Below are 53,681 nucleotides of genomic sequence, written 5' to 3'. Positions count from 1 at the left end.
CGGGGACAGGGCGCTCATCGATTTTCTCGGCTTTTCGCCGGACGGACAGCATTTTGCCTTCGAGCAATTCGGCATCCAGGACGGCTCCGGCTTTCCGTATTCAGACGTCTACGTCCTTGACCTCGTCGCCGACAAATGGGTGCCGGGCACGCCGGTTTCGGTGCGCATCGACAGCGAAGACGCGACATTGGCCGATGTCCGCGCCCAAAGCGCCGACCGGGCGCAGGCGGTGTTGAACCGTTTTTCCATCACCGAGCCGGTCGAATATCTCGCGCTCAATGGCGATGGCACGGCGGAGCCCGATTTCACGCGCCTGCGGTTTGGGGTCCCCGGATATGGTCAGGGCGAGCCGAATTCCGACCAGACGCTGCGGCTCGACAGCTATGAGACCACCTCGCCGCTGCCCTGTGCGGACTGGTTTTCCGCCGAGCCGCTGGGCATGTCCCTGACCATGGAGGAGGATGACGGCGAGCGCCTGATCCATCGCGACAAGCGCCTGCCCGAATCGCGGGGCTGCGCCGTCGAATATCGGCTGTTCGGCGTGGTCCAGCCCGGTTGGGCGCAGGATATTTCCGCCGCAGTCGCCATTATCTCGGTTTATTCCGGCGGCTTCGAAGGGCCGGACCGACGGTTCATTGCGGTGCCCATTGGCGAACGATAGGCCCAGTTTTACCCCCGACGAGACGAAACGCTACGCGCGTCAACTCGTGCTCAAGGGTTTTGGTGGGGCGGCCCAGCAGAAGCTGAAGGCGGCAAAGGTGCTCATCGTCGGGGCAGGAGGGCTCGGAAGCCCAGCGCTGGCCTATCTGGCCGGTGCCGGCATCGGCCGCATCGCTATCCTCGACAACGACATCGTGAGTGTTTCGAACCTGCACCGGCAGATCGTGCACACCGGCGCGGGGATCGGCCTCAGCAAGGTCGAGAGCGCCGCGATTTTTGCCCGCGGGCTCAATCCCGAGATCGAAATCGTCCCGCTGCAGATGCGGCTCGACGCAGAAAATTTCGGACCCGTACTGGCCTCCTATGATCTGGTTCTCGACGGGACGGACAATCTGATAACCCGCCGGCTGGTCGCGGCAGGGGCCCAGACCCTGCAAAAACCGCTTATCTCTGGCGCGGTCTCGATGTTTTCAGGTCAGGTCACTGTCTTTGCACCCCATCTTGGCGGGCCAGGGCATGAAGCGCTCTTTGCCGACGCGGCCAATGACGACGACCTGCCCTCCTGTGAGGCCAATGGCATTATCGGGCCCGTCACCGGGGTGATCGGCACGCTGATGGCCATGGAGGCGATCAAGCTCGTGACCGGCATCGGTACGCCACTGATCGGCAAGGTGTTGATCTATGACAGCCGCGAGGCCCGGTTCACGGAACTGGCCTATTAAGGGGCTCGTTCAATCCTTCGCATCAATCCGTTCCGCACCCGGCAACTTGTGAGCGGGCAGGAAGAGGCTTAGCTCTGCTGGCAAACGCAAGCGCACGACAGACGGGATCCTGAAACATGAAGAAGATCGGCTTTCTCTCCTTTGGCCACTGGAACCCGTCGCCGCAATCGGGGACGCGTTCGGCCGGCGATACGCTGCTGCAATCGATCGATCTGGCGGTGGCCGCCGAGGAGCTTGGCGCCGACGGCGCTTATTTCCGCGTGCACCATTTTGCGCGCCAGCTCGCCTCGCCCTTCCCGCTTTTGGCGGCCGTGGGCGCCAGGACCAAGAAAATCGAGATCGGCACGGCCGTGATCGATATGCGCTATGAAAACCCCCTCTATATGGCCGAAGTCGCCGGGGCCGCCGATCTGATCTCGGGTGGCCGGCTGCAATTGGGCATATCGCGCGGCTCGCCCGAGCAGGTGATCGATGGCTACCGCTATTTCGGCTTCGCCCCCGAAGAGGGCAAGACCGATGCCGACATGGCGCGCCAGCACGCCGAAGTGTTCCTCGAGGTGTTGAAGGGCAAGGGCTTTGCCCAGCCCAATCCGCGCCCGATGTTTCCCAATCCGCCGGGGCTGCTGCGCCTCGAGCCGCATTCCGAAGGCCTGCGCGAACGCATCTGGTGGGGTTCTGCCACCAATGACACAGCGATCTGGGCGGCCAAAATGGGCATGCATCTGCAGAGCTCAACGCTCAAATTCGACGAGACCGGCAAGCCCTTTCATATCCAGCAGGCCGAGCAGATCCGCGCCTATCGTGCGGCCTGGAAAGACGCCGGCCACGCCTATGAACCACGCGTCTCGGTGAGCCGATCTATTTTCGCGCTCGTCAATGACATGGACCGGATGTATTTCGGTGCCGGTCGTCCCGAACAGGACCAGTTCGGCTATATCGAGGAAAATGTGCGGGCCGTTTTTGGGCGGGGCTATACCGCAGAGCCGGACAAGCTCATCGAGGATCTGCGCAAGGACGAAGCCATAGCCGAAGCCGATACGCTGCTGCTGACCGTGCCCAACCAGCTTGGCGTCGACTACAACGCCCATGTCATCGAGAGCATTCTCACCCATGTCGCGCCCGCCTTGGGCTGGCGGTAATTCCTCCGTTTAAGAGGCAGCACTACTTGTCCTCCCCGGTGTCATCCCCGTGAAAGCGGGAATGACCGGTGTGCGTGTTGTTGGCCATTTGGTTGGGCGCGAACTACCCCCGCGGCAGTGAAAACTCCGAACCCGCGCAGTTGTTCGCCTGCCAATAGGCGTCCACCGGGGTAAAGCGGCCGGTGGCCAAAGACTGGATCCGCGCGGCATAGGCCATCGCGCGGCACTCATCGGTATCGGTCACGGCATGGACCAGCTCGTGCAGCACTGTCAGGGCCCGCAGATCGTCGGCACGTGGACTGAAAAAGCGCGGACAGACGACGAGACGAACGATGCCGTCGCGGGCCGGGAGCATTGTATAGGCAGCAAAACGGCCGCAATGGCCGGCCGGGTCGGCCTTTTCCTCATAGTAAAGGGAAATGGTTTTTCCCCCGCGCTGGAATTTGCCCGTGACCAGGGCATCGCGAAATTGGTCGCGATCGACACCGAAGGCCTGGCCGATTTCGGGCGCTGCGGCATCGAACAGCCCAATGGCCCGGTTGAGGGCCTTTGTCAGTTCGTCGGCAAATGCGGGAGAGGCCGAAAGGGCCAGGGCGGCGAGGAGGGCAAAAACAAAGCGCATACGCCTTCATGCCTCGACCGATGTGTTTTCCGCAAGGCGCGCGTGTTGCGGCGGCGTCACACTGCTGAAAATGCACGAAAACTCACATAAACCGGCCACATTTTTCCCGGACAAGCATTCAATAGCGCCGCGAAGAGGCGGTGAGCGCGTCAGATGCCCAGCATGTGATCGCAGCCTCCTTAACCTCTGGCTTACCTTTTCTTTCCCTCGTGCGGCGAAAAGAGTAGAAGCGGCTCAGGACCTTCAAGGACAGATTGCTCGATGGACTTCCGCATTTCGGCCGATGATCGCGTTGGTGGCCCCCAGAAGAGGACCAGCAAGCCGCAGCCACGTGCAGCCAAGGGCCAGCGGGTCGAGCCGTCCCTCGGCCAGTCAGTTGGCGTATTCGTCGACGACGAACGCTCCGGCGGGCCCATTGGTGGAGGCGGTGGCGGCAAGCCGCCAAAGCCGCCCCGCAAGGAAAAGAAAGAGCCGCGTCGCGGCAAGGCCGAGGCCGCGCGTCCCAAGAAGCGCCGCTCGCGGTCCGGCGGTTTTCTCATGGGCCTCTTGTGGTGGGGCTTTGTCGCCTGCCTCTGGGGCGGTCTCGCCGTCATCGGCATCATCGTCTATTACGGCGCCCAGCTGCCTTCGTCGAACACTTGGGCCATCCCCGAGCGTCCGCCCAATATCCGCATCCTGGCAGCCGACGGCAGTCTTATTTCGAATCGTGGCCAGACCGGTGGCGAGGCCGTCACTTTCCGCGAACTTCCCCATTTCGTCCCCGCGGCCTTCATCGCCTCGGAAGACCGACGCTTCATGAGCCATTTCGGCGTCGACCCCATCGGCCTGATGGCGGTTGCCATCGAATCGGTGCAGGCGCGCGGCGTGACCCGCGGTGCCTCGACCCTCACCCAGCAGGTCGCCAAGAACCTCTTCCTCACCCCGGACCAGACCCTGGGCCGCAAGGTGCAGGAGGCGATCCTGGCCATCTGGCTCGAGCAGAATTTCACCAAGGAAGAAATTCTCGAGCTCTATATGAACCGCGTCTATTTCGGCGCCGGTGCGACCGGCATCGAGGCGGCGGCGCAGACCTATTTCGGCGTCTCGGCGCGCAATTTGTCGCTCGGCCAGGCGGCCATGCTGGTCGGTATCCTCCCCGCCCCGTCCGCCTATAATCCCAAGGCCAATCCGCAGCGCGCCATCGAGCGCCAGCGCCTCGTGCTCAACCTCATGGCCCAGGAAGGCTACATTACCCGCGAGGAAGCCGACGCGGCGCAGATCAGCTCGGATCAGTCGAGCGTGCGGACAGTGGTGGCGGGCTCGGAATCCTATGTTGCCGACTGGGTCGAAAGCCTGATGACCGCCTATATCGGCGAGATTTCGGACGACGTCGTGGTGCAGACCACTATCGACTGGAAAATGCAGAAGGACGCCGAATTCGCCGTGCGCGAGGCGGTGGCCAATGAAGGCCCCAAGCGCGGCTTCACCCAGGGTGCGCTCGTCGCCATGGATGTCGACGGCACGATCCGCGCCATGGTTGGCGGTGTCGACTACCAGGCCAGCCAATATAACCGCGCAGTAACGGCCAAGCGCCAGCCTGGCTCGACCTTCAAGCCCTTCGTCTATATGGCGGCCATGGAAAAGGGCTATACCCCCGACACGCTCGCCGAGGACGCCCAGTTCGAATATAACGGCTGGAGCCCGCGCAATGCCTCGGGCAAATATGCCGGCACGGTGACGCTTCGGCAGGGCCTCGCCTATTCGCTCAACACCATTGCCGGGCGCCTCGCTATCGACGTAACCCCGGCAGCCGTGATCGATGTGGCGACCCGCATGGGCATTTCGACGCCGATGACGCCAGTGCCCTCGATCGGCCTCGGCACCCAGGAAGTGAACCTGCTGGAGCTGACCAGCGCCTATGCCCCGTTCGCCAATGGCGGCAATGGCGTCATCCCCAATGTGATCACCAAGATCACCTCCAAGGATGACGAGACGCTTTATGAGGCCTCCAATGCGGGCCCCGGCCGGGTAATCGACCCCCATGTGCTGGCGCAGATGAACGACATGCTCGAGACCGCCGTTGAGGTGGGCACGGGCCGTGGCGCCAATCTGGGCGGATGGCAGTTCGGCGGCAAGACCGGCACCAGCCAGGAATCGCGCGACGCGCTGTTCGTCGGCTACACCGCGGCCATGGTCACCGGCGTCTGGCTTGGCAATGACGACAATAAGGGCACCAAGCTCTCGGGCGGCAACGTCCCGGTCGCGATCTGGTCGGAGTTCATGACCAAGGCGCATGCCGGTAAATCGCCCGTCCAGATCCCGGGCGGCTCCTATGCCGGCCAGGTCATCCCCCAGCAGCTGATCGATCCCAATACCGGCCAGCCTATCATCGACCCGGCCACCGGCCAACCGCAGGTGCAATATGTGGACGGCGGCACGGGCCAGCCCGTGCAGACCATGGTCGATCCGGCGACCGGACAGATCGTCGCCATCGACCCGGCGACGGGGCAGCCGATGCAGGGCATTGCCCCGATCCAGTCTGGCAACCCATCGATGCAGACGGGCCAGATGCTCGATCCGGCCACCGGCCTGCCGGTCGAGCAGTTCGTTGACGGCAATCAGTTCAATGGCGCAGGCCAGGCGATCGATCCCGTCACAGGCTTCCCGCTGCAGGACCCCAATGCCGGCTTCGGCCAAGCGCCGATCGATCCGGAGACGGGCATGCCCATGACGCTGGTGATCGATCCTGCCACGGGCCAGCAGGTCTGGGTGCCCAGTGCCCCGACCAGCAATAATGGCGGGCAGTTCGCTGCTCCCGTCGAGCAGTTTGCGCCGCCTGCACCCGTGCAGCAGCCCGAGCCGGTCTATGAAAACCAGCGGTCGCAGCGCACGCTGATGGATCTGATCTTCGGCGGCTAGAGCCAGTCGAGGACACAAAAAAAAGGCCCCGATGAAACCATCGGGGCCTTTTTTATGCCTTGGGCTTTGCAGCCGGTCAGACGATGACCTCTGGCGCCTGGCTCTGGAGCACGACGATGGGAGAGCCATTGGGGACGCGTTCATAAAGATCCATGACGTCCTGGAAGATGAGGCGCACGCAGCCCGATGAAACCGCCTTGCCGATGGTGGCGACATCCATGGTGCCATGGACGCGGTAGATGGTGTCGCGATTGCCCTGGTGGATGTAGAGGGCGCGGGCGCCCAGGGCATTGAGCAGGCCAGGGGGCTGGCCATGACGATACATTTCGAGCTCGGGCTGGCGATCGACCATTTCGGACGGTGGGGTCCAGATCGGCCATTTGCGCTTGTAGGCGATGTGGGCGCGACCGCCCCACTCGAAGCCGGCGCGGCCGATGCCGACGCCATAGCGCATGGCCCGCCCATTGGGCATGGTCCAGTAGAGGAAGCGGTTGGCCGTGTCGACGACGACGGAGCCAGCAGGCTCGCCCGTGGGATTGTCGACCTCCTGACGCCAGTAGATCGGATCGAGATTGGACACGTCGGCGGCCGGGACCGGATATTCCTCTTCCGGGCGAGCCGAATACATGGCCAAGACGTCAGGGGGCACGGTGCGGCGCAGGGGTTCAGTGGGCGCCGCGGCGCTGCGAACACTGCCCGTGGTGGAGCAGCCGGCAAGGGTCAGCGCACCCAGGCTGGCAAGGCCAGCCAGCAGGGCGCGGCGCGACAGCGTCGCGTCGGTGAGAGAATGCATAATATATCCTTGGCCCGCAGAGGGCCTGGTGTTCTGGGAAGACTAAAAACTGTGACGAGTGGCGCTGTCAGGCCGCCCGGGGTGGGCGCAGCAGTCGCTCGGCCATGCCGAAAGGCAGATGTGACCGGACATTGGGTGTCGGAGCGTCTCGTTCCGCAGGGGGTAGCGCGACCTGTCCGTCGACGGTGATGGCGTAAAGAGAACCGAATGGCATGATAATGCCAGAGCCGAGGTCAATCTCGCCCCGCTGCACCGATACGGTGACGGGGATCGAGACGTTCTCGGCGTCCACCATGTTCAGGACCACGATCGGGGTGCTGATGTAGCGGTGGGCATAAGCCGTCGTGCTTCCCGCGATGGTCGCGAAGGAAAAGATGACGGCGATAAGGGCCACAAGACGCTGCATACCCTGCTCTAGCGCTCACGATTGGGGCGGGAAGGTGGCAAAGGACCTCTCAAGCCTCGCCCTGGGGCGGTTGCCACGCCATGAGTTGGCGACCGTGTGATTTAAGCCACGCCCGACCGCGCTCCATGTCCGGCAGCGTCCGCTCGACAGTCGCCCAGAAGGCGGGCGAATGGTTCATCTCGACCAGGTGTGCCACCTCATGGGCGGCGACATAGTCGAGCACGAAGGGTGGGGCCAGGATCAGCCGCCAATTGTAGTTGATGGCACCGGTCGACGAGCACGAGCCCCAGCGGCTCGACTGGCTGCGCAGGCGGATCTGCTTGACGCTGACGTCCAGCCGCGCGGCGTGAAACAGGCTGCGTTCGGTAAGATCCTCAAGCGCGACAATCTTGAGCCAGTCATAGAGCCGCCTTGGCTGGTGCTCCGGGGCGCCCGGCACGAGGAGGGCGGGGCCATCGGCCGTCTCATCCATAGCGACGCGCCCGCGGACCGCGCCGGTGGCCACGATGCGATGGGGCACGCCGCGCAGCGGCACGATGCTGCCGTGGGCAAGACTTTGGACCGTGGGGGTGCGGGGCAGGCGCGCGGCGAGCCAATGCCTGTGGCGGTTCAGGAAAGCCTCTGCATCGCTCCAGCGCGCCTTTTCCGGCAGCGTGAGCAATGGCCCGGTTGCCGGAAGGGAAAGACGAAAGGCACGCGCCCGCTTGCTGACCCGCACGGTCACGTCCACTACCCGGCCGTCGATATCGAGCTGGGTGCGGGCGGGCGGCGCTGATTTCTGGCGAAGGAAGGAGAACATGGCGGAACGCGAGGAATCGATCGTCGCAGTCTAGACGGAAACCGCTTCCCCGTCTGGCCTGTTTCGACGTGTGCCGACACGGGCCGGTCATAAAAAAAGACGCCCCTTGCGGGGCGCCAGTCAGGTCACAGGGGAGGACCGTATGAAGGCAGGAAAGGGGGCGGCTTTAGCCGTTGTGGTTCCCATTGTCCTGGTTGGTATCGCCATAACCCTGGCGGTTGCCACGGCGTTCGCTCATGAAGCGATCGAACTCTTCGCGATCCTTGGCCTTGCGCAGATTGGCCATATATTCCTGGAAGGCGTCGATCTCGGCATCGAGACGGGCGCGCTCTTCCTCGAGGCGCTTGAGCTGGTCGGCACGATAGTCATCGAAGGCGGCATTGCCGGTCGAGGCGAAATTCTGCCCGCCGAAGCCGCGATGGCCAGTGTTGTTTCGCATAAAGCCGCATCCTTTGTTCCAATAGGCCTGGGCCTTTTCGGCGGAGCCGCCGAACTTCTCACCCCACAGGATGTAGCCAAGGATGGCCAGGCCGATTGGCCAGAAGAGGATAAAGCCGAGGACCATGAGGGCGATGGTCAGGGGCGACCATTGCGGTTTGATGATTGCTGTGTTCATTTCGTTTCGTCTCCCAGTCACGATGAGCCTAATTTGGTCCCGGCTTTGACGGGATCAAGGATGTGCCTATGGGGTTTTTCTGCTTGAAACCGACGTTTTTCCTCCCTATGGCGCGCAAACTTAGTCGCACTGGAAGCCACAACCATGAGCATTGATGCAGTTTCGAGACCGGACATGGCGCCCGTTTGGCGTCCCTTGCGTCTGCAGTCGCTCGTGCTGCTGCGCTGGCTGGCCGTGGCCGGGCAGACGATCGGGGTGTTTTTCGTCGAATTCGGCCTTGGTTTCTCCCTGCCACTGTTCGAATGCCTGGCGCTGATCGCGCTTTCTGCCGCGCTCAATATCGGCCTGGTCCTGCGTTATGGATTTCGCGCCCATCTGGCGCCCGGTTTTGCTGCCATTCTCCTGGCCTGCGATCTTTGCCAGCTCGGCGGGCTCCTGGCCCTGACGGGGGGGCTGCAAAATCCGTTTTCGCTTTTGTTGCTGGCGCCGGTCTCCGTTTCCGCGACGACCCTGCCGCAGCGGGAAACGCTGATCATCGCCCTGTTTGCGGCGATCATCGCCTCCATCCTTTCGGTCTTTCACCTTCCCCTGCCGTGGATGCCAGGGGAGCACCTGGCCTTTCACCGCGTTTTCGTCATCGGCATCTGGGTGGCAATCGTCTGCGGCATCGCCTTCATCGCCGCCTATACCAATAAGGTCGCTAATGATTCGCGGCTCATCGCCGACGCCCTGGCGGCCACTGAACTGGCCCTGTCCCGCCGGGAGCAACTCTCCGCGCTCGATGGCATGGCCGCGGCCGCCGCGCATGAATTGGGCACGCCGCTCTCCACCATTTCCCTCGCCGCAAAAGAGATGCGGGCCGAGGTGGAACAGGGCAGCCAACTGGCCGAGGACGTGGAACTGATCATTTCCCAGGCGGCGCGGTGTCGCGCCATTCTGGCCAAGCTGCGCAATCTGGGCGGCAGCGACCCGACCGATCCCTTCGCCGAGGCCCCGCTCACCGACATCCTGGCCGAAGTGGCGCGTCCGCATGAGGGCCGGGGCAAGGTCATTCTCTTCGACAGCGATAGCGTCGCCGGGCCCGCGCCGGTCTTTCCGCGCAGCGTCGGTCTACTCTATGGACTGGGCAACATCATCGAGAACGCCACTGATTTCGCCAGCCAGACCGTGCGCATCGAAACATCCTGGGACCAGAGCCGCATCATCGTGCGCATCACCGATGATGGACCTGGCTTTGCGCCCGAACTGGTGGCGCGCCTCGGCGAACCCTACCTTACCAGCCGTCCGCGCGATCCCAATGGGGTCGATGCCGACCAGCCTGGGGGGCTCGGCTTGGGCATCTTCATCGCCAAGACGCTTCTGGAGCGTACAGGCGCCAAACTGACCTTCGAGAACGAGAAAGCGGTCGGCCACGCCCAGGTTCGGATCGTTTGGAGCCGTGAAGCCGTTGTCAAGCAATCCGCAGCGCGGGTTTTGACGTAAAGCCCTCGAGGGCATAAGGAGAAGGCATGAGCACCATCGAAGACCTTCTAGCCACAGATCCCAGCCTTTTGCTGGTCGATGACGACCTGGCCTTTCTCACCCGCCTCGAGCGCGCCATGGTGCGCCGTGGCTTTGACGTCCGGACCGCATCGACGGTTTCGGCGGGCCTGTCCGCCGTTGCCGAAAAACCGCCGGCTTTCGCCGTGGTCGATCTCAGGCTCGAAGATGGCAATGGCCTCGACGTGGTTTCTGCCCTCCACCAGAAGCGGCCCGACGCCCGCGCGGTGGTGCTGACCGGTTATGGCAACATCGCCACCGCGGTGACGGCCGTCAAGCTGGGGGCGATGGACTACCTGTCCAAGCCCGCAGATGCCGACGACGTCATCAATGCGCTGCTGGCGACGGGCGAGGACAAGCCCGAGCCGCCGGAAAACCCGATGTCGGCCGATCGGGTACGCTGGGAGCATATCCAGCGCGTCTATGAATTGTGCGATCGCAATGTCTCCGAGACGGCCCGCCGGCTCAACATGCATCGACGCACCCTTCAGCGCATCCTCGCCAAGCGCGCGCCCCGCTGACCGCGGGGCCGGCCCCGCTGGCCGGCGGGGCACACGGGACGGTCAGCCGAGCGCGAACAGAGTGTTGAAGCCGCCGAAGATCATCCGCTTGCCGTCAAAGGGCATTTCGGGAAACTCTGCCATTTCCGGGCCCATCATCCGCTTCTGAATGGCGTCCCGCGTCGCCTTGTCTGGATATTCGATCCAGGAAAAAACGATCACTTCGTCATCCTTGGCCTGTACAGCACGCTGGAAATCGGTGTGTTCGCCCGGGGGCACGTCGTCGCCCCAGTTCTCGACCACCCGTAGGGCGCCCCATTGCGTGAAGAGCTCGGCCGCAGCCCGGGCGTGGGAAATGTAGAGTTCCTTATTGGCCCGGGGAACCGCGGCGACAAAGCCGTCGACATAGGTCATTTCAATTCTCCTCTTGCTGTGTCGGCCGCGTGTTCGTCGCGGCCTTCTCGACAAGGACGAGCGAGTAAGGCTTACTCCGACAGGAGGGGCGAGGAATGAGGAGCCGTCATGACGATCACCCTGCATTTCCACGGTGCGGCGGGCACCGTGACCGGCTCGTGCTATCGCATCGTCCACCCACAGGGGCAATTCCTCGTCGATTGCGGTCTCTTCCAGGGCAATAAGAGCGTCAGGGACCTTAACCTCAAGCCCACCCCGTTCGACCCCAGGACCATCGACTTCCTCCTCCTCACCCACGCCCATATCGACCATGCGGGGCTGTTGCCAAAGCTCTACGCCCAGGGTTGGCGCGGGCCGATGTGGATGACCGAGCCCACGGCGGGCCTGCTCGAATATCTGCTGCCAGACAGCGCCGGCATCCAGGAAAGCGAGGCCGAGCGCGAAACCCGCAAACGCGGGCGCCGTGGCGATGAACCGGCGCGGCCGCTCTACACCATGGCCGACGCCGAAGAGAGCCTCAAGCACCGGCGGACCTGCGCCTATGGCGAATGGATCGAGCCGGGGCCGGGCGTGCGCGCCCGCTACTGGAATGCCGGTCATATCATCGGTTCGGCCTCGATTGAGGTGGAGGTCAGCAATGGCGAGGGTCGCCCCGTGCGGCTGATGTTCTCGGGCGATATCGGGCCGGACGAGAAGGTCTTTTACGCCGAGCCGGAGGGACCGTCCGGCTTTGACTATATCCTCTGCGAAAGCACCTATGGGGGGCGTGAGCGCGAAGACTACACACTGGTCCAGCGCCGCCAGGCGCTCAAGGCCGAGATCGTCACGGCCCTGCAGCGGGGCGGCAATCTGGTCATTCCCGCCTTTGCCGTCGAGCGCAGCCAGGAACTGCTCCACGACATCGGCGTCTTGATCCGCGACGGTGAAATCGACCCCCGCATCGTCGTCCTCGACAGTCCCCTCGCCAGCAAGGTGACGGGCGTCTACCGCAAATATGCAAAAATGTTCGAGGACACCGAACTCACTGCCGACGAACTCTTCAACGATCCCCGCTTCCGGATCATCGAGGCCGTGGAGGATTCCAAGGCCCTCAACGCCATCAAGGGCGGGGCGATCATCATGTCCGCCTCCGGGATGGCCGATGCCGGCCGCATCAAGCACCATCTGCGCAACAATCTCATTCGGGCAAACGCGACGGTGCTCTTCGTAGGGTACCAGGCCCCTGGCACGCTGGGCCAGATCATCCTGTCCGGCGCCAAAGAGGTCCGCATCCACGGCACGCTCGTGCCTGTGCGGGCGCAGATCCGGTCATTGGGCAATTATTCCGCCCATGCGGATCATTCCGAACTGGTGGACTGGATCCGCGGTCGACTTCCCGCGCATGGTGCGGTGTTCCTGACCCATGGCGAAGACGCGGAACGCACCGCGCTGCGCCAAGCGTTGACAACGATCGGGCTGGGTGGGGACCAGGTCATCCTGCCCCAGATCGACGATTACTTCGAACTCAGCGCCCAGGGGATAAGGGCGGCGCGTGTCCCCGAAACCCGCCGCATCGATCCGGCACAGCTTTCCAGTGACTGGCACAATCTGTTTTCCGATTTCACCATCCGCCTCAGCCAGCGCCTGCACAGCATTCCCGATGAGGAAAAGCTCAGGCTGATGGTGGCGCTGGAGGCAGAACTGTCTGCATTGGGGGCCCCGCCCACAGCAGCGATGGCGGCAAAGGGACTTATACGGGAGCCGGGTGCGCTAGACGAATAGCGCGACCAATTTGGTCACAATCTCTTCGCAATTGGCTCCGGATCCGAAAAGTGCACGCTATTCACAGCCCCAAATGGGCGGGATATCTGCGAAATCACCGATGTTTGATGAAACCGTTGCCCATCTGACACAATACGGAACGAGGTTTCGCGCCTCCACTGAATCTCGCCGCTATGGGCGAAGAATACGTAGATCTTGAGATTCTCATTCTACAGTCTCGATCAATTCGGACCGAGTGGTTAATGAAATAGAGCCAGATCTGTGCGGCAAAGCTGCAACAGTGGGCCTCTTGGGAGGCACTTACGGGCAATCTGCCCTTATTCCCGACGTTCCACCCCCTTACTCAGCGCTCATCGATAACTTCAGTGAGCACAGACCATTGATCAGAAGAGCCGTTTCCGTCGCCCTGTGTGCGGCAGTCCTCGCCGCCTCATCGACGGCAGCCTATGCACAATGTGGTGGCGCATCCTGGTATGGCCCCGGCTTCCATGGGAAGAGGGCCGCATCGGGTGAAACCTTCAACGAGAACGCCATGACGGCGGCGCATCGTTCCCTTCCGTTTGGCACCAAACTGCGTGTCACCGACCAGAATTCGGGAAAATCCATTCAGGTCGTCATAAATGACCGCGGTCCTTTCCACGGCAAGCGTATCATCGATCTCTCCAAGGCAGCGGCCTCGGAACTGGGTTTCCGCAATCGCGGTGTAACTTCGGTCTGCATCGAAAAGATGTAATCCCTTCAACGTCTCACCCGACGTTGCAGCCGCCCGTTTTCGGGCGGCTTTTTTTGTGCATCAACTCCGGTCTGCTAGACCTTGTCCCGGATGAAGCGCGGCAGATCATCCTTGCTCGTGCCGATGTCGTAGAGCAGATGATCGTCAAGCCAGCGAAGGCGACGGATAGCATCCTGGCGCTGGTGCCAGTTGCGAATGCGGTGAATGATGGGTTTGAACATGGCTTCGTCTCCAAAATCTGCGCAACGACAGGCGTTCACCAAAGGGGAATTCGGCGTTTCAATTCTGAAAAGATGCGCGGGTAGGTAACCGCCTAACTTGGCGGGCGACGACAAAACTGCTCTGAATTGAGGAGTTTTGGTATATCCAAGAACGAAAGCGCTATTTCAGGAATGAAAAATGGATTTCGATTGGGATGATCTGAGACTGTTTCTGGCAGTCGCGCGCCTTGGCGGTCTCAGCGCGGCGACCGAGACGACGGGGCTTTCAGCGCCGACGCTGGGACGGCGTCTCGCGGCGCTCGAGGCCGCCATGGGTGAAGCACTCTTCAGACGCAGCCAGTCCGGCTATGCCCTGACCCCGGCGGGTGAGGATCTCCTGGCCCGGGCCGACGAGGTCGAGGCTGCCATGCTGGCGCTCAAGCGCTGGAAAGACGGCGCCATGGGCGCTCGTACCGTCCGCGTGTCGGCCGGCGCCTGGACGTCGGCCTTTCTCGCCAGCCACGTCGGCGAAATCTGGTCGGTCGAGGACAAATTCGGGCTCGAACTGGTGACGGCGAACGAGAAGATCGATATTGGCCGGCGCAATGCCGATATCGGCATCCGCAACCAGCGTCCGACCGAGCCCTATCTCGCCGGGCGGCGGGTGGGCACAGTCGCCTATGGCCTCTATTCCGGGCGCCAATTGATCAACGGGGTGGCGGCCGGCTATTTTGTTGGCCTGGCTGGGAGTGGAGCTCCCCAGACACAGTCGGCCAGATGGCTGCAGGCGCGCCATGCCGACCGGATCGCCGTGCGGGGCAACGATGCCATGAGCGTGCGCGAACTGGTCGCCAATGGGGCCGGCCTTTCGGTCTTTCCCTGTTTCGTGGGTGACGCCGATCCGCGCCTCATCCGTATTGCCCCGCTCATCACCGAACTCGAGACCGAGCAATGGCTCGTCTGTCACCACGAGGAGCGCCACCACCCGGCAGTGCGGGCTGTCACCGAGCGGATCGCCATTCTTCTCAACCGATACGGTTCGCTGTTCAGTGGACATGACCCGCAGGGGGCATCCTAGCCCCTGCATTAGGGGCACGTTAGGTGATTGGCTCTAGTTTTCGCGGCGGGGAAATTGCCGGGGGCCGAAAGACGCAATGGATGCCTATGTCTATATTGCCGGTCCGCAGGGCCAGAACTGCTCGGCCCTGTTTGATCTGGTCAATAAGCTCGGATTTGCCGGGGTGTCGTCTTTCCGGGGCATCGAGCAGGTGGCCGAGCAGACGCAGCGCAATCCGATCTGCTTTATCCTGTGCTCATCAGTCTCCGATCCCGCGCATTTGCGACCGATAGCGGAAGCCGTGCGGTTTTGTGCCTTGCCAAGGGTTCGGTTTTCGCCGCTGGTCTATCTGGCGGACGAGCCCTCGATCGAGACCACCATAGCCTGCGTCAATATGGGGTTCGATGATATCGTTGCCCTGCCTCAGTCCTCAGCGCAATTGCGCGATCGTCTGGAGCGCCAATTGGGCCAAGTGAAGATCTATTATGAGGCCAGCGGCTATTTCGGCCCTGACCGACGGCGCAATCTGGTTCCGAAGAGAGTGGGGCTCGAGACCCGCCAGGGTGGTCCCTTTCGACGTCTGGAGGTGATCCGAGATCTGCAATCGGGTGTGTCTGTCCTTCGCGACGAAATTGGGCGTGCCGCCCCGCCTGTGGCCCCTTTGCAATCGTTGGCATAAACCGGTCTACGCGCCGCTGAGCCCTATTTCACGGTGCGGCGAAATGCTCTAGCCTCATTCGGTCTGACCAGTTTGAGCATTTCCCGCCATGCGCTTCGGCATTGATATGCCGCCCCAGATGAAAATCTTCGGGGCGTTTTTCGTTTACTCCTTTTGCATGGGCAGCATCTTTCCGCGTCTGCCCGACATCCAGAGTGCCATGGGCGTGGGTGAGGGAGCGCTTGGCCTTGCCCTGATCGGATCCGCACTCGGCACGCTGGTTTCGCTGACCTTTGCCGGCCGAATGGTAGAGGCAATCGGATATCGGCGGGTCCTCCTGGTCGCCATTCCGCTGCTGTCGGTGTGTTACGCCTTGGCCAGCTGGGCCAATACGCCACTGGCCTTTTTCCTCCTGCTGGTTCCTGTCGGCCTGACGATCGGCACGATCGAGATCATCATCAATGTCGAGGCGGACCGGGTCGAGCACGCCATCGGACGACGCATCATGAGCCGCGCGCACGCCTTTTGGAGCCTTGGCTTCTTTGCCGCGGGCCTTGTGGGCTCGTTCGTCGCCCAGACCGGTCTCGAGGTACATTTTCACCTGATGATCATGATCCCGGTCATCATCTTGGCGACGCTGGTGGTGCTCGGGCGGTTCGAGCCTGCGCCGCATCGGGCCGGCACCAATGCGGATGAGGCGCCGCGTCTGGCCAGGCCGACATTGTCGATCATGGCGCTGGTGGCGGTGTGTATTTCAGCGATGCTCATGGAAGGGGCGGGGATCGACTGGTCCGCCATCTACATGCGCAACATCTTTGGCGCCGAGCCATTCTGGGCGGGCCTCGCCGTTGCAACTGTGGCAGGATCCCAGGGCGTCGCGCGCTTTTTTGCCGACAGTTTCGTCGAGCGCCTCGGGCCGGTCACGGTCGCCCGTTCGCTGCTTATGGTGCTGGGCGCCGGTGTGCTCTGCGCCTTCTTCGCGCCGGCCGCCTGGGTGGCCTATCTCGGCTTTGCCCTGATCGGCGTGGGCTCGAGCGCGCTCTTTCCGCTCGCCATGTCGGCAGCGGCGCAACAGACCGATCGCCCCGCCGCCATCAATGTCGCGGCCCTGGCGCAATTCTCCTTCACCGCGTTCCTCCTGGGACCGCCACTCCTTGGTTATATCGGCGAGCATTTCGGCATTCAGTGGGTGTTTGGCGTCGGCTTCCCACTCGTGCTCCTCGGCCTTGCCACAGCGCATACGCTGTCTCCAAAGCCTGTTCTCCGTGAGGTCGCTCCATGATTGCCCCCCAGCACCGCATCTACGCGTCGTTCTTTCTCTTTGCGGTTACCACCGGGGCACTGATGGCGCGCCTGCCCGATATCCAGGAGCATTTCGGGATCTCGGAGGGCCAGCTTGGCCTGACCATGATCGGCATGGCCATCGGCTCGCTGATCGCCCTGACGTTCGGCCCGCCGTTCATCGACAAGCTCGGCTTCCGTAGGACGGCGCTGATCACCGTGCTCGGACCGTCGCTGCTGTTCGCCACCATTCCCTGGCTCCCGGCCGCGCCGGCCATGTTCGTCGTGCTGTTCTGTGCCGGTCTCCTTGCCGGGGCGCTCGAGATCAATCTCAACGTCGAGATCGATCGGCTCGAGATGCAAACCGGCAAGCGTTTCATGAACCGTGCCCACGGCTTCTGGAGCGTGGGCTTTTTCGTTACCGCCCTGTTCGGCGCCATGATCCGCCAGTCCGGCGTGTCTGCCGGCGTCCACATGGCGGTGGTGGCCACCATTGTCGTGCTGGTGGCCGGCTATCTGCTCTTTAGCGCCACCGAGGCGCCAAAGCCGGTGCGGGCCGAGGGCGAGGCCGAGCATCGCTTTGCCTTCCCCAATCGCGGCCTCCTGCCCCTCTGCCTCATCGGCTTTGCTGCCTTCCTCGTCGAGGGGGCCGGGATCGACTGGTCGGCAATCTATATGCGCAACGTCTTTGCCGTTGAGCCCTTCGTCGGCGGCATGGGCCTTACCCTTTTCGCCTTCTTCATGGCGGTGATGCGCCTTTCGGCGGACCCGATCGTTGCCCGCTTCGGTCCGCGCAATGTGGCCATGGTCATGCTGAGCTTTGCCAGCCTCGGCGCGCTGATGGTGGGCCTCGCGCCGTCGCCGGAATTGGCCTTGACCGGCTTCGCGCTGATGGGCGCCGGCTGCTCGGCCGTCTATCCGCTGGCCGTCTCCGAGGCTGCCCAGCGCACCGACCGCCCGGCCGCCGTCAATGTGGCGGCCATCGGGCAGGTGAGCTTTGTCGTCTTCTTCCTTGCGCCGCCGCTGCTTGGGTTCGTCGCCGAGTTCCTGGGCATTCGCATGTCCTATCTCATCTGCCTGCCGCTGCTCCTCGCAGGCCTCTGGGCCTCGAGCTTTGCCCTGGGCACGAGGAAGGTCGAAGTCCCCCATGGCATGCCACCGGAGCCACTGGGCCCAAATGGCTGAGGACCTGCCGCCCATTGTCGATCTCCGGCAATCCGCCACGGCCCTGCGCGTCCAGCGCGGGGTCATGCGCATGCTTCGCGAACGCCACGACATGGCCTGCTATGCCGAAGTGCCGCTGAGCAATGGCCGGCGCGCCGACGTGCTGGCCGTGGGGCCGAAGGGCGAGATCTGGATCATCGAGATCAAATCGAGCCTGATCGACTTTCAGGTGGACCGCAAATGGCCCGAATATCGGGAATTTTCCGACAAGTTCTTCTTTGCCAAGCCGCCTGAGCTCGATGGCGAGATTTTCCCTGAAAGCGAGGGCCTGATCGTGGCCGATGGCCATGACGGGGCCATCCTGCGCGACAGCCCGGATACGCCTCTGGCGCCGGCCCGCCGCAAGGCGCTGATGCTCAAGCTGGCCCGGCTCGGCGCCGACCGCATCCACATCCTGATGGACCCCGGACCCCGCTGATCTTGCCCACCGCACCCGCTCATTGGCGCGTCGTCGCGCTGTTCTTCCTGCACGCTGTCGCCATCGGCGCGGTCCAGACCCGCATCGCCGACCTGCAATTGCTCAACAGGCTGAGCCCGGCGCAGCTCGGGCTCGTGCTGATGGGGCAGCCGCTCGGCGCCTTGCCCATGTTTCTCGTATCGAGCGCCATCATCGAGCGGTTCGGGCCGCGCCGGGTGATGCTGTGGTTCATGCCCGTGGTGATCGCCAGTTCGGCGCTGGCGGGTATTTTCATCAATCCGGTCGCGCTATTCCTGCTGCTGATGGTCAATGGCGTCGGCTTCTCGCTGACCAATGTCGCCATCAATGTCGAGGCCGACAGGGTCGAATTCGCCGGCGGGCGCCGGATCATGAACACCTGCCACGGCGTGTGGAGCGTCGGGTTTCTGGCGACGGCGCTGTTGGGCGCGGTGATGCGCGGGTTCGATGTCTCCCCCGCCTGGCATCTGGGCCTTCTGGCCCCCATCGTCATCGGCGCATTGATGCTGGTGGTGCTGCCCATGCCGGCAAGTGTCCCCCGTCCCCATGGCGGCGGCAAGGTGCGGCGGCTGGCCCTGCCGACACTGGCAACGTTGGGGCTGGTTGCGTTCGGCCTGGGGGCCGGGCTGACCGAGGGCGCTTCGCGTGCCTGGGCGATCATCTATCTGCGCGACAGTTTTTCCGTGGCGCCATGGGTGCAGTCCCTGGCCTTGCCGGCGCTGGTTGCGGCCATGGCTATCTGTCGGCTCTGCGCCGACCGGGTCATCGACCGGTACGGCCAGGTGAAAATCGCCCGGATCCTCTCCGCCACGGCGATTGCCGGGCTGGTGCTGGTCGTGCTGGCGCCCAATGCCTGGGTCGGCATCTTTGCCTTTGCCCTCGTGGGTGTCGGCATCTGCGTCCTCTATCCGCTGATGCTGTCGGCGGCGGCACGCCTCTCCGACCGCCCCGCCTCGCAAAATGTGTCGTCCGTGACCATGGTGTTCCAGCTGGTCAATCTGGGCGCCCCGGTGCTGATCGGTGCGGTGGCCGAGGGTTTTGGGGTGCGCATGGCCTTTGCCCTCTTGATCCCGCTGCTGGTCCTGACCTTCGTCACCGCCGGGCGCCTCGGCGCCAAACCTGCGTAAAAAATGAGCGATGGCAATACCATCGCTCATGGAGTCGGTCAGGGAGAAGAGAAATGCGGGATTAACCGCGGGGTTGTGGAACAATGCGCAGATAGGGCTTCAGTTCCTTCCAGCCCTCGGGGTACTTGGCCTTGGCAGCCTCGTTGGAAACGGCCGGGACGATGATGACGTCCTCGCCATCCTTCCAGTTAACGGGTGTCGCCACCTGGTGCTTGGCGGTCAGCTGCAGGCTGTCGATGACGCGCAGCACCTCATCGAAATTGCGACCGGTCGAGGCCGGGTATTCGATCTTGAGCTTGATCTTCTTGTCGGGGCCGATGACGAACACCGAGCGGACCGTCAGCGTGTTGTCGGCATTGGGATGGATCATGTCGTAGAGACGCGCCACCTTGCCTTCGGTATCGGCGAGCAGCGGGAAGTTGAGGGCGGTGCCCTGGGTTTCCTCGATGTCGCGGGCCCAGCCGCCATGGTCCTCGAGCTTGTCGACCGACAGGCCCAGGACCTTGACGCCGCGCTTTTCGAACTCGGGCTTCAGTTTTGCTGTGTAGCCGAGCTCGGTGGTGCAGACCGGGGTGAAATTCTTGGGATGGCTGAACAGGACCGCCCAGGAGCCGTCGATGAAATCATGGAAATGGATCGTGCCCTCGGTGGAGTCGAGGGTGAAATCTGGGGCCGTATCGCCAATCAGGATCGACATGCTTTAATCCTTCGCCGCAATTGCGGTTCAATTCGTGTTCGAGGAGAATATCGTACTCAATGGCGCGGTTTGAAGCGCCTGAGTACGAAACGGTTTTGCCTAATTTTGGCATGCTGTGACAAGCTTTTGCCGCGAGACGGAGTTTCCGGCAAAGGGCATGAGGCTGCCTATTGCACCATCACCGAGCCTTGTGTCGCCGGGCGGGCGGGCGCGCCATTGGCCCAGGTCACATCGGGTCCATTGAGCGGCACGACGGAGAGGCTCATCTTGCCCGAACCCTGCTGCAGCTGGCGGGCATGGCCGAGATAGATCAGCGAATTATTGGCCGCGTCGTAGATGCGGGTCACCCGAAGCGACTTCCAGATCAGCGAGCGCGCCTCCCTGAAAATCTCCTCTCCCCCCGGACGGGTTGAAATATCGCCGACCGTGATCGGGCCGACCGCCGAGCAGTCGAGTGCGGAATAAGAGGGGTCTTCGAACCAATTGCCCTGGCTGATGCGATCGATGAAGGAGCGGTTGAAGAACGCCAGATGGCAGACGACCCCCTGTACATCGGGATCGGCGACCGCCTCGATGGAGATGTCATTGCCGGTCCAGTCCACGCCGACGCTCCCCACCTGACGGTTGTCGCCGCAGGCGACGAGGGCGAGAGCCGTGGTGGCGACGATGGCGATCTTGGCAAACAGCTTCATGGGGGTCCTCCGACACAGTCCAAGAGATGGGGGGCGCAGCGGCCCGACGCAAGACTACGGCCTGTATCTGCGGCTCATATATCGCTCCAGCCAGCGCACCAGCAGCGAAAGCGAGATGGTCATGGTGAGATAGAGGAAGGCGACGACAGTGTAGGTCTCGAAGAACAGGAAGCTCGATGAGGCGTGCAGCTTGCCCAATTGGGTGATGTCCTGGACGCCCAGCGCCGAGACCAGCGCCGAATCCTTGACCATGGAGACGAAATCATTGCCCAGCGGCGGCAAGATGGTCCGCAAAGCCTGCGGGAAAATGATGAGCCGGAGGCAATGCCAGCGGCTGAGGCCCAGCGCCCGGGCCGCTTCGATCTGGCCGCGGTCCACCGCTTCGATGCCGGCGCGGAAAATCTCGGCGATGAAGGCGGAGTAGCAAACGGTAAGCGCCAGGATTGCCCGCCAGACGAAGTCAAAACCCCGGACAGTGGCCGGCGCCAGCCAGCCGAGGTCGATCAGCGGAGCGGCAACCCAGTTGAAACCCGACACCAGGGCCGGGGCGGCGACAAAGGCGATGTAGAACAGGAACACCAGGATCGGGATGCCGCGAATGATCTCGACATAAAAGGTCGCGAACTCGCGCATGACCCTGTTGCCGGAAGTGCGCGCCAGCGCAACCAGCAGCCCCAGAATTGTCGCCGCGACAAAGGCGAGGACGGTGACCCAGAGCGTCGTGACGACGCCCCCCGACAGGACGCGGAAGATGTTTTCGTAGGTGCCGTCGGCGGTAATCGCCCAGAAGCCGAGCACGAACAACAGCCCGATGGCGAGAAGCCACCAGGGCATGCGGGACAAAAGCGTGGGGCTGCGCGGCTTATAGGACATTGGTGACCAGTACTCGATCTGAGCGGGCTTGATAGCAAAACCCACTCCCCCAGGGGGAGTGGGCATAAGCGCACTCTAGACCGGTCCCCCGGGGAGGGGGATTAATTGGCAGAATACTGGAAGAACCAGTAATTGACGCGCTCCTCGAGCCAGCCTTCGGCCTCGAGTTGGGCAAGGGCGGCGTTGAACGGCTCCACAAGGTCTGAACCGGGCGGCAGGATGAAGCCGAAGGGATCGGACTTGATCGGCTCGCCGGCCTGTTTGAAGGCACCGGGGTCGGCGCCGATATAGCCGGCCGACGCTGCCTGATCGGCAATGACGGCATCGACGTCGCCGGCCTTGACCGCCTGCACCGCGGCGCCAAAATTGTCGAAAACCTTTACCCGCGGATTGGCTTCGTCGCCGTCGAGCACGTCGTATATGGCGGTGTAGAAGGAGGATGTGCCGGCCTGGGCGCCGAAGAGGAGGTCCGCGTGTTCGGCAAAGCTCTCCTTGCCGGTGATGCGATCGTCATCGGCCCGGACGAGGAAATATTGCTCGACCGTGATGAAGGGATCGGTGAAATCGATCTGCTCCTCGCGCTCGGCGGTGATGGTGATGCCATCGGCCCCGACATCGAACTGGCCGGTGCGCACCGCCTCGATCATGACGTCCCAGGCGGTCAGATCCCATTCGACTGTCGCATTGAGCCGCTTGGCGATCTCGTTGATCACATCATATTCGAGCCCGATGCCCTCGCCCGTTTCCGGGTGGGCGAAATTGAGCGGGAAATAGGCGTTCTCGGTGACGGCGTGGATGACGCGTCCGCCCAGATCGGGCAGATCCTGCGCCGCGACAGGCAGATCCTGCGCCGCGACAGGCTGAGCCTGCGCCGCGACAGGCAGGGCCAGGATCAGGGCCGAAGCGGCGCCGAAAAAGCGAGCGGGTTTGAACAAAGTAAAAATCCCCCGGGAAGTGGAAACTGGTTGCCGGGAGAATAGATCGACCCGGACGGGTTGGGAATAAACTGGGCCGACGCAATCAGATCGGGATCAGGCGTCTGTTCGGGATCAGGCGTCGTCGACATCGGCGCCGGGGCCGTTCTTTTTCAGCGATTCGATGGCGTTCTTGGCGGAGGCCTTCGACGCATAGGTCTCGGTGCGGGCCATGGTCTCGCCATTGGAGGCGACGAAGCGGACGAAATGCTGGCCATCCTTGGAGGCGACGATCTCGAAGCGATAACCCGAGCCGGTTTCGTCCTTGGACAGGTCGACAGTGATCGCATCCGGCGCGTTCTTCTTGAGCGATTCGATCGCCGATTTCGCGCTGGATTTCTGCTTGTAGTTTTCCGACCAGAAAATCTTCTCCGAATTATAGGAGAAGTCGAACTTGAACTGGTCGTTCGCGGCATCGGTGATGTGGAATTTATGTGCCATGACGCTGGCCTCCGTGTTTGCTGACGCGGCTTGAGACTAGCGCAATGGCGCCAATTGGGAAGCCATTACGCATCCCGGGTGCGATCAAGGTGGCCCAGCGCCCGGTCCGGATCGATCTGGTCGCGCACGAGGCGCTTCAATCCGGCACTATCGGGAAAGCCGCCATCGCGCTTGCGCTCCCAGATGAGGTGATCGTTGAGGCGGATTTCAAAAATCCCACCCGTGCCCGGCACCAGCGTCACCGATGCCAGCTCGGTTCCGAAGGTGGAGAGCAGCTCCTGGGCCATCCAGGCGGAGCGGAGCATCCAGTTGCACTGGGTGCAATAGGTGATGGCAATGGTCGGCTTGTCTGTCACCGATGCGTCTTTCCGGCTTCCTTGGGATCGACCAGGGCTGCCAGGATCTGGTCGACCATGTCGAGGTCCTGCCGCTTGCCGGCCGCCTGCTGCTGGAGGTCCACGAGATAGGAGGTGGTGTAGTAGAGCCGCCGCGCCAGCATGGTGGCGATGGCGAGGGAAAATTCCGGGCGGCTGTCGAGAAAGGTCAGCGCATCGGGGATTTCATAGGCCACCACCCCCGACAGCGCCTTGACGCTGGCCGAATGGGGCATGTCGAGCAACGCCGCCATCTCCCCGAAGATCGAGCCGGGCTCGTCGACATGGGTGACCTGGGTGCGCTCGCGGATGATCTCCACCTCGCCCTCGACGAGCACGAAAATCTTGCCGAGCCGCTCCCCCTCGGCGATCAGCATCTCGCCGGAGCGAAATTTCCGCTGCGCCAGCCCGGTGCAATAGTCCAAAATATCGGCCACGACGCTGTCCTCCATCCCCCGCTCGCGCCCCAAATTAGTGGATCGGCGCGGCGGAGGAAAGCACCGAGGTTTAAAGCAATTTTTCGATATCCGGCGCGATATCGGCCGGCTCGGTGGTGGGAGCATAGCGCTCGACCACATGGCCGGTCCGATCGAGCAGGAACTTTGTGAAATTCCACTTGATCGCCTCGCTGCCCAACAGACCCGGCGCGCTCTTTTTGAGCCATTCGTAAAGCGGATGGGCATTGGCGCCATTGACGTCGATCCGCTCGAAAACCGGAAAACTCACGCCATAGGTGGTCGAGCAGAACTGGCCGATTTCTTCCGATGTGCCCGGCTCCTGGCCGGCGAACTGGTTGCAGGGAAAGCCCAGCACCACAAAGCCCTTGTCGCCATAGGTTTTCTGCAGCGTCTCGAGCCCCTCATATTGCGGGGTGAGGCCGCACTGGCTGGCGACATTGACCACGAGCACCACCTTGCCGACAAATTCGCCGAGATTTTGCGGCGTGCCATCGAGGCGGGGGAGGGTGAAATCCGAAAGATTGTGCATTGGTGCCGGGCTCCTGTTGGGAGGAGAGTTAAGGGTCCGAACTCGCTGCGGCAATGGCAATTTTTGTGGGAGCCCCGGCGGCCAAAAAGGCGTGCCGAAGCGCCCGCGGCGTTTTTCCGCGCGGGTTTTCGGCTTTTTGGGCAGACCCCGAGGTGGCATTTGCCCCTGAGGGATAGAAGATGGGGCAAAAGCCACCTCGGGAACCGGTTTTTCGAACAGCGCCGGAATCGCGTCCCCTTCATCGCTCGCGTCGGGGTCGGCCGGTGCCTGAACGCGCCGCCCATGCGAACGGGTTGCGGCCGGTGCGCCCCGCTCAGTTCGCATGCAGACCTGCCCGTGCGAAGCGCTGGGAGGAGATTACGCGCTGCCGCGGAGCCGGGGATAAGTTTCTGACCCCTCGGCCACTGTTTCGGTGTCGTGAGGGGCTTGCGGTGGGCCATGGCGGGCAGAAAGGCCCTTTTGGAACCCGTTCTCGAAAATCTGCCGCTCGTGATTGTGCCGGCGCCGGACCAGTTTTGCGCGCAGATCCTCGCCATTGGCGGTGGTCAGCGGCACGATGGCGACGGAAGCGCGCAGCCGGGCAATGGGAAGCGACTCCCCCTCGACGCGCCAGCACCGGCAATTATTGCGGGCGTCCCACGCGGCGTGGCGGTTCTCGAAATCGTCCAATTGCGCCAGCACCTGGCCAAGCTGCACCGCCAGCCCGGAAAAATTCTGGGCGGCCACCGGAAATTTTTCGTGCCGCGACCCGAGAAAGGGCCGGCAATCGCTGATCAATCCTTCCGCGATGGACCGCTCGGTGTCGCCGACAGGGGCATCGGGCTTTTTGGCGGCGATGGCTGTGATGTCTTTGTGAAGGGTCGTCAAACGGAGCCAAAGCGCCTCATGGCGCTCGGCGAGGGAGGGTGTGATCCTGGGAAGGGGGCGGGGCATTTTTCGGCGGGCTCCTGTGGGGTGGGACAGGAGAGGGTAGGCGCGGATGGCGGGAGCGGGGATTAGGTGCAGAGGATTGGGCGGGCTTGAACTTCTTCTTCCCGTGTCACTCCCGCGCAAGCGGGTATTCCCGTTGGACGGGCGTCCCCGCTTTCGCGGGGATGACGCGGTGGGTGGGAGGCGCGTTGCGGATTGGGGAAGAACCCCCACCCGGCCTCCCCCTGATAGGGGGAGGAGTTGGGCCGGTGGGTGGGGAGGGTTGGGCACCCATGGAGATGCGCTGGGGCCTGAGCTGATGGGTTCGCTTTATGGGTATATTGTTAGTAGGGGGCTCGCGGAATGGCCCTCGGGTCGAGCCCGAGGGAAGCCTGGTGGGCCCAGCGTCCTTCCGCGCAAGCGGGTATTCCCGTTGGACGGGCGTCCCCGCTTTCGCGGGGATGACGCTGTGGGTGGGAGGCGCGTTGCTGGATCGGGGAAGAACCCCCACTCGACCTCCCCCTGATAGGGGGAGGAGTTGGGCCGGTGGGTGGGGATTTTCTGCTGGTGACAGGTGCATAGCCGCCGGCGTGGGGCAAAATAGTGCGCTGGGGTTCCGGCCGGCAAGGGTGACGGAGAGTGGCCGGGTCGATAGACTGCCCTCGTGGCACACCGGACCGGAGTGCCGCCGCGTTTTTCAGGTAAATTATTGCAGACGAGGAGGATTTTCATGACAAGAACAGCGCTCGCCCTTGGGTTGACGGCGGTTTTGATGGCCGGTTCCAGCGCGGTTTCGGCGGCCGAGGCCTGGCGCCTGGGCGGATTCGACGTGCCCGAATCGGTGGTCTTCGACGCCGACAATTCACGGCTGATCGTCTCCAATATCGTGGGCGAAGCCACCGAGGCCGATGGCAATGGCACGCTCAGCCTCGTCTCGCTCGACGGCGCAATGATCGATGCCGATTGGGTCACCGGGCTCGATGCGCCCAAGGGGTCGGCCATTGCCGGGGGCAAACTCTATGTCGCCGATCTGACCAATCTGCGCATTGTCGACCTCGCCTCGGGCGCAGTGGAAACCCTCGCCATCGAGGGCGCGACCTTCCTCAATGACGTGACCGCCGACGCGGCCGGCACGATCTATGTGACCGACACTTTTGCCAATCGCATCTATGCGGTGGCGGGCAATGAGGCGGCCCTGTTCGTCGAGGACGCCGCGCTCGACAGCCCCAATGGCATCCTGGCCGATGGCGACAGCCTGCTCATTGCCAGTTTCGGAACGCTGGCGGCAAAGCCCGAGGACATGGTGCCGGGCGGGCTGGTGCGCGTCGATATCGCCACCAAGGCCGTTTCGGTCGTGGAAGGGGCCGAAAAAATCGGTTTCCTCGATGGCATCGTCAAGATCGGCGACGCCTATGTGGTGTCGGACTTCTTCGGCGGCGCCATCTGGCGCATCACGTCCGGCAGCGCGCCGGAAACCCTGGCGACCCTCGCCGTGGGTTCGGCCGATATTGGCAGCGATGGCGAAGCGATCTATGTGCCGATGATGATGGAAGGCGAACTGGTCAAGCTGACGCTGGAATAACAAATTTGCCGGGTCACTGAACAGGTGACCCGGCACTAAATTGCGTCTGATTCTGACCTAGGTGTACTTTTCGCCGTCAATAAACAGGTTGTCTCTTACCAGTGCCGGAGCAGTCGGAGACTTCACCCAGATCGAGTGACCCTTGCGAATCTTGGATATTGCTTCCTCTTCAGTCGCGACGAACACCTTATTTCTTGCATGATGTTTCTGACTGCCGTGCACTGGGTCGCCCAGTACGTACATCCCGTCCCTGTTTATGTGCGCAGGCCACTTCTTGTTGAGATGCAGCCTGTATATGCGCATCAGTCATCGCCCATCTTGAGGGCCTTGATGAAGGCTTCCTGGGGAATGTTGACGTTGCCATATTGGCGCATCTTGGCCTTGCCCTTTTTCTGCTTGTCCAAGAGCTTGCGTTTACGCGTGGCGTCGCCGCCATAGCACTTCGCGGTCACGTCCTTGCGCATGGCGCGAACCGTTTCGCGGGCGATGATCTTGCCCCCGATGGCGGCCTGGATCGGGATCACGAACAGATGCGGCGGGATCAGCTCCTTGAGCTTTTCGCACATCTGGCGGCCGCGCGATTCGGCGACCGAACGGTGCACCAGCATGGCCAGCGCATCGACGGGCTCGGCGTTGACCAGCACGGTCAGCTTGACCAGATCGCCCTCGCGATGGGTATCGAGCTTGTAGTCAAAGCTCGCATAGCCCTTGGAAATGGACTTCAGCCGATCGTAGAAATCGAACACCACCTCGTTGAGCGGCAGATCATATTCCACCATGGCGCGCGAGCCGACATAGGAGAGATTGTTCTGGATGCCGCGGCGGTCCTGGCAGAGTTTGAGGATCGCGCCGAGATATTCGTCGGGCGTGAGGATCGTCGCCTTGATCCAGGGCTCGCGGATTTCGGCGATCTTCATCACATCCGGCAAGTCGGCCGGATTGTGCAGCAGAAGCGTTTCGCCGCTGGTCATTTCGACCTCGTAGACTACCGAAGGCGCGGTGGCGATGAGATCGAGATCGAACTCGCGCGACAGCCGCTCCTGGATGATTTCGAGGTGCAGGAGCCCCAGGAATCCGCAACGGAACCCGAAGCCGAGAGCGGCCGAGGTTTCCATTTCGAACGAGAAGCTGGCGTCGTTGAGCCGCAGCTTGCCCATGGCGGCGCGCAGCTCTTCGAAGTCCGACGCATCGACCGGGAACAGGCCGCAGAACACCACCGGCTGGGCCGGGCGGAAGCCGGGCAGGGCCTCGGCAGTGGGCTTGCGATCATCGGTGATGGTGTCGCCGACATTGGTATCGGCCACTTCCTTGATCGAGGCGGTGAAGACGCCGAGCTCGCCCGGGGTCAATTCCTTGACCTCGACCAGCTTGGGCGTGTTGACGCCGACGCGATCAAGCTCGTATACGGCGCCCGAGGCCATCATGCGGATGCGCTGGCCCTTCTTCATCACGCCATCGATGATGCGCACAAGCACGACGACGCCGAGATAAGTGTCGTACCAGCTGTCGACCAGCAGCGCCTTGAGCGGGGCGTTGATGTCGCCCTTGGGCGCGGGGAGACGATGCACGATGGCTTCGAGCACGCCCTCGATATTGAGGCCGGTCTTGGCCGAGATTTCGACGGCCTCGGAGGCGTCGATGCCGATGACGTCCTCGATCTGGGTCTTGACGCGCGGAATGTCCGCAGCGGGGAGATCGACCTTGTTGAGGACGGGCACGATTTCGTGATTGGCGTCGAGCGCGTGGTAGACATTGGCCAGGGTCTGCGCCTCGACGCCCTGGGAGGCGTCGACGACGAGCAGCGAGCCTTCGACAGCGGCCATGGACCGGGAGACTTCATAGGCGAAGTCGACGTGTCCGGGCGTGTCGATGAGGTTCAGGACATAGGTCTCGCCGTTCTGCGCCACATAGTTGAGGCGCACGGTCTGGGCCTTGATGGTGATACCGCGCTCGCGCTCGATATCCATGTTATCGAGCACCTGCTCCTTCATCTCGCGCTGCTCCAGCCCGCCCGTCGTCTGGATCAGGCGGTCGGCCAGGGTGGATTTGCCATGGTCGATGTGAGCGACGATGGAGAAATTGCGAATATGGGAAAGCGGCGTTGTCATGTGCGCGCTGATAGCAGAAGCCGAACGGGCCGCAAAGATGGTTTCCGTTGCGTAAACGGGATCGCGACAGGCTTATTCTGCGTTGTCGGCCTATGCGCACCGCAATTGCCACACTCGCCCTGCTCGCCTGCCTCGGCATTCCAGCCGCCGCGCAGGATTTTTTAAAACCCCTCGAAGAGTTCGTGGAGACCATCGTGCCCCCTCGCACGCCGGCCCCGCGCGCCCAGCCGGCAAAGCCCGAACCTGCTGCGCCGGCGGTGAGGGCGGAGGACGAAAAGCCTGCGCCGCCGCCCATTCCCCGGCCGCGGCCGGAGACGCTGAATGATCAGGAGGCGGAAGCGCCCGCGCCAGAGGCGGTGGAGGATGCGCAGGAGGCCGAGCCTGCGCCCGACGCCGAGGCAGCGCCTGAAAAGGCGGTCGCGCCAGAGGCACCGGCGGTGGCGAGCGATGACAGGATTTACCAGACGGCCTGCCCGGCGCTTCTCAGCGGCAAAGTGGTGGGCGAAATGCTCGAGCCGATTGCCGAGGGTATTTGCGGGGAGCGCTCGCCGCTTTCGGTCACGGCAGTCAATGTGAATGGCCACCAGATCGATTTTTCGGCAGGGGTGACCACCAATTGCGAAATGGCCGGAGCGCTGGCCGATTGGGTGGGCGCGGTGGATGCCTATGCCAATGCCGCCCTCGACAGCCCCCTCGCATCGCTTGAAACCGGCACGTCGATGATGTGCCGGGGGCGAAACGGCAATGCCGAGGCCGCGACCTCAGAGCATGGCTTTGCCAATGCGCTCGACGTAACCGGGTTCACCCTCGAGGACGGGCGGCGGATCGCGGTCGAGCCGAATTGGCTGCCGGCCGCGGCGCCGGAGGGAAAAATGCTGCGCCAGGCCCATGGCGCAGCCTGCGGGCTGTTCACGACCGTGCTCGGGCCCGAGGCCAATGACAGCCATAACGATCATTTCCACCTCGATCTCGGCTGCCATGGGCAGAGCTGCACGGCCCAGATCTGCGAGTGAAAGATCAGCCGCCGCTATAGAGGGCGATGACGGCGTCGGCCTGCTTGCGATCGGGGCTGGCTTCGGCGCAGTCGACACCGGTCTTTTCGACATCGGCGCGCACCACGTCATAGGCTTTGACGCCCGTGGCCTCGTCCATGGAGAGGGATGTTTCCATCTGTCGGCGGTGGGCACTCATGCCCGTGCGGGCCGGCTCGGGCACGTCCACGGCGCAAATCTCGAGCGTGGCCAGCGTGGCATAGAGCCCGGTCAGCAATTGCGCCGATTTGGGCAATTGGGCGATCGGGGCAGAGGGATTGATGGTGATCTCAGGCGTTGCGGCGGGCGTCTGTTCCTGGGCGGAAACGGGCGCGAAGCTGACGGCACAAAGGAGCGCGGCAAGAGCAAGACGGGGCATCTCAAATCCTGGATTGATCTGGAGGGCGTCGCCTTATCAATCCCGCGAATATGGCCTCAGCACGGCGTCCTTGCGCGGCCGGGATGATGCGAGGGCAGGTCAGACCAGTCCTGAAGGCTCATTTCATCCCCGAAAGAGGGGCGGTGGGTGAGCGGCGTTGCGCCAGTGCCCGGCGCGTTCAGCCAGGCCAGCGCGCGACGCCAAAGCTGGCGTAGCGTGAACATTTATTATCTCCCGATGTGGGGTGCTGGAAAATTATGACGCCATAATGCGTCAGCACGGGCTGGCCCGGCAATGGACAAGCTCTGGCCGCCGGTTTAGAAAAACTATATGGGCAAGAGCTTCTCCATCCCGCTTAACGCGTTGCGGGCTATCGAACTTGTGGCCCGGCATGGCGCATTGGCGCCGGCCGCAGAGGAGCTTGGCGTCACCAGTGGCGCGGTGAGCCAGCACCTGCGGCGCGCGGAAGAGCGGCTGGGCGTCGAGCTTTTCGCCCGCACGGCCCAGGGGCTGCGGCCGCTGCCGGTGCTGACCGATGTGCTGCCGCAATTGTCGGCCGGGTTTTTGGCGCTCGAAGAGGGGCTTTCGGGCCTCACCGGAGTTCACGATGGCGTGCTCAACGTAACGGTGGGCAGCGTTTTTGCCTCGCGCTGGCTGATCTGGCGGGTCGGCAAATTCAATGCCGCCCATCCCGGCCTCGAATTGCGGCTCGATGTGACCGGGGCCATGCGCGATCTCGGGCGCAACGACATCGATTGCGGCATACGATATGGCGACGGCCACTGGCCGGGAGTGGAGGCCATTCCCATTGGCGGCAATGACTACCAGCCGGTCTGCTCGCCCGAGTTTCTCGCCCGCTATCCCGCCCCCTTCGATCTCGGCAAGGTGCCGGTTATTGCCGACCAGACCAGCATGCTCGACTGGCCGCTCTGGCTGAGCGCGGCAGGACTGGACCCCCGAGCGCACATGTCGGGCCCCGTCTATTCGGATGCCTCGCTGGCTTTCGACGCCGCCATTTCGGGGCAGGGCGTGCTCTTGGCGGCAGACATGATGAGCGCCGATGCGGTCAGCGACCGACGCCTCGTCCGGCCCTTCGAGCGCTCGGTCAAAGGCACGCGCGGCTATTTCCTCGCGACCGCCAAGGGGCGGCGCCTGTCACGAAAGGTACAATCCTTCCGGGACTGGCTGGAACGGGAAGTACCCGATAGCGCCAATGGCTATCTCGGCCAGGTGCGGCAAGACCTCTGAGCGCGTGCCCTTGCATTGGCAGGGGATAGGAACTATCTTTCTCATGAAATTTCGAAACTCGACTATTTCAGGAGAGTGAAATGCCCGTTCTTGCTGTCGCGGCCGAAACCAACAAGGCAGGTGTGGTGACCAAGGCCGTGCTGCGCGCGGCAGAAGCACTGGGATTGAGCGCGCGACGTCTGGCCCAGACCATCGGCACCAGCGAGCCGACGATTTCGCGCATGCGCAACGGCAATTACATTCTCGACGCGGACGGAAAACCCTTCGAGCTTTCCGTTCTGCTGATCCGGGCGTTTCGCTCGCTCGACGCCATTGCCGGGGGCGATGCCGCCGTCATCCGCGGCTGGATGGTGGGAGAAAACAGCGCGCTGGGCGGCAGGCCGATCGACAGGATCGCCTCGATTGCAGGATTGGTCGAGGTGCTCGCCTATCTCGATGCGCGCCGCGCGCCGCTTTAGGGCCGCGTCTTCTTGATCGCTCCTCAAGCTATCTCGCCCTATCGCGGCCCGGCCTGGCGGCTGGTCGAGGCCCAGCATCTGGTCTCGACCCTCAAACTGGTGGACAGCCTCGCCGAGCAGGAAATGCTCGAAGCCGTTTTGGAAGAGAGCAAGCCCAGCCTGCCGCCCGAATGCCGGGGGCTCGACTATCTCCTCGCAACCCCGTTTCGCTATGGCGCCGTCTATCCCCATGGCTCGCGCTTTCGCCGCGCCGGCAGGACGCAAGGGGTGTTCTATTGCGCCGAGACGGTGGAGACGGCGCTGGCCGAGATGGCGTTCTATCGGCTCCTGTTCTTTGCCGAATCGCCGTCGACGCCCCTGCCGGCCAATGCCACGGATTATACGGCGTTTTCAGCGCTGCTGGCGGTGGAGCGGGCGGTGGACCTGACCCATGCGGCGATGGCGGATGCGGGGAACTGGCGCGATTCCGTCGACTATTCCGATTGCCAGAACTTGGCCGATGCGGCTCGGGCGGAGGATGTTTCGGTCATTCGCTATGCGTCGGTGCGCGATCCGGGCGCGGGGAGTAATCTGGCGGTGCTGGCCTGCACGGCCTTCGCCGCCCCGGCGCCGACCGCGCGGCAGACCTGGAAATTGCGGGTCGGGGCGGGGTTCGTCCAGGCGGTGCGTGAATTCCCGCGACAGAGCATGGAGTTTTCGCGGGCTGATTTTGCGGGTGATCCGCGGCTGGGGTGAGGTCGCGTGTTCATCATGGGCGTTTGATTGGCCCGTATCAGTCAATCGAGCGCCACTCGGCGAGCCCAAATAGTGGCAATTGCGCGTGGATGGAGGCCCTCGGGTCGAGCCCAAGGGAAGGCGGGGGATTGCGCGGGGAGCGATAACAATCGGGGCTCTCATCCCCCCTCCCCAACCCTCCCCTCGAAGGGGGAGGGTGTCTGCCGGTGGGTGGGATGCTTCGGCATTCCTGATCCTGCCATGGGAGGATAGTCGATCGACATTCTCACCCCACACTCGATCAGCACCTCCCCCTTGAAGGGGGAGGTTGGGAGGGGGTGATGTTCTGGGCCCTGCCTCAGCCCTTGATCAGCTTTTGCAGCTTGCCGATGGCCGTGTCGGTGTTTTCGCGGAAGGCGATGGTGCCTTCGAATTCGCCGTCCCGGTTGAGCAGAAACACCGAGGCGGTGTGGTCCATGGTGTAGTCGCCATTCTCGAGCGGCACTTTTTCGGCGAAGGCGGCCCAGGCCTTGGTGGCCTTGGCAATTTCTTCGGGCGTGCCGGTGAGGCCGGTGACGAAATCGGTCCAGGCGACATAATCGCCGATGATCTCGGGCGTGTCGCGCTCGGGATCGACGGTGATGAAATAGGCTTTGAGATCCTTGCCGTCATCGCCCAGCGCCGCCTTCCAGGCGGTCATTTCCGCCAGCGTGGTGGGGCAGACATCGGGGCAATGGGTGAAGCCGAAAAACAGCGCCGAGGGATGGCCGTTGAAATTCTCGCGGGTAAAGCTCTGGCCATCGGCGGTGGTGAGGACATAATCGCCATGGCCGATGCCGGCGGCTTCGGTGGGGCGGGTGGCGCCGAAAAGATAAAGGCCGGTGGCGGTGACCGCAAAAGCGGCCACCACGACCCAGAGGACGAGGCGCAGGCGGGAGAGGGGTTTTGCCATTGCTAATGCCCCATGGACTTGGCGGCGGCAGCGGCGCCGATGGCGAGATCGACGGTGATGGTCCCGGCCTTTTCAAAGGTCAGCGTCACCGGCACTTTTTCGCCTTCGACCAGCGCGGTGTTGAGACCCATGAACATGATGTGAAGCCCGCCCGGTGCGAGCGTGACGGTCTCGCCCGCTGCGATCTCGATGCCGTCCGTGAGCTGGCGCATCTTCATGACATCGCCTTCGAGCGCCATTTCGTGGATCTGGGTTTCCTTGGCGATGGGGGCTGTGGCGCTGACCAGCCGATCGGCCGCGGCGCCCTTGTTGGTGATGGTCAGAAAGCCGCCGCCCACCGGGGCATTGGGCAGGGTGGCGCGGGTGAAGGCACCGGAAATTTCGAGATCGCCGAGTGTGACGAGGGGGCCGGCAGGCGCATGGGCCTCGGCGCCATGGGCGGGCTTGGCGCCGGCCTCATGGGCGGAAACGGCGATGGGGGAAAGGGCAAGGGTCGACGCCAGCAGGGCGCGCGCGAAAAGACGGATCATTTGTTGATCTCCAGAACGGGATTATCGGACCTGGCCAGTGGACCAGGGCTAAAAAATCAGACCGCTGCTGGAGGGGCGCGCGATTGCCCGAAATGGTCGGGCAGGCGGAGCGGGTGGCTGTCGCCCGCATCGGCATAAAAGACGATCTCGGCCCGGCCGGGGGTTTCGATGAGCAGCACCGGCGGCACGCCAGTGGCGAGGCCGGTCTTGCCCAGGCTGGCCGCCGGGCATTTCACGGCAGGGGCGGCGAGCGGATCGCCCGTCTCGTCCTCGGCCAGGCTTTGGCAGGCCGACCAGCTGGCGAGCGTTTCAAAACCCATCGCCGAGAGATCGCGCTGCAGGCCCGCCGCCTGGTGCAGCGGAGTGAGCAGGACAAGCACATAAAGCGCCAGCACCGCCAGAACGGTGCCAAGCTCCTTGATAGTGATGTCAGCCCGATTGGCCATTGGCGGGTCTCCTGTGCATCGCTTAGCCCAGAGCGCGACCGGCCTCAAGCCCGCTGCATGTCGCAGGCGGAAAACGGCTTGCAGCAAGTTTAGAATGGTTCTAAGTAATATTGGAATCATTCTAAACTGTGAGGGCCTGATGTTTCCCCTGCTGCGTGACACAAGGCGTGAGTTTTCCTCCCTCTCCGAGCGCGAAATCCTGTCCCTGGCGGTAGCCGCCGAGGAAGAGGACGGGCGGATCTATTCCGAGCTGGCGACGCGGCTGGCCCCCAATTATCCGGGGTCCGCGGCGCTGCTCGAAGCCATGGCGGCCGAAGAGGACGAGCATCGCCGGCGCCTCCTCGATCTTTACGTCGCCCGCTTCGGCAAGCGCCTCGTGCCGATCCGGCGCGAGCATGTGCGCGGCTTTCTCACCCGCAAGCCGATCTGGCTGATGAAGACGCTCAGCCTCGAGCAGGCGCGCCAGCAGGTCTGGGAAATGGAGGATGGCGCCTATCGCTTCTATCTCGCCGCCGCACAGGAGGTGAGCGACGCCGACATCCGCAAGCTTCTGGGCGATCTGGCAGCCCAGGAGCGCGGCCACGCCAAGGCAGCCGACAAGCTCGACGAGCAGCTGGTGGGCAAGGACGGGATGGAGAGCGAAAAGGCCGAAAGCCATCGCCAGTTTGTTTTGACCTATGTGCAGCCAGGGCTGGCGGGGTTGATGGACGGCTCGGTTTCGACCCTGGCGCCGGTTTTCGCGGCGGCCTTCGCCACCGGCAGCACCTGGCAGACTTTTCTCGTCGGCCTCGCCGCGGCGGTGGGCGCGGGCATTTCCATGGGCTTTACCGAGGCGGCCTCCGATGACGGCAAGCTGACCGGGCGCGGCTCGCCGATCAAGCGCGGGCTGGCGGCCGGCATCATGACGGCGCTGGGTGGGCTCGGGCATGCGCTGCCCTATCTCATCCCCGATTTCACCCTCGCCACCGGTCTTGCGATCTTCGTCGTCCTGGTCGAACTCTGGGCCATCGCCTATATCCAGAAACGCTTCATGCAGACCCCGTTCTGGCGGGCCGTGCTGCAGGTGGTGCTGGGGGGAAGCCTGGTGCTGGCCGCCGGCATCCTCATCGGCGGAGCGTAGCCCAAGGCGCCGGCAGCACCTTCCGCGCCTGTCGACCGAACGCTTTCGGGCCCTGCCGACTTGACCCCGGGCCCGCTTTGCGCAAAGACCCATGGCAAAGCGAGGTCCCTATCCATGGATAAATTCACCACTTTGACGGGTGTCGCGGCGCCGCTGCCGATCATCAATATCGACACCGACATGATCATCCCCAAGCAGTACCTCAAGACCATCAAGCGCACCGGACTGGGCACGGCCCTGTTCTCGGAAATGCGCTATAATGAGGACGGCTCGGAAAACCCCGGTTTCATTCTCAACAAGCCGGCCTATCGCAATGCCAAGATCGTCATCGCCGGTGACAATTTCGGCTGCGGGTCGAGCCGCGAGCATGCCCCCTGGGCCCTGCTCGATTTCGGCGTGCGCTGCGTGATCTCCACCAGCTTTGCCGACATCTTCTACAATAATTGCTTCAAGAACGGCATCCTGCCCATCGTGGTGTCGCCCGAGCAGCTGAAACTCCTGCTCGACGATGCCGAGCGTGGCTCCAACGCCACCCTGACCATCGATCTCGAGGCCCAGACCATCCAGGGGCCCGATGGCGGCACGCTGCATTTCGATATCGACCCGTCCCGCAAGCAGATCCTGCTCGAAGGCCTCGACGATATCGCCGGCACGCTGAAGTCCGACCCGGCCATCACCTCCTTCGAAGGCAAGATGGCCTCCGAGCGTCCCTGGCTGTAAAATATGGCAAGGATCGTTCTGGAAGAGGGCCCCAGTCCCAAGTCCCACGACATCATCCTCAACGGTCTTGTCGAGTATAATGAAATCCAGACGGAGGGGCGGTTCACCGCTCCTTCGTCTTTCGTTCTGGCCCTCAAGAACGAGGCGGGCGAGACCGAGGGGGGCCTCTCCGCCCGCATCGCCTATGGCTGGATCCACATCGATCTGCTGCATATTCCAGAGGCCTATCGCGGGACCGGGATCGGCGCGGCGCTGATGGCGCGGGCCGAAGCGCTGGCACGGGAAAACTCCTGTGTCGGCCTGCGGCTCGACACCACCTCGTTCCAGGCACCCGGCTTTTACCAAAAGCTCGGCTACACCGAATTTGGCCGGCTCGAAGACAGTCCGCCCGGGCATACCCGCTATTTTTTCATGAAACGATTGGATTGATCCATGGTGCAGCGCATCTCCACCGGCTCGCCCTTTGAAGCGACCTTTGGCTATTCCCGTGCCGTCCGCCACGAGGACACGATCTATGTGTCCGGCACGACCGGCTATGATTACGCCACCATGACCATGCCCGAGGGCGTGGGCGAGCAGGCGAGGAATGCGCTGGCCACCATCGACAAGGCGCTGAAGGAAGCTGGCTCCTCCATCGAGGACACGGTGCGGGTGGTCTATTATGTCGGCGACCGGTCGCTCGTGGACGAGGTCGTCGCGGCCGTGGGCCCCGTGTTCAAGGACATCCGCCCGGCCGCCTCCATGCTCATCGTGCAGATGATCGAGGAAGGCATGAAGATCGAGATCGAAGTGACCGCCCGCATCGGCGCCGCCAAATCCTGACTGGTTTCTCTCGAAGATTGGAAAAAGGGCGCCCATCGGGGCGCCCTTTTTGCTTTCAGTAGATACGGCAATCGGCGTCTGCGCCGATCTCGGCCATGATGGCCGCCAGCGCCGCTTCGAGCTGCGGGTCGGTGTTGAGTCCGGCCGCGTTCGGATTGAACGGCACGTGGATTTCCGGCTCGATGACGAAGTTCTCGTAATAGCTGCCATCCATGCGCCGATTGGGCAGGACCGGCAGGCCATAGACGAGGCCGGGCACCACCGCACTGCGGACATAATCGACGGCCGTGCCGGTATTGAGCACGATGTCGCCGACCAGCGGGCCGATGGCATTGTCCTGATAGGCCTGAGGGAAGACCGAGCCGTCCGAATAGCCGAAGGAATCGACGAGAACCGCGCTGGGCCAGACCCAGCGATTATTGGGCTCGACATCCTGCGGGCCATCATTGCGGCCGACGCTGGCATAGGCCTGCCCGGTGAGCAGGGTGATGAGCTCACGGGTGAGATTGCCCCCGCCATTGGAGCGCACGTCGATCAGGGCCGCCCGGGCGATGCCGCGCTGGGCACTGAGATTGCCCAGGAGGTCGAGATAGGCCGCCTCGTCCATGTCGGGCACATATTGATAGGCAACGCAGCTGTTTGAGAGGCGCGCCACCATTTCGCGCCGCGCATCGATGAGGCGGGTCTTGGCCAGCGCAATTTCGGCGTTCTGGTCGATCGGGGAGACCGTATAGAAGCGGTCGTCCCCGGTTTCGGCATCCTTGACCCCGACAAGGGCAGGGCGGCCGACATTGAGGTCGAGCAGGCGATCGAGCCCGCCGGCCTCAGGAACATCGCGTCCATTGACCGAGGCGATGATGTCGCCCGGCGCGATATCGATGCTGCGCCGGTCGAGCGGGCCGCCCGGCAGGATGGCGGCAACGCGCCGGCCCGGGCCGTCATAGCCATGGTCGATATAGACGCCGAGCGCGTCATTATTGTTGCCCAGATCCTGGCGCGCCGCCTCCATGCCGCGATAGCCGGTGAACATGTGCGAGGCCGAGAGCTCGCCATACATGGCCGAGATCAATTCGCGCAGTTCGCGGTCGCTGGCGATGGAGGAGAGATAGGCGCGATATTTCGCCCCGATCGCATCCCAGTCCCGCCCTTCGTGCTCGGCGTCGTAATAGCGATATTTCGCATCGGCCCAGGCCTGCTCGAAACCGGCGATGCGGGCGCTATCGGCGTCGCGGGAGTAGAACAGCCGCGAGCTGATCATGGCGATCTGGTCGGGCGCCGCCAGTGGCACGCGCAATATGGCGCCATTGACCCGCGCGTCGATGACGCCCAGATCCCGCACGAAGGAGAGGGCCTGCAGCCCCGGGGCCTCGAAACTGCCGAACGTGGTCACACTGCCATCGGCAAGGCTGATGGTTTCGAGCACATAGCTGTCGCCACCCGCGGCGCTGACCGCGAGCAGATTCTGCAGATCGGGCAGGGGCCACATGGTCATCAGGCCGTCCTCGCCTGCGGTGAGGCGCCCCTCGAGCCGGCTGTTGCGGAACTGGTCGGGGCCGTAGCGGCGCGCGAGCGCAGTCCCGTCCTCGGCCTCGTCGAGGCCCGGTGCGGTGCCTTCAGCGGTTTCGAGAAAATCCTGCCGCGCCTCTTCGGAAAGGAAGATGCGGTAGAGGTCGCTGCTCTGGGCATGGAGCTGGGAATCGCGCGGCCCATAAAGGGTGGTGGCGCCGATGATCTGCGTGCCATCGAGGCTCCATGTGGCGCCAAAAAGATTGGGCACCGAGCCGATGGGCTGGGCCCGGCTTCCGCCATCGGCCGGAACGATGGCGACGCGGTGCGCCTCCGAACCATCCATGGCCCGCCAGGGCACGAGCAGATCCTGGGAATTGGGCGACCAGGCAAAATTCATCACCCCATCGCGATATTGGGAGAAATGATCGCCTTCACCATAAAGCTTGGTCACTTCGCCACTGGCGAGGTCGAGGACCTGGATTTCGCGCCGGTCGGCGACGAAGGCGAGCTTGGTGCCATCGGGCGAGAAGCGCGGCACATAGGCATTGCCCTCCTCGGGGATATAGAGCGGGATTTCCGCGTAGGACGGGGCGAGGCCCCCCTGTTCGTCTTCGCCCTTGAGCGCGACGGCATAAATGCCCCATTGATGCTCGCGCAGCGCCGCATAGGCCAACATCGACCCGTCCGGCGAGAAGACGATGTCGCGCTCCTGGCCCGGCGTCGCCGTCACTTGCCGGAAATTGCCGGCGCCGTCCTGCACGAACACATCCGCATTGGCCACGATGCCGAAGAGCTCGCCGTCCGGGGAAGAGACGAAATCCTGCACCATTTCGGCATAGAGATTGTCACGCCGCCCGGCGCGCTGCTCGAGGGTCAGCAACTCGATGGCCTTGGCCTCGGTCGCGCCTGGCTTCTGGACGTAGATGCGGCCGCGATTGGAAAAGGCCAGCGTGCCGTCATCGGCCACCGACAGGTCACGCACCGGATCGCCGTCGAAGCGCGTCAGCTGCGTATCCGCGCCGCTCGCCAAATCGCGCTTCCACACATTGAGCCAGCCGCTCGCTTCGGACAGATAGTACAGCGTCAGCCCGTCGGCGCTCCAGATCGGGTTGTGCCGATCGATGCCGTCGACTTCGAAAACCGGCTCATGGGTGCCGCTGATCTTGTCATAGGTCCAGATCTGGCGGGCATTGGGCGCCACGCGGTGCTGGCGGTCGTCGGGGTCGCCGGAGGGATTATAGGTATAGACGAGCCTCGTCTGGGCGCGGTTCCACTGTGCCTGCTGGGCCAGATTGGGCAGGATGAGGCTTTCGCGGCCACTTGCCGTGTCGACGGCATAAAGCTGGGGCTTGCTCGACAACGCGCCCTGCACGCTCTGCTCGGCATCGCCGAGGCGCAGCGCGGTATAGAGCAGGGACTGTCCGTCCGGCGCAAAGCTGGTGGGCACTTCACTGGCCGAGGACCAGGTGAGGCGCTCGAGCGAGCCCGAAAAATCGGTGGTGTAGACGTCGTCATCGCCATTGAGGTCGGACGCGAAGGCGAGCCGCTCCGAATCGGCCGACCACACCGCGCCATAGCTATAGGTGCCATTGGCGGTGAGCGGAACGGCGAGGCCGCCCTCGGCATCGACCACGAAAATGCGGCCGCGATAGGTGAAGCTGAGCGTCTCGCCATCGGGTGCGATGGCCGGGTAGCGCACCCAGATCGGCTTTTCGCCCATGGAGGACCGGCCATTCTCATCCTGCGCAAGCGCAGGGGCTACGGCCAGCAAGAGCGCCATGGCCGATACGGCCATTCCGCGGTTGAGCATTTGTTTAGTCCCCCTAAATACGTGTCTCGACGCCACACAAGCCGAACACCGTGAAGAAGTGCTGAACGGCGCGCGCAAAATCTGTCTTTGATTGTCGCGAATGCGCGGCCTGCCTTGCGCGAAGGCGAAAAATGACGCTATCTGCCGCCAACAGGCGTAACCACCAGTACGGCGAGGAGCTTTCCCCCAAAATGGCCACCAATTCCCTCTTCCTTCTGCCCGGCGACGGCATCGGCACTGAAATCATGGTCGAGGTCGAAAAGATCATCCAATGGTCAAACGCCGAAGGCCTGACCGATTTCGCCACCGAGAGTGGCCTGGCCGGTGGTTGCGCCTATGATGCCCATGGCGAAGCCATTTCCGAAGACGACATGGCCAAGGCCATGAAGGCCGACGCCGTGATCTTTGGCGCTGTCGGCGGTCCGAAGTGGGACAATGTCCCCTATGACAAGCGTCCGGAAGCCGCCCTCTTGCGCCTCCGCAAGGATCTCGGGCTTTTCGCCAATTTGCGCCCCGCCATCTGCTATCCGGCGCTGGCCGATGCTTCCGCTCTCAAGCGCGAGTTGGTCGAAGGCCTCGATATCCTCATCGTGCGCGAGCTGACCGGCGGCGTCTATTTCGGCGAGCCCAAGGAAATCACCGATCTCGGCAATGGCCAGAAGCGCGGCGTCGATACCCAGGTCTACGAGACCTATGAAATCGACCGCATTGCCCGCGTTGCCTTCGATCTCGCCCGCACCCGCGGCAACAAGATCCACTCGGCCGACAAGAAGAACGTCATGAAGTCCGGCGTACTGTGGGACGAAGTCGTCCGCACTGTCGCCAAGGATTATTCGGACGTCGCCTTCAACCACATCCTGGCCGACAATTGCGCCATGCAGCTCGTGCGCAATCCAAAACAGTTCGACGTCATCGTCACCGACAATCTCTTCGGCGACATTCTGTCCGACGTTGCCGCCATGCTGACCGGCTCGTTGGGCATGCTGCCCTCCGCTGCGCTGGGTGCGCCCGATCCCGTGACCGGCAAGCGCAAGGCCATGTATGAACCCGTGCACGGTTCGGCTCCGGATATTGCCGGCAAGGGCATTGCCAACCCGATCGCCATGATCGCGTCCTATGCCATGGCGCTGCGCTATTCCTTCGGCATGATCGAAATGGCCGACAAGGTGGAGGGCGCAATCGCCGCCGTTCTCGCCGACGGCCTGCGCTGCGCCGACATTGCCCAGGATAACCGCAAGGTCGTGGGCACCGCCGAAATGGGCGCGGCCATCCTCGCCAAGCTCAAGGCTTGACGTCGTCCCGAAGGGCAAATCGCTCCAGTGGAGCGATTTGAGGCGGCAAGGCCATGAGCGCCATGCGCGAATGGCGGGTTGACCCATAAAACGAAAAACCCCGGTGGCGACACCGGGGTTTTGCTTTTCCGACTGGCCGGCCTCAATAGGTGGCGCGGCCACCCGAGAGGTCGAAGACCGAGGCTGTGGTAAAACTGTTTTCGGCCGAGACCAGCCAGGCCACCATATTGGCGGCCTCCTCCACTTCGAGGAAACGGCCGCGGGGGATGCGGCTGAGCATATAGTCGATGAATTCGGGCTTGAGCTCGTCGAGGATGCGCGTCTTGGCGGTGGCCGGGGTGATGGCGTTGATGGCGATGTCGAATCTGGCGCATTCCTTGCCGACCGCCTTGGTCATGCCGACGACGCCCGCCTTGGCCGCCGCATAGGCAGCGGCATTGGGATTGCCCTCCTTGGCAGCAATCGAGGCGATATTGACGATGCGCCCGTAATTGCGCGCCTTCATGCCCGGCAGCACGGCGCGGTTGACGTAGAATGTGCCATTGAGGTCGATATCGATGACCCGGTGCCATTCGGCGATTTCATATTCATCGAGCGGGGCGTTCTTGCCGGCGATCCCGGCTGAATTGACCAGAATATCGAGACTGCCATGCCTGGCCTCGACATCGGCGACGGCGGCGGCAATGGCGTCATAATCGGTGACATTGACCGCGATCCCCTCGGCGCCGGCGCCGAGCTCGGCACAGGCTTGCGCGAGCAGATCCCCGTTCATGTCCCAAAGGCTCACCCTGGCACCTGACGCGAGGAGCCGCCGCGCAATGGCAAAGCCGATGCCCCGCGCCCCGCCGGTAACGACGGCAATGCGGCCGGCAAGATCGATCTGGTTCATGCTCTTTCCCCCACCGGCCTCATGGACCGGCCCCCTTTTTTGGTTTTTCGCCAGCGGGACCATGCTGGAGCAAGCGAACCCGTGGTTACGCCGACCGTGCCGTCTTGCATTCGAGGCGTCAATTGCCGGCTTGGCGATTCTGCGCATCGCGCTTGGCGCGCTGGACCAGGGCATCGAAATGCTGGAGGAAGTTGGAGCGGTCCCTTGCCGTGAAGCCGGCATTAAAGCCCCGGCTCTCGCCGGTCTCGCGCAAATGCTGGTTCAACTCGCGCATGGCCAGGGCCATGCCGATGCTCTCGCGGGTAAAGAGCTTGCCGGTGGGGCCAATGGCGGCAGCGCCTTTTTCGAGCGTGCGGCTCGCCAGCGGAATATCGGACGTGACCACGATGTCGCCGGTCTCGGCATGCTCGACGATCCAGTCATCGGCGGCGTCGGCGCCCTGAGGCACCATGACCATGCGCACCATGGGATCGCGCGAAGGGCGCAGTCCGAAATTGGCGACATAGGTGATGACGAGGCCGTGTCGCTCGGCCACGCGCAGGGCCTCATCCTTGACGGGACAGGCATCGGCATCGATGAAAATGGCAACCATGGGCAGTTTTCCGCTGACGATCTTGCTGCCTGTCTAGTCAGCTCCGGCCCGGATAGGAAGAATCTTGGGCCTCGGAGGCCCGGAACGCAACCATTTTTGCTAAGGCGGGTTGGCGAGAGACGCCTCTGCTGATAACGAGGTGCCACGATCAGAGGATCGGCTCCGTCTGCCGCGAGGTGAGGCGGCCACAACGTTAGGAAAATTCTTGCAGGTTCAAGTTCGCGACAACAATGTCGAGCAGGCGCTCCGCGTGCTCAAGAAGCGTCTTCAGCGCGAAGGCGTGTTCCGGGAGATGAAGCTCCGTAAGTACTTCGAAAAGCCCTCCGAGGCTCGCGTGCGCGAAAAGGCTGAAGCCGTTCGTCGCGCCCGCAAGGCAGCACGCAAGCAGGCTATCCGTGAAGGCCTGATCGCAGCGCCGAAGGCACCGGCCCGCGCCCCGCGCCCCGGTTCTTCTCCGCGCCCGCAATAAGCCTTTCGCCAAGCGATTGTACTGGCCGAACCCTGGCAACAGGGAACGGCCCGATTGCTATTGTACCGCCCCATGCGCCGAGACTTTGCCCAGCAAAGACCCTCGCCATGTGGGCCGGGACGGCCGCAGCGACGGCCCAAACGGGCGCGGGGCCCCTCACCGCCCGGATTGGACGATAAGGGACCCCGCTCTTCAGCATAGTTTTATGGACTACAGGCTCAGCTGGCGATGCAGCGAGCGGATTTCGGACGGGCCGAGCGTGCGGTTGCCGATCTTGAGCATGGCGCCGCGCAGGCTGACCGGCGCGGCATGTTCCATGGCAAAGCGCACAGCCTTGTCGGCACGGCGAAAATGACGCGAGCCCTGCGCAATGGCGGTGGCGGCGTCGCTGCCGAGGAAAAGTTCTCCCGGCGCGTGAAGCATTTGAGTGTTCATGTTTTCAGTCTTTCTGCCGGCTTGAGCCGGTCTTGTCTCAGCGCCTTTGGCGCTGGCGGTTGGTGGTGCCGTTCAGGCACCCTTGCGGCGTCCCCAACTCGTAAGCGTCATTTTTGACAGGCTCATGACGAGTGGGCGCCGGTTGATCCGCCCGCCTGCGCTCGAAGCGCATGGATTTGGGGGCGGAAACTGGTTTGGCTGCCTCAGGCAGCCCCGACAGCGCTATTTCTTGGAAATGGCGATGTCGAAAACGCGTTCGGTTTCGCTGGAAGCGCTTTTGCTGGTTTCGCTCGGGGTCAGGTCGACTTCTTCGACCACCCGCTCGATCCGCTCGTTCCAGGATTTGACCCGGTAGAGAACCGGGCCAGACTCATGTGGGAGGCAATTGATCACTTCGCAAGTACCGGCTGGCCGGTTGCTGTGCCGTGGGGCAGAGCGGAGTTCCAGGATCTGGCCGACTTTGTAGCGATGCAACACGAAATGCTCCCGTTTGGGGGCGGGGACCTTGGGTCCCCGCGAAGAGACGAATTAGGCTGCCTGCAGATTGATCGCGGATTCGCGACCATCGCGACCCTTTTCAAGGTCGTAGGAAACCTTCTGGCCATCAGCCAGATCCGAAATCCCGCCGCGCTCGAGCGCAGAAACATGCACGAATGCATCCTTGCCGCCGTCATCGGGGGAGATAAAGCCAAAGCCCTTGGTGGAATTGTAGAACTTGACGGTGCCGTTGATCATAATAGCTTCTCAGCGTTTCGCTCGAGTGAATGCAAACGAGCAGTTTCTCCGCCGCACATGCGACTGGAGCCTAAAACGTTCGCAAATCGGGAGGAAAGCTAAGTAACCGACAAACTCGGTCAGATCAGGTCGCCAACAGGGGCAGAAAACGTATATCGCTATACTCTACCTCAAATACGGCCAAGTCAAGGCTCGCGTGGTTTTACGGCCGAAAGCCCGGTTTTACGGGCTATTTGGCCCTGATTTCGCCCGGTCGTGTTCAAAATAACCCGACCGGTCAGGATAAGGCGCCAGCGCGGGCGAGGGTCCATTGATCGTGCCCGCAATTGGGGCAGGGCGCCCTGTGGGGGCGGGTGACGAGACAGCCGCACCGCATGCAGGCCAAACTCTCTCCGCCTTCCGCCATTGCGGAGACGATGAGGGGTCGCTCGATCTCCCAGGGCGGCACGATGGGAAGGCCGGGTCGGGCATGGGGCGCACTCTTGAACACGGTCAGGACGCCGTCCGTTTCGACATAGGCATGTTCGACCTGTCCCAGATGCTCAATGCCGTGCTGGCGCAATTGCTGGGCCAGTTCGCTGGTGGTCAGCGCCTTGCCATCGAGGAAATGGCTGAGGATTATCCCCTCGCGAACCGCCTCCTTGGGCACCCCGTCAATGGCCCGCTCGATGCCCCGGTTGCGCGCCATGGCCATGTCCAGCCCCTTATTGGCCAGCACGACCAGGGTCACCACCGCCATGGCATGGAGAAGGGGAACTTCGGGATAGAACATGGCGTCGCCCACCGCCGACCCCAGGGCGATGACGAGGAGGAATTCCACAGTGGACAATTGGCCGATGGCGCGCCCGCCGAGCCAGCGCAGCAGCACCAGCGTATAACCATAGATGATGAGGGTGCGGACAAAAATTTCGAGGTAGATCACCGAAGAATCGTCGCCGATCAGCAGGCGCTGCCAATCGAGTTCCGTCACGCCCTGGTCCATTTTTCGCCCTCCATGGCCACCCGCAGGCCGGCCGCACGCAAATCGGCCCCGCCTGCCGCGATGTCTTGGGGAAGGCGGAGCCAAGGATCATGCCCGAAGGGGCTTCAGGTGATGACGGACTGGGTCGGTGGTGGATTGGCCTCGATGCGTTCGAGGGCGGCGCCGACGCGCTGGGCCACGTCGAGGTCGAAATCTTCATCCGGCCCCGTCCGCTCATATTTGCGCAGGTCTTCGACACTTATTCCCGCCTCGGCGGCCAAAGCCTCCGGCTCCAGACCAAGGGCGAGGCGACGATTGTGATCGCCCTTGGGCTGCCGTTGCGCGGGATCTGCTGGAAAGGTCATGGCAAAACTCCTTGCACTGTCCAGTTAAAGCCGGACGAGGGGGCAAAGGTTTCATATGGGACGGGTGGGCAAGGCGAGAGTTTTGATGGAGCGGGCAATATGGCCCGCGCGGTGCCGAAGCTCGCCCATCCTTGGCCCGGTGACGAAGTGTTAGCTATCTGTTCGCGATGATGAGATCGATTTCGATCTGCGCGCTCGGCGAGCACGTATATCCAGCGAAATATCTCCCCACCCCATGCACGCGGCCTGCTGCCTTTTCCTGGCGACGGGCGAATACGGCCTGTCATCGGCTCCGAGAGCAGTTCAGGTGCCTGGCAAATTAGGACGCAGATTTAATGGGCTTTGATTTTTTTCGCTGGAATAGGGAAAGCAAGGGCGCGAAGGCCATCGAACTATCGGCGGCGTTGAGCCGGTCGCAGGCCTTCATCGAATTCGCACCGGATGGCACGATCAAGGATGCCAATTCCAACTTCCTCTCGATCATGGGCTACCAGCTGTCAGAAATCGTCGGGCGCCACCACTCGATGTTTCTCGATGCCGACTATGGGGCCTCTGCCGACTATGCGGCCTTCTGGTCGAAACTGGCGGGCGGGACATTTCAGAGCGGCAGCTTCAAGCGAATCCAGAAAGGCGGCGCTGAAGCGTGGATCGAAGCCTCGTACAATCCGCTGACCGGGCCCGACGGGAAGGTCCATTCCATTGTCAAAGTGGCCAGCGACATCACCGAACGCCACCGCCAGGCCATCGATGCCAAGGGACAGCTGGCGGCAATTTCGCGGTCCCAGGCGGTTATCGAATTTACCCTCGACGGGCAGATCATCACGGCGAACGAGAATTTTTGCACCGCCCTCGGCTATCGCCTCGACGAGATCGAGGGGCAGCATCACCGTATCTTCGTCCATCCCGACGATCTCACAGGCCCGGGCTATCAGGAGTTCTGGCGCAAGCTCGGCAATGGTGAGTTCTGGTCCGGGGAATATCTGCGGATCGGCAAGGGGGGCCAGGAGGTCTGGATCCAGGCCTCCTACAATCCCATCTTCGATGCCAGTGGCAGGCCCTACAAGGTGGTCAAATATGCGACCGATATCACCGCCCGCAAGCAGGCGGTCAACACTCTCAGCCGCGCGCTCGATCTGCTGGCGAAGGGCGATCTGAGCCACACTATCGAGCAGAGATTTCCCGAGGAATTGGACGAGGTGCGTCTCGCGTTCAACAGAACGGCCGCCCGGTTCAGCAATATCGTCGTGCAGCTGCGCGAAACGACGGGGGCCTTGCGCTCGGCAACGGCAAAAATTCTCTCGGGTGCCAGCGATCTGGCAGAGCGCACGAGCCGGCAGGCTGCCGCGCTCGAGGAAGTCGGGTCGGTGGTCGAGCAATTGTCGCAGACGGTGCGCGCCAATGCGCAACGCGCCGAAATGGGGCGCATCAACGCACGCGCTGTCTATGAGGGCGCCGCGGAGACCGGGCAGGAGATCGGAAACGCCAATCTGGCGATGGAACAGATTACGGCGCGGTCCGCGCAGATCAAGACCGTCATCAAACTGATCGACGACATTGCCTTCCAGACCAATTTGCTTGCGCTCAATGCCTCGGTAGAGGCGGCTCGCGCCGGGGATGCGGGCAAGGGCTTTGCCGTCGTCGCGCTGGAAGTGCGCCGGCTGGCGGGGTCCGCGGCGGAAGCGTCCCGGGAAGTCAAAAGCCTGATCGAAAAATCGGGCGAGGCCGTGTCGCTCGGACAGGGCCTTGTCTCTTCGGCGACGGCCCAGCTCGACAGCATGGTCGCCCAGATTGGAAAGAATGCGCAATTGATGGAAGACATTGCGCGCGCCAATAGCGATCAGGCCGCCTCCATTGCGGAGGTGAATATCGCAGTGCGCCAGATGGATGAAATGACCCAGCGCAATGCGGCGTTGGTGGACGAGACCAATGCCGCCATCGCCCGGACCGATGAGCAGGCAAGTCGTGTCGACGGGCTGACGGAGATTTTCATCGTTGGCGGGCAAACCGCTTTCCGCCATGTGCCGAACCCCGTGCGGTCCGGGCGTGCGACGATGCAGATTGTGCGTCCGCACCGCTGAAGCTGTGGCGCCGACGCTCTTGCGTGAAATCAGGAAAAGACGGCTTCGATGGAGCTGTCGGTTCGGCTCGTCAGTGTGCAGGCATATTTTTCCGCTGAGCCCTTGAGCAACAGCTCGAACTGCTCGGGTAGGATCGCCGGGAGGGAGATGGCGATTTCGGCGCCGTTTTCCCACAGGCTGCGCACGGTGCAGTCATAGGTGGAGCGGCCACCATTGAAGATGATCTGCCCGGCCTTCAACACGCGGCGCCGGTTTTTCTTTTCGGGCTCGTTTGCAGCGGCGGCGCTGCAAACCCGGTCCCGGCCGCTACGTTTGGCCTGATAGAGGGCTTGGTCGGCCCGGTTGAGAAACGTCTCGATATCGTCCGACGGCCCCAGTGCCGCAACGCCGAAGGAGGCTGTGACGGCAATCGGCGGATTGCTGCCCGGGAAGCGCAGATCCTTGACGAGATGGCGCAGTTTCTCGGCGACATTGACGGCAGTTGCCAACTCGGTCTGCGGCAGGAGGATCGAAAACTCCTCCCCACCGACACGGCCGATGCAATCGCTTTGGCGCAGCCCAGTCTTGAGCGCGTTCACTGCGCCTGAGAGGACCTTGTCGCCCGCAGCATGTCCGTAAGTGTCGTTCACCCGTTTGAAATGATCGATGTCAAAGGCGATGCAGCTGAGCGGAAGCGCGTGTCTATTGGCCAGGGACAGGTGCTTTTTCACCTCTTCCTTGAAGGCGCGACGACTGCTGGCGCCGGTGAGGACGTCGGTTGCCGCCTCCTGGCGCAATTCAAGCTCGCGCATGACCAGAGCGGCCAGATGCATGAGGATCGCCGTCTCCCGCTCGCCGAACTCGCGCATGGTCGTGTCGATGGCGCAGACCGTGCCGATGACCAGCCCGTCATGCGTGGTGATGGGCGCCCCCGCATAGAACCGGATGCGCGGGCCATCGACCACGTGCGGATTGTCATAGAACCGGGGGTCCTTGGTCGCGTCCGGCACGATGACCTGGTGCCCCAGCGTCAGGGTATAACGGCAGAAGGTGCTATTGAGGGATGCTTCGGAAGTCCCCAGGCCAAACACCGATTTGTACCATTGGCGGTGGCCGTCGATCATGGAGACGATCCCGATCTCCACGCCGAAGATCAGCCTTATGAGGTCGGCGATACGGTCGAACCCCAACTCCGGGGGGGTGTCCAGAATGTCGAGTTGATGCAAAGCGGCCAGACGCTGCTCATCGGCACTTACCTTGTCAAAAGCTTCCGGTTCTAACCGCATGCGATCTCCTGAATGCAAGCATGGCGCGCGCGAGTGAGCGCTGAGCAGAATCACAGCCAGCCGGTCTTATATGCACCTTTTCGCCGCCGACCAGTTGGATCGCTGCAGATAGGGTTGCCCACAGATTTCCCCAGACATGGGAAGGCGGATCGTCGTTGCGCAACTGCCTACCTGCACAGGCCCCTCGGGCGCAGCAGTCGGGGGTCAAATCGGGCCGATAATACAGGGAAATGGCGGAGAGAAAGGGATTCGAACCCTTGAGACGGTTCCCCGCCTACACACTTTCCAGGCGTGCGCCTTCGACCACTCGGCCATCTCTCCGCATCGCTTTGGGACGATCCGAACCGGATCATCGAACCGCCTGGAATGCGGTTGCGAGCGAGGCGCAATATACTGATGATCTTTCCCGGCGCAAGGGAGGAGTTCAGCCTTGTCACGATTGTTTTTATCGGACCCTCTCCACCTTGTGAGAGGGGCGCCGAACGTGTCAAAAGGTTGGGCCGGCTCGGGGGCGGGGATGGCGCCTGGCTCAAGAACAGGATTGGTGCATGCGTTTGGCCTTGAGACTATTGGGCACCTGGCTGATTGCCCTGGCCGTGGTTTTGCTTGTCATCGACGGAACAAAGTCCCTGGCCGCCAACACCGTGCTCTTTGCCCAATTCGGACAGGTCTGGACGGGACTGCACGCGCCTTCGCTCGAGACCGTTCACAGCTTTCTGGGCAGCCGTTTCTTTGCCGATCTGCTTGGGCGGCTCTTCGACACGATCCTCACCTATCCCGCCTTTGCGGTGGTCGGTGTGCCCGGAATTGTCCTGGCCCTGATGGGCCGTCGGCCGCGCCGCGAGCGTTTTTTGCGCCAGAGCGAGATCTGACCCCTCGCGAAACCGGCCCCGACACCCCATATTATGCGGCGAAAGGAGACAAAGATGTTCTTCCGCACCAAGCCGACCGCCATCCCCAGCGCCGCCGAGGCCCTGCCGGGCCGCCCCCAGGAGATGGATGTCGCCTCTTCCCATTATGTGAATGGCGCGCCGCTCAAGGGACCCTATCCCGAGGGCGCCGAGACCATCTATTTCGGCCTCGGCTGTTTCTGGGGCGCCGAGCGCCTGTTCTGGCAATTGCCCGGCGTGATCGTTACCGCCGTGGGCTATCAGGGCGGGCATACGCCCAATCCGAGCTATGAGGAAGCCTGCACCGGGATGACCGGGCACACCGAGAGCGTCAAGGTCGCCTACGACCCCAGGATCATTCCGCTCGAAACCCTGCTGAAGACCTTCTGGGAAGAGCACGACCCGACCCAGGGCATGCGCCAGGGCAATGATGTGGGCACGCAATATCGCTCGGCCATCTATACGACGACGCCGGAACAGGCCGAGATCGTCGCCGCCAGCCGCCAAGCCTACCAGGCCGCCCTGCGCCGGCAGGGGCTGGGCGATATCACCACCGAGATCGCGCCGGCGGGGCCGTTCTATTATGCCGAGACCTATCACCAGCAATATCTGGCCAAAAATCCCAATGGCTATTGCGGGCTGAATGGCACCGGGGTGTCCTGCCCCATCGGGCTCGGCGTTGCCGCCCAGTAGAATGCGCCTTGAACGGTCCGCTCCGCGGGCCGTTTTTTTTTGATTTGATCGATTGCCGTTCATGCCGCCCGATTATCCCGACATCATGCGCCGCGCCCCCTTCGAGGCCTATGTGCTCAGCCTGCCTGCCACGACGCTGGTGCGGCAGTGGCGGGACGATTCGGTCGCCAAAATCGGCGGGCGCATCTTTTGCCTGCTCGACAAGGATCCCGGCGAGGTCTGGCTCAAAGTCTCGGACCTGGCCTATCCGCTGCTGACCGAACTCGAAGGCATCCGCCCCGCACCCTATTTCGCCCGCGCCGGCTGGGTGGCGATCTCGGCGGAAAGTCCACTCACCGAGGACGAAATCAAGGCCTATATCGCCCGCGCCCATCGCCTCGTGGCGGCGCGGCTGACGCGAAAAATCCAGCGTTCACTGGGCCTTGAAACTCTTTTCGACGGGGCCGCGTTCTAGAAAACGGATCGGCATCAGACGCTCTTGCGAATGATTTGCAATTGCACTACGGTCGGGGCAGTCGAAATTCGGAGGAAATTGATGGACTATCTTCGGCACCTCGCCTTGCCTCTTATTGCAGCGCTTGCCCTGTCTCTGCCCGCAGGCGCCCAGGACCGGGTCAAGGCGGTCACGAGCTTCACCATTCTGGCCGACATGGCGGCCAATGTTGCCGGCGACGTCGCCGATGTGGTGTCGATCACCAAGCCGGGGGCCGAGATCCACAATTACCAGCCGACCCCGGGCGATCTCGTGGGAGCCCAGGACGCCGACCTCATCCTCTCGAACGGGCTCAATCTCGAGCAATGGTTCGCCCAGTTCCTCGACAATCTTCCAAACGTGCCGAGCTTCGTTCTGACCGAGGGGATCGAGCCGATCGGGATCGGCGAGGGCCCCTATGAGGGCAAGCCCAATCCCCATGCCTGGATGTCGCCCTCCGATGCCTTGATCTATGTCGAGAACATCCGCGCCGCCTTTGCCGAAGTCGATCCGGCCAATGCCGAGATTTACGCCGCCAATGCGGCGGCCTATGCCGAAAGGATCACCGCCACCGTCGCGCCCATTCGCGAACGCCTGGCCGCGATCCCCGAGGAAAAGCGCTGGCTGGTCACGTCCGAAGGCGCCTTTTCCTATCTGACGCGCGATTTCGGCCTCAAGGAACTCTTTCTCTGGCCGATCAATGCCGACCAGCAGGGCACGCCGCGCCAGGTGCGCCAGGTCATCGATGCGGTGCGCGAGCACAATATTCCGGTGATCTTCTCGGAAAGCACGATCTCGTCGCGGCCGGCCGAGCAGGTGGCGCGCGAAACCGGCATTGCCTATGGCGGCGTGCTCTATGTGGATTCGCTCTCCGAGGCCGACGGCCCGGTGCCGACCTATCTCGACCTGCTCGCGGTCACCACTTCAACCATTGCAACCGGACTTAGCCAATGAGCGCCTCCCCGGGCATTGCCGTCAACGATATTACCGTCGCCTATCGCAACGGCACGACCGCGCTCAAGCATGCCAGTTTCACCAGCCCGCGCGGTTCCATCACCGCGCTGGTCGGGGTGAATGGGGCGGGCAAGTCGACGATCTTCAAGGCCATCATGGGGTTCGTCCCCGTGGTGGCCGGCTCCATTTCCATTCTCGGCGAGACCGGGCAGAAGGCCCAGCGCAACAATCTCGTCGCCTATGTGCCGCAAGCGGAGGAAGTGGACTGGAATTTTCCCGTCCTCGTCGAGGACGTGGTGATGATGGGCCGGTTCGGCCACATGAATTTCCTACGCATGCCGCGGCCGGTCGACCGCGAGATGGTGGCCTCGGCCCTCGCCCGGGTCGATATGACCGCCTATGCCAAGCGCCAGATCGGCGAGCTCTCTGGCGGCCAGAAAAAGCGCGTCTTCCTCGCCCGGGCGCTGGCCCAGGAGGGGGAGGTGATCCTCCTCGACGAGCCCTTCACCGGGGTCGACGTCAAGACCGAGGAATCCATCATCGCCCTGCTGCGGGCCCTGCGCGACGAGGGCAAGGTGATCCTGGTTTCCACCCACAATCTGGGGTCGGTGCCCGAATTCTGCGACCGCA

Annotated in this window: 61 protein-coding genes, 1 tRNA gene and 1 pseudogene (2 of these 63 running past the window's edge); 31 read left to right on the top strand and 32 right to left on the bottom strand. The window is 63.0% G+C overall.

Annotated elements, in window-relative coordinates; genetic code table 11:
• The 3 genes from N0P34_RS20105 to N0P34_RS20095 form a co-directional block, all read left to right on the top strand.
• Positions 1-661: the 3' portion of a DUF2259 domain-containing protein gene (locus N0P34_RS20105; protein ID WP_275604975.1), read on the top strand. 89 nt of this gene lie to the left of the window's left edge; the window shows 661 of its 750 coding nt (coding positions 90-750); its start codon lies off the left edge, out of view; it ends in the stop codon at positions 659-661.
• Positions 648-1,382, top strand: a complete 735-nt coding sequence (moeB, locus tag N0P34_RS20100; RefSeq protein WP_275604974.1) for a molybdopterin-synthase adenylyltransferase MoeB — start codon at positions 648-650, stop codon at positions 1,380-1,382. The genes N0P34_RS20105 and moeB overlap by 14 nt, the downstream gene beginning before the upstream one ends.
• A gap of 116 nt (positions 1,383-1,498) precedes the next feature.
• On the top strand, positions 1,499-2,521 hold the full coding sequence (locus tag N0P34_RS20095) for an LLM class flavin-dependent oxidoreductase (RefSeq protein ID WP_275604973.1): 1,023 nt from the start codon (positions 1,499-1,501) through the stop codon (positions 2,519-2,521).
• Positions 2,522-2,624: 103 nt separating this feature from the next.
• Here N0P34_RS20095 and N0P34_RS20090 read toward each other — a convergent pair whose 3' ends face one another.
• Positions 2,625-3,143: a hypothetical protein gene (locus tag N0P34_RS20090; RefSeq protein ID WP_275604972.1), complete on the bottom strand. Its 519-nt coding sequence runs from the start codon at positions 3,141-3,143 to the stop codon at positions 2,625-2,627.
• A gap of 261 nt (positions 3,144-3,404) precedes the next feature.
• On the opposite strand from N0P34_RS20090, the gene N0P34_RS20085 reads away from it, so the two are divergent.
• Positions 3,405-6,041, top strand: coding sequence for a PBP1A family penicillin-binding protein (locus tag N0P34_RS20085; protein ID WP_275604971.1), 2,637 nt, complete (start codon positions 3,405-3,407; stop codon positions 6,039-6,041).
• 76 nt (positions 6,042-6,117) lie between these two features.
• Here N0P34_RS20085 and N0P34_RS20080 read toward each other — a convergent pair whose 3' ends face one another.
• The 4 genes from N0P34_RS20080 to N0P34_RS20065 all read right to left on the bottom strand — a co-directional run bounded on the left by N0P34_RS20080 (position 6,118) and on the right by N0P34_RS20065 (position 8,655).
• A complete protein-coding gene (locus N0P34_RS20080; RefSeq protein ID WP_275604970.1) occupies positions 6,118-6,834 on the bottom strand; it encodes a L,D-transpeptidase in 717 nt (238 codons plus the stop codon).
• Positions 6,835-6,901: 67 nt separating this feature from the next.
• Complete coding sequence (locus tag N0P34_RS20075; RefSeq protein ID WP_275604969.1) at positions 6,902-7,240, bottom strand: hypothetical protein; 339 nt, start codon at positions 7,238-7,240, stop codon at positions 6,902-6,904.
• A 49-nt stretch (positions 7,241-7,289) separates the two neighbouring features.
• On the bottom strand, positions 7,290-8,039 hold the full coding sequence (locus N0P34_RS20070; protein ID WP_275604968.1) for a SprT family zinc-dependent metalloprotease: 750 nt from the start codon (positions 8,037-8,039) through the stop codon (positions 7,290-7,292).
• 166 nt (positions 8,040-8,205) lie between these two features.
• The gene (locus tag N0P34_RS20065) at positions 8,206-8,655 is read right to left on the bottom strand and encodes a DUF2852 domain-containing protein (RefSeq protein WP_275604967.1); all 450 of its coding nucleotides are present in this window, start codon (positions 8,653-8,655) and stop codon (positions 8,206-8,208) included.
• A gap of 174 nt (positions 8,656-8,829) precedes the next feature.
• On the opposite strand from N0P34_RS20065, the gene N0P34_RS20060 reads away from it, so the two are divergent.
• Together N0P34_RS20060 and N0P34_RS20055 are read left to right on the top strand one after the other, a co-directional pair.
• On the top strand, positions 8,830-10,137 hold the full coding sequence (locus N0P34_RS20060; RefSeq protein ID WP_275604966.1) for an ActS/PrrB/RegB family redox-sensitive histidine kinase: 1,308 nt from the start codon (positions 8,830-8,832) through the stop codon (positions 10,135-10,137).
• 26 nt (positions 10,138-10,163) lie between these two features.
• On the top strand, positions 10,164-10,715 hold the full coding sequence (locus N0P34_RS20055) for an ActR/PrrA/RegA family redox response regulator transcription factor (protein ID WP_275604965.1): 552 nt from the start codon (positions 10,164-10,166) through the stop codon (positions 10,713-10,715).
• A gap of 42 nt (positions 10,716-10,757) precedes the next feature.
• Here the strand turns inward: N0P34_RS20055 and N0P34_RS20050 are convergent, their stop codons facing one another.
• On the bottom strand, positions 10,758-11,108 hold the full coding sequence (locus tag N0P34_RS20050) for a DUF1428 domain-containing protein (protein ID WP_275604964.1): 351 nt from the start codon (positions 11,106-11,108) through the stop codon (positions 10,758-10,760).
• A 108-nt stretch (positions 11,109-11,216) separates the two neighbouring features.
• Between N0P34_RS20050 and N0P34_RS20045 the strand changes: the two genes are divergently transcribed.
• Positions 11,217-12,869, top strand: coding sequence for an MBL fold metallo-hydrolase (locus N0P34_RS20045; protein WP_275604963.1), 1,653 nt, complete (start codon positions 11,217-11,219; stop codon positions 12,867-12,869).
• Between the two features lie 379 nt (positions 12,870-13,248).
• A complete protein-coding gene (locus N0P34_RS20040) occupies positions 13,249-13,602 on the top strand; it encodes a septal ring lytic transglycosylase RlpA family protein (protein ID WP_275604962.1) in 354 nt (117 codons plus the stop codon).
• Between the two features lie 74 nt (positions 13,603-13,676).
• Here N0P34_RS20040 and N0P34_RS20035 read toward each other — a convergent pair whose 3' ends face one another.
• A complete protein-coding gene (locus tag N0P34_RS20035; RefSeq protein WP_275604961.1) occupies positions 13,677-13,823 on the bottom strand; it encodes a DUF1127 domain-containing protein in 147 nt (48 codons plus the stop codon).
• 178 nt (positions 13,824-14,001) lie between these two features.
• On the opposite strand from N0P34_RS20035, the gene N0P34_RS20030 reads away from it, so the two are divergent.
• From N0P34_RS20030 to N0P34_RS20005, 6 genes are all read left to right on the top strand, one after another.
• A complete protein-coding gene (locus N0P34_RS20030; RefSeq protein WP_275604960.1) occupies positions 14,002-14,880 on the top strand; it encodes a LysR family transcriptional regulator in 879 nt (292 codons plus the stop codon).
• 76 nt (positions 14,881-14,956) lie between these two features.
• Entirely contained in the window at positions 14,957-15,538 is a 582-nt protein-coding gene (locus tag N0P34_RS20025) for a hypothetical protein (RefSeq protein ID WP_275604959.1), read from the top strand.
• Between the two features lie 88 nt (positions 15,539-15,626).
• Positions 15,627-16,799, top strand: coding sequence for an MFS transporter (locus N0P34_RS20020; RefSeq protein WP_275604958.1), 1,173 nt, complete (start codon positions 15,627-15,629; stop codon positions 16,797-16,799).
• A complete protein-coding gene (locus N0P34_RS20015; protein ID WP_275604957.1) occupies positions 16,796-17,983 on the top strand; it encodes an MFS transporter in 1,188 nt (395 codons plus the stop codon). Before N0P34_RS20020 ends, N0P34_RS20015 begins: the two co-directional genes overlap by 4 nt.
• Positions 17,976-18,440, top strand: a complete 465-nt coding sequence (locus N0P34_RS20010; protein ID WP_275604956.1) for an MmcB family DNA repair protein — start codon at positions 17,976-17,978, stop codon at positions 18,438-18,440. The genes N0P34_RS20015 and N0P34_RS20010 overlap by 8 nt, the downstream gene beginning before the upstream one ends.
• Before the next feature lie 2 nt (positions 18,441-18,442).
• A complete protein-coding gene (locus tag N0P34_RS20005) occupies positions 18,443-19,585 on the top strand; it encodes an MFS transporter (RefSeq protein ID WP_275604955.1) in 1,143 nt (380 codons plus the stop codon).
• Between the two features lie 61 nt (positions 19,586-19,646).
• Here the strand turns inward: N0P34_RS20005 and N0P34_RS20000 are convergent, their stop codons facing one another.
• From N0P34_RS20000 to N0P34_RS19955, 10 genes and pseudogenes are all read right to left on the bottom strand, one after another.
• On the bottom strand, positions 19,647-20,282 hold the full coding sequence (locus N0P34_RS20000; protein WP_275604954.1) for a peroxiredoxin: 636 nt from the start codon (positions 20,280-20,282) through the stop codon (positions 19,647-19,649).
• A 167-nt stretch (positions 20,283-20,449) separates the two neighbouring features.
• Entirely contained in the window at positions 20,450-20,974 is a 525-nt protein-coding gene (locus N0P34_RS19995; RefSeq protein ID WP_275604953.1) for a CreA family protein, read from the bottom strand.
• A 54-nt stretch (positions 20,975-21,028) separates the two neighbouring features.
• Complete coding sequence (locus N0P34_RS19990; protein ID WP_275604952.1) at positions 21,029-21,847, bottom strand: amino acid ABC transporter permease; 819 nt, start codon at positions 21,845-21,847, stop codon at positions 21,029-21,031.
• 101 nt (positions 21,848-21,948) lie between these two features.
• The gene (locus N0P34_RS19985) at positions 21,949-22,782 is read right to left on the bottom strand and encodes a transporter substrate-binding domain-containing protein (RefSeq protein WP_275604951.1); all 834 of its coding nucleotides are present in this window, start codon (positions 22,780-22,782) and stop codon (positions 21,949-21,951) included.
• 114 nt (positions 22,783-22,896) lie between these two features.
• Positions 22,897-23,094: a DUF1508 domain-containing protein gene (locus N0P34_RS19980; RefSeq protein ID WP_275607040.1), complete on the bottom strand. Its 198-nt coding sequence runs from the start codon at positions 23,092-23,094 to the stop codon at positions 22,897-22,899.
• Positions 23,095-23,106: 12 nt separating this feature from the next.
• A pseudogene (locus tag N0P34_RS19975) lies at positions 23,107-23,262 on the bottom strand (DUF1508 domain-containing protein); the annotation flags it as partial.
• A 65-nt stretch (positions 23,263-23,327) separates the two neighbouring features.
• A complete protein-coding gene (locus N0P34_RS19970; RefSeq protein WP_275604950.1) occupies positions 23,328-23,618 on the bottom strand; it encodes a SelT/SelW/SelH family protein in 291 nt (96 codons plus the stop codon).
• The gene (locus N0P34_RS19965; RefSeq protein WP_275604949.1) at positions 23,615-24,073 is read right to left on the bottom strand and encodes a cyclic nucleotide-binding domain-containing protein; all 459 of its coding nucleotides are present in this window, start codon (positions 24,071-24,073) and stop codon (positions 23,615-23,617) included. The genes N0P34_RS19970 and N0P34_RS19965 overlap by 4 nt, the downstream gene beginning before the upstream one ends.
• A 70-nt stretch (positions 24,074-24,143) precedes the next feature.
• Positions 24,144-24,623, bottom strand: coding sequence for a glutathione peroxidase (locus N0P34_RS19960; protein WP_275604948.1), 480 nt, complete (start codon positions 24,621-24,623; stop codon positions 24,144-24,146).
• Positions 24,624-24,980: 357 nt separating this feature from the next.
• The gene (locus tag N0P34_RS19955; protein WP_275604947.1) at positions 24,981-25,556 is read right to left on the bottom strand and encodes a hypothetical protein; all 576 of its coding nucleotides are present in this window, start codon (positions 25,554-25,556) and stop codon (positions 24,981-24,983) included.
• 706 nt (positions 25,557-26,262) lie between these two features.
• Between N0P34_RS19955 and N0P34_RS19950 the strand changes: the two genes are divergently transcribed.
• The gene (locus N0P34_RS19950) at positions 26,263-27,114 is read left to right on the top strand and encodes an ATP/GTP-binding protein (protein ID WP_275604946.1); all 852 of its coding nucleotides are present in this window, start codon (positions 26,263-26,265) and stop codon (positions 27,112-27,114) included.
• Positions 27,115-27,416: 302 nt separating this feature from the next.
• Here N0P34_RS19950 and lepA read toward each other — a convergent pair whose 3' ends face one another.
• A complete protein-coding gene (gene lepA, locus N0P34_RS19945) occupies positions 27,417-29,222 on the bottom strand; it encodes a translation elongation factor 4 (RefSeq protein WP_275604945.1) in 1,806 nt (601 codons plus the stop codon).
• A gap of 92 nt (positions 29,223-29,314) precedes the next feature.
• Here lepA and N0P34_RS19940 point away from each other — a divergent pair, with 92 nt between their 5' ends.
• Positions 29,315-30,235: an extensin family protein gene (locus tag N0P34_RS19940; protein ID WP_275604944.1), complete on the top strand. Its 921-nt coding sequence runs from the start codon at positions 29,315-29,317 to the stop codon at positions 30,233-30,235.
• Positions 30,236-30,239: 4 nt separating this feature from the next.
• Here the strand turns inward: N0P34_RS19940 and N0P34_RS19935 are convergent, their stop codons facing one another.
• Positions 30,240-30,632, bottom strand: coding sequence for a hypothetical protein (locus tag N0P34_RS19935; protein WP_275604943.1), 393 nt, complete (start codon positions 30,630-30,632; stop codon positions 30,240-30,242).
• 330 nt (positions 30,633-30,962) lie between these two features.
• Here N0P34_RS19935 and N0P34_RS19930 point away from each other — a divergent pair, with 330 nt between their 5' ends.
• The 3 genes from N0P34_RS19930 (at position 30,963) to N0P34_RS19920 (ending at position 33,073) form a co-directional block, all read left to right on the top strand.
• Positions 30,963-31,880, top strand: a complete 918-nt coding sequence (locus tag N0P34_RS19930) for a LysR substrate-binding domain-containing protein (RefSeq protein ID WP_275604942.1) — start codon at positions 30,963-30,965, stop codon at positions 31,878-31,880.
• 80 nt (positions 31,881-31,960) lie between these two features.
• Positions 31,961-32,338, top strand: a complete 378-nt coding sequence (locus tag N0P34_RS19925; protein ID WP_275604941.1) for an MbcA/ParS/Xre antitoxin family protein — start codon at positions 31,961-31,963, stop codon at positions 32,336-32,338.
• Between the two features lie 12 nt (positions 32,339-32,350).
• On the top strand, positions 32,351-33,073 hold the full coding sequence (locus N0P34_RS19920; RefSeq protein WP_275604940.1) for an RES family NAD+ phosphorylase: 723 nt from the start codon (positions 32,351-32,353) through the stop codon (positions 33,071-33,073).
• Between the two features lie 337 nt (positions 33,074-33,410).
• On the opposite strand, the gene N0P34_RS19915 is transcribed toward N0P34_RS19920, so the two are convergent.
• From N0P34_RS19915 to N0P34_RS19905, 3 genes are read right to left on the bottom strand one after another with little or no spacing between them, the layout of a single operon-like run.
• Positions 33,411-34,004 (bottom strand): SCO family protein, encoded by a 594-nt coding sequence (locus N0P34_RS19915; RefSeq protein ID WP_275604939.1) that lies wholly within the window; start codon positions 34,002-34,004, stop codon positions 33,411-33,413.
• A gap of 2 nt (positions 34,005-34,006) precedes the next feature.
• Positions 34,007-34,534, bottom strand: coding sequence for a copper chaperone PCu(A)C (locus N0P34_RS19910; protein ID WP_275604938.1), 528 nt, complete (start codon positions 34,532-34,534; stop codon positions 34,007-34,009).
• Between the two features lie 56 nt (positions 34,535-34,590).
• On the bottom strand, positions 34,591-34,980 hold the full coding sequence (locus N0P34_RS19905; RefSeq protein WP_275604937.1) for a hypothetical protein: 390 nt from the start codon (positions 34,978-34,980) through the stop codon (positions 34,591-34,593).
• Between the two features lie 139 nt (positions 34,981-35,119).
• On the opposite strand from N0P34_RS19905, the gene mbfA reads away from it, so the two are divergent.
• The 4 genes from mbfA (at position 35,120) to N0P34_RS19885 (ending at position 37,642) form a co-directional block, all read left to right on the top strand.
• Positions 35,120-36,100: an iron exporter MbfA gene (gene mbfA, locus N0P34_RS19900; protein WP_275604936.1), complete on the top strand. Its 981-nt coding sequence runs from the start codon at positions 35,120-35,122 to the stop codon at positions 36,098-36,100.
• A gap of 114 nt (positions 36,101-36,214) precedes the next feature.
• Positions 36,215-36,820 (top strand): 3-isopropylmalate dehydratase small subunit, encoded by a 606-nt coding sequence (gene leuD / locus N0P34_RS19895; RefSeq protein WP_275604935.1) that lies wholly within the window; start codon positions 36,215-36,217, stop codon positions 36,818-36,820.
• Positions 36,821-36,823: 3 nt separating this feature from the next.
• A complete protein-coding gene (locus N0P34_RS19890; RefSeq protein WP_275604934.1) occupies positions 36,824-37,249 on the top strand; it encodes a GNAT family N-acetyltransferase in 426 nt (141 codons plus the stop codon).
• Between the two features lie 3 nt (positions 37,250-37,252).
• Entirely contained in the window at positions 37,253-37,642 is a 390-nt protein-coding gene (locus N0P34_RS19885; protein ID WP_275604933.1) for a RidA family protein, read from the top strand.
• Between the two features lie 55 nt (positions 37,643-37,697).
• On the opposite strand, the gene N0P34_RS19880 is transcribed toward N0P34_RS19885, so the two are convergent.
• Entirely contained in the window at positions 37,698-40,961 is a 3,264-nt protein-coding gene (locus tag N0P34_RS19880) for a S41 family peptidase (protein ID WP_275604932.1), read from the bottom strand.
• A gap of 191 nt (positions 40,962-41,152) precedes the next feature.
• On the opposite strand from N0P34_RS19880, the gene leuB reads away from it, so the two are divergent.
• Entirely contained in the window at positions 41,153-42,253 is a 1,101-nt protein-coding gene (leuB, locus tag N0P34_RS19875; RefSeq protein WP_275604931.1) for a 3-isopropylmalate dehydrogenase, read from the top strand.
• Between the two features lie 142 nt (positions 42,254-42,395).
• Here the strand turns inward: leuB and N0P34_RS19870 are convergent, their stop codons facing one another.
• Positions 42,396-43,142 carry an SDR family NAD(P)-dependent oxidoreductase gene (locus tag N0P34_RS19870; protein ID WP_275604930.1) on the bottom strand — a complete coding sequence of 249 codons (747 nt, stop codon included), beginning with the start codon at positions 43,140-43,142 and terminating at the stop codon, positions 42,396-42,398.
• Positions 43,143-43,260: 118 nt separating this feature from the next.
• Entirely contained in the window at positions 43,261-43,740 is a 480-nt protein-coding gene (locus N0P34_RS19865; RefSeq protein WP_275607039.1) for a YaiI/YqxD family protein, read from the bottom strand.
• Between the two features lie 199 nt (positions 43,741-43,939).
• Between N0P34_RS19865 and rpsU the strand changes: the two genes are divergently transcribed.
• On the top strand, positions 43,940-44,203 hold the full coding sequence (gene rpsU, locus N0P34_RS19860; RefSeq protein ID WP_275604929.1) for a 30S ribosomal protein S21: 264 nt from the start codon (positions 43,940-43,942) through the stop codon (positions 44,201-44,203).
• Positions 44,204-44,413: 210 nt separating this feature from the next.
• Here rpsU and N0P34_RS19855 read toward each other — a convergent pair whose 3' ends face one another.
• The 5 genes from N0P34_RS19855 to N0P34_RS19835 all read right to left on the bottom strand — a co-directional run bounded on the left by N0P34_RS19855 (position 44,414) and on the right by N0P34_RS19835 (position 46,699).
• Positions 44,414-44,638, bottom strand: a complete 225-nt coding sequence (locus tag N0P34_RS19855) for a hypothetical protein (RefSeq protein WP_275604928.1) — start codon at positions 44,636-44,638, stop codon at positions 44,414-44,416.
• A gap of 222 nt (positions 44,639-44,860) precedes the next feature.
• Positions 44,861-45,115 (bottom strand): hypothetical protein, encoded by a 255-nt coding sequence (locus N0P34_RS19850; RefSeq protein WP_275604927.1) that lies wholly within the window; start codon positions 45,113-45,115, stop codon positions 44,861-44,863.
• A 51-nt stretch (positions 45,116-45,166) separates the two neighbouring features.
• Complete coding sequence (locus N0P34_RS19845) at positions 45,167-45,373, bottom strand: cold-shock protein (protein ID WP_275604926.1); 207 nt, start codon at positions 45,371-45,373, stop codon at positions 45,167-45,169.
• Between the two features lie 277 nt (positions 45,374-45,650).
• Positions 45,651-46,355, bottom strand: coding sequence for a YetF domain-containing protein (locus N0P34_RS19840; protein WP_275604925.1), 705 nt, complete (start codon positions 46,353-46,355; stop codon positions 45,651-45,653).
• Positions 46,356-46,459: 104 nt separating this feature from the next.
• A complete protein-coding gene (locus N0P34_RS19835; protein ID WP_275604924.1) occupies positions 46,460-46,699 on the bottom strand; it encodes a hypothetical protein in 240 nt (79 codons plus the stop codon).
• Positions 46,700-47,034: 335 nt separating this feature from the next.
• Here N0P34_RS19835 and N0P34_RS19830 point away from each other — a divergent pair, with 335 nt between their 5' ends.
• Positions 47,035-48,777 carry a methyl-accepting chemotaxis protein gene (locus N0P34_RS19830; protein ID WP_275604923.1) on the top strand — a complete coding sequence of 581 codons (1,743 nt, stop codon included), beginning with the start codon at positions 47,035-47,037 and terminating at the stop codon, positions 48,775-48,777.
• Between the two features lie 29 nt (positions 48,778-48,806).
• Here N0P34_RS19830 and N0P34_RS19825 read toward each other — a convergent pair whose 3' ends face one another.
• Entirely contained in the window at positions 48,807-50,042 is a 1,236-nt protein-coding gene (locus N0P34_RS19825) for a sensor domain-containing diguanylate cyclase (protein ID WP_275604922.1), read from the bottom strand.
• Positions 50,043-50,273: 231 nt separating this feature from the next.
• Positions 50,274-50,363: transfer RNA gene (locus tag N0P34_RS19820), tRNA-Ser, on the bottom strand.
• A gap of 227 nt (positions 50,364-50,590) precedes the next feature.
• Between N0P34_RS19820 and N0P34_RS19815 the strand changes: the two genes are divergently transcribed.
• The 5 genes from N0P34_RS19815 to N0P34_RS19795 form a co-directional block, all read left to right on the top strand.
• Entirely contained in the window at positions 50,591-50,914 is a 324-nt protein-coding gene (locus tag N0P34_RS19815) for a hypothetical protein (RefSeq protein WP_275604921.1), read from the top strand.
• 54 nt (positions 50,915-50,968) lie between these two features.
• Positions 50,969-51,625 (top strand): peptide-methionine (S)-S-oxide reductase MsrA, encoded by a 657-nt coding sequence (gene msrA, locus N0P34_RS19810; RefSeq protein ID WP_275604920.1) that lies wholly within the window; start codon positions 50,969-50,971, stop codon positions 51,623-51,625.
• Between the two features lie 61 nt (positions 51,626-51,686).
• Complete coding sequence (locus N0P34_RS19805) at positions 51,687-52,079, top strand: MmcQ/YjbR family DNA-binding protein (RefSeq protein ID WP_275604919.1); 393 nt, start codon at positions 51,687-51,689, stop codon at positions 52,077-52,079.
• An 81-nt stretch (positions 52,080-52,160) separates the two neighbouring features.
• Complete coding sequence (locus N0P34_RS19800) at positions 52,161-53,051, top strand: metal ABC transporter substrate-binding protein (protein ID WP_275604918.1); 891 nt, start codon at positions 52,161-52,163, stop codon at positions 53,049-53,051.
• Positions 53,048-53,681: the 5' portion of a manganese/iron ABC transporter ATP-binding protein gene (locus N0P34_RS19795; RefSeq protein ID WP_275604917.1), read on the top strand. It continues 236 nt past the right edge of the window; only the first 634 of its 870 coding nucleotides appear in the window; it begins with the start codon at positions 53,048-53,050; its stop codon lies off the right edge, out of view. Before N0P34_RS19800 ends, N0P34_RS19795 begins: the two co-directional genes overlap by 4 nt.

It is taken from the genome of Devosia sp. FJ2-5-3, from assembly GCF_029201545.1.
In the GTDB taxonomy this organism is placed as follows: Bacteria; Pseudomonadota; Alphaproteobacteria; order Rhizobiales; family Devosiaceae; genus Devosia.
Note: the sequence above shows the minus strand (reverse complement) of the source record. Positions and strands in the feature narration are given on the sequence as shown.

Bases quoted from the DNA above. Each gene is read 5' to 3' on its own strand.
- N0P34_RS20065 (WP_275604967.1), bottom strand. From the start codon at position 8,655: ATGAACACAGCAATCATCAAACCGCAATGGTCGCCCCTGACCATCGCC.
- N0P34_RS20035 (WP_275604961.1), bottom strand. From the start codon at position 13,823: ATGTTCAAACCCATCATTCACCGCATTCGCAACTGGCACCAGCGCCAG.
- N0P34_RS20020 (WP_275604958.1), top strand. From the start codon at position 15,627: ATGCGCTTCGGCATTGATATGCCGCCCCAGATGAAAATCTTCGGGGCG.
- N0P34_RS19930 (WP_275604942.1), top strand. From the start codon at position 30,963: ATGGGCAAGAGCTTCTCCATCCCGCTTAACGCGTTGCGGGCTATCGAA.
- N0P34_RS19840 (WP_275604925.1), bottom strand. From the start codon at position 46,355: ATGGACCAGGGCGTGACGGAACTCGATTGGCAGCGCCTGCTGATCGGC.
- N0P34_RS19870 (WP_275604930.1), bottom strand. From the start codon at position 43,142: ATGAACCAGATCGATCTTGCCGGCCGCATTGCCGTCGTTACCGGCGGG.
- N0P34_RS20080 (WP_275604970.1), bottom strand. From the start codon at position 6,834: ATGCATTCTCTCACCGACGCGACGCTGTCGCGCCGCGCCCTGCTGGCT.
- N0P34_RS19845 (WP_275604926.1), bottom strand. From the start codon at position 45,373: ATGATCAACGGCACCGTCAAGTTCTACAATTCCACCAAGGGCTTTGGC.
- N0P34_RS19950 (WP_275604946.1), top strand. From the start codon at position 26,263: ATGACAAGAACAGCGCTCGCCCTTGGGTTGACGGCGGTTTTGATGGCC.
- N0P34_RS19880 (WP_275604932.1), bottom strand. From the start codon at position 40,961: ATGCTCAACCGCGGAATGGCCGTATCGGCCATGGCGCTCTTGCTGGCC.
- N0P34_RS19835 (WP_275604924.1), bottom strand. From the start codon at position 46,699: ATGACCTTTCCAGCAGATCCCGCGCAACGGCAGCCCAAGGGCGATCAC.
- N0P34_RS19940 (WP_275604944.1), top strand. From the start codon at position 29,315: ATGCGCACCGCAATTGCCACACTCGCCCTGCTCGCCTGCCTCGGCATT.
- N0P34_RS19995 (WP_275604953.1), bottom strand. From the start codon at position 20,974: ATGAAGCTGTTTGCCAAGATCGCCATCGTCGCCACCACGGCTCTCGCC.
- N0P34_RS19805 (WP_275604919.1), top strand. From the start codon at position 51,687: ATGCCGCCCGATTATCCCGACATCATGCGCCGCGCCCCCTTCGAGGCC.
- N0P34_RS20085 (WP_275604971.1), top strand. From the start codon at position 3,405: ATGGACTTCCGCATTTCGGCCGATGATCGCGTTGGTGGCCCCCAGAAG.
- N0P34_RS20060 (WP_275604966.1), top strand. From the start codon at position 8,830: ATGGCGCCCGTTTGGCGTCCCTTGCGTCTGCAGTCGCTCGTGCTGCTG.
- msrA (WP_275604920.1), top strand. From the start codon at position 50,969: ATGTTCTTCCGCACCAAGCCGACCGCCATCCCCAGCGCCGCCGAGGCC.
- N0P34_RS20055 (WP_275604965.1), top strand. From the start codon at position 10,164: ATGAGCACCATCGAAGACCTTCTAGCCACAGATCCCAGCCTTTTGCTG.
- N0P34_RS20010 (WP_275604956.1), top strand. From the start codon at position 17,976: ATGGCTGAGGACCTGCCGCCCATTGTCGATCTCCGGCAATCCGCCACG.
- N0P34_RS20095 (WP_275604973.1), top strand. From the start codon at position 1,499: ATGAAGAAGATCGGCTTTCTCTCCTTTGGCCACTGGAACCCGTCGCCG.
- N0P34_RS19935 (WP_275604943.1), bottom strand. From the start codon at position 30,632: ATGCCCCGTCTTGCTCTTGCCGCGCTCCTTTGTGCCGTCAGCTTCGCG.
- N0P34_RS19825 (WP_275604922.1), bottom strand. From the start codon at position 50,042: ATGCGGTTAGAACCGGAAGCTTTTGACAAGGTAAGTGCCGATGAGCAG.
- N0P34_RS20015 (WP_275604957.1), top strand. From the start codon at position 16,796: ATGATTGCCCCCCAGCACCGCATCTACGCGTCGTTCTTTCTCTTTGCG.
- N0P34_RS20000 (WP_275604954.1), bottom strand. From the start codon at position 20,282: ATGTCGATCCTGATTGGCGATACGGCCCCAGATTTCACCCTCGACTCC.
- N0P34_RS19955 (WP_275604947.1), bottom strand. From the start codon at position 25,556: ATGCCCCGCCCCCTTCCCAGGATCACACCCTCCCTCGCCGAGCGCCAT.
- N0P34_RS19800 (WP_275604918.1), top strand. From the start codon at position 52,161: ATGGACTATCTTCGGCACCTCGCCTTGCCTCTTATTGCAGCGCTTGCC.
- N0P34_RS20025 (WP_275604959.1), top strand. From the start codon at position 14,957: ATGGATGCCTATGTCTATATTGCCGGTCCGCAGGGCCAGAACTGCTCG.
- N0P34_RS20090 (WP_275604972.1), bottom strand. From the start codon at position 3,143: ATGCGCTTTGTTTTTGCCCTCCTCGCCGCCCTGGCCCTTTCGGCCTCT.
- N0P34_RS19990 (WP_275604952.1), bottom strand. From the start codon at position 21,847: ATGTCCTATAAGCCGCGCAGCCCCACGCTTTTGTCCCGCATGCCCTGG.
- N0P34_RS19915 (WP_275604939.1), bottom strand. From the start codon at position 34,004: ATGGCAAAACCCCTCTCCCGCCTGCGCCTCGTCCTCTGGGTCGTGGTG.
- lepA (WP_275604945.1), bottom strand. From the start codon at position 29,222: ATGACAACGCCGCTTTCCCATATTCGCAATTTCTCCATCGTCGCTCAC.
- N0P34_RS19925 (WP_275604941.1), top strand. From the start codon at position 31,961: ATGCCCGTTCTTGCTGTCGCGGCCGAAACCAACAAGGCAGGTGTGGTG.
- N0P34_RS19855 (WP_275604928.1), bottom strand. From the start codon at position 44,638: ATGAACACTCAAATGCTTCACGCGCCGGGAGAACTTTTCCTCGGCAGC.
- N0P34_RS19815 (WP_275604921.1), top strand. From the start codon at position 50,591: ATGCGTTTGGCCTTGAGACTATTGGGCACCTGGCTGATTGCCCTGGCC.
- N0P34_RS20075 (WP_275604969.1), bottom strand. From the start codon at position 7,240: ATGCAGCGTCTTGTGGCCCTTATCGCCGTCATCTTTTCCTTCGCGACC.
- N0P34_RS20045 (WP_275604963.1), top strand. From the start codon at position 11,217: ATGACGATCACCCTGCATTTCCACGGTGCGGCGGGCACCGTGACCGGC.
- N0P34_RS19905 (WP_275604937.1), bottom strand. From the start codon at position 34,980: ATGGCCAATCGGGCTGACATCACTATCAAGGAGCTTGGCACCGTTCTG.
- N0P34_RS19885 (WP_275604933.1), top strand. From the start codon at position 37,253: ATGGTGCAGCGCATCTCCACCGGCTCGCCCTTTGAAGCGACCTTTGGC.
- N0P34_RS19830 (WP_275604923.1), top strand. From the start codon at position 47,035: ATGGGCTTTGATTTTTTTCGCTGGAATAGGGAAAGCAAGGGCGCGAAG.
- leuB (WP_275604931.1), top strand. From the start codon at position 41,153: ATGGCCACCAATTCCCTCTTCCTTCTGCCCGGCGACGGCATCGGCACT.
- N0P34_RS19960 (WP_275604948.1), bottom strand. From the start codon at position 24,623: ATGCACAATCTTTCGGATTTCACCCTCCCCCGCCTCGATGGCACGCCG.
- mbfA (WP_275604936.1), top strand. From the start codon at position 35,120: ATGTTTCCCCTGCTGCGTGACACAAGGCGTGAGTTTTCCTCCCTCTCC.
- N0P34_RS20030 (WP_275604960.1), top strand. From the start codon at position 14,002: ATGGATTTCGATTGGGATGATCTGAGACTGTTTCTGGCAGTCGCGCGC.
- N0P34_RS20070 (WP_275604968.1), bottom strand. From the start codon at position 8,039: ATGTTCTCCTTCCTTCGCCAGAAATCAGCGCCGCCCGCCCGCACCCAG.
- leuD (WP_275604935.1), top strand. From the start codon at position 36,215: ATGGATAAATTCACCACTTTGACGGGTGTCGCGGCGCCGCTGCCGATC.
- N0P34_RS19910 (WP_275604938.1), bottom strand. From the start codon at position 34,534: ATGATCCGTCTTTTCGCGCGCGCCCTGCTGGCGTCGACCCTTGCCCTT.
- N0P34_RS20050 (WP_275604964.1), bottom strand. From the start codon at position 11,108: ATGACCTATGTCGACGGCTTTGTCGCCGCGGTTCCCCGGGCCAATAAG.
- N0P34_RS19890 (WP_275604934.1), top strand. From the start codon at position 36,824: ATGGCAAGGATCGTTCTGGAAGAGGGCCCCAGTCCCAAGTCCCACGAC.